Origin of the sequence: Streptomyces sporangiiformans, from assembly GCF_005768555.2 — a bacterium.
Lineage (GTDB): Bacteria > Actinomycetota > Actinomycetes > Streptomycetales > Streptomycetaceae > Streptomyces > Streptomyces sporangiiformans.
In genome coordinates this window covers 1-57,671 of record NZ_VCHX02000124.1, presented here as the reverse complement: position 1 = coordinate 57,671, position 57,671 = coordinate 1, and the positions used below count along the sequence as shown (strand labels likewise).

Genomic DNA, 57,671 nt, shown 5'->3' with positions numbered 1-57,671 from the left:
CCGAGCACTGCTCGTACAAGTCCTCGAAGGTCCACCTCCGCCAGTTCGGCGAGAAGGCCCCGCAGAGCGATGCCCTCCTCGTCGGCATCGGCGAGAACGCCGGCGTCGTGGACGTCGGCCAGGGCTACGCGGTCACCTTCAAGGTCGAGTCGCACAACCACCCGTCGTACGTGGAGCCCTACCAGGGCGCGGCCACCGGCGTCGGCGGCATCGTGCGCGACATCATCGCGATGGGCGCGCGGCCGGTGGCGGTCGTCGACCCGCTGCGGTTCGGCGCGGCCGACCACCCCGACACCAAGCGCGTCCTGCCCGGTGTCGTCGCCGGTATCGGCGGCTACGGCAACTGCCTGGGCCTGCCCAACATCGGCGGCGAGGTCGTCTTCGACGCCTGCTACCAGGGAAACCCGCTGGTCAACGCCGGTGCCATCGGCGTCATGAAGCACGAGGACATCCACCTCGCCAAGGCGTCCGGCGCGGGCAACAAGGTCATCCTGTACGGGGCCCGGACCGGCGGTGACGGCATCGGCGGCGCGTCGATCCTCGCCTCCGAGACCTTCGACGACGCCAAGCCGTCGAAGCGCCCGGCCGTCCAGGTGGGCGACCCATTCCAGGAGAAGCTCCTCATCGAGTGCACCCTGGAGGCCTTCCAGGAGAAGCTGGTCGTCGGCATCCAGGACCTGGGCGCGGCGGGCCTGTCCTGCGCCACGTCCGAGCTGGCCTCCAACGGCTCCGGCGGCATGCGCGTGACCCTGGACGACGTCCCCCTGCGGGACTCGACCCTCTCGCCCGAGGAAATCCTCATGAGCGAGTCGCAGGAGCGCATGTGCGCGGTCGTGGAGCCGGAGAAGGTCGACCGGTTCCTCGAGATCTGCGACAAGTGGGACGTCATCGCCACCGTCATCGGTGAGGTGACCGACGGCGACCGCCTGGAGATCTTCTGGCACGGCGGCAAGATCGTCGACGTCGACCCGCGCACGGTCGCGCACGACGGCCCCGTCTACGAGCGCCCGTACGCCCGTCCGTCCTGGCAGGACGAACTGCAGGCGGACGACGCGAACAAGCTCCCGCGCCCGGGCACCGGGGACGAGCTGAAGGACCAGGTCCTCAAGCTCGTCTCGTCCCCCAACCAGGCCTCCAAGTCCTGGATCACCTCCCAGTACGACCACTTCGTGCAGGGCAACACGGTGCTGGCGCAGCCCGAGGACTCGGGCATGATCCGCATCGACGAGTCGAGCGGCCTCGGCGTCGCCATCGCGACGGACGGCAACGGCCGGTACGCGAAGCTCGACCCGTACGCGGGCGCCCAGCTCGCCCTCGCCGAGGCGTACCGGAACGTGGCGACGACCGGCGCCAAGCCGCTCGCCGTCTCCGACTGCCTGAACTTCGGCTCGCCCGAGGACCCGGCGGTGATGTGGCAGTTCGCGGAGGCCATCCGCGGCCTGGCCGATGCCTGCCAGCAGCTGGGCACCCCGGTGACCGGCGGCAACGTGTCGCTCTACAACCAGACGGGCGAGGCGGCGATCCACCCGACCCCGGTCGTGGCCGTGCTCGGCGTGATCGACGACGTGGCCCGCCGTACGCCGGTGGCCTTCCAGGAGGAGGGCCAGCTGCTCTACCTCCTCGGCGACACGCGTGAGGAGTTCGGTGGTTCGGCCTGGTCGCAGGTGATCCACGACCACCTCGGCGGTCTGCCGCCCCAGGTGGACCTGGAGCGCGAGCGCCTGCTGGCCGAGATCCTCATCTCCGCCTCCCGCGACGGCATGATCGACTCCGCGCACGACCTGTCCGACGGCGGCCTCGTCCAGGCCGTGGTCGAGTCGGCCCTGCTCGGCGGAAAGGGCGCCCGCCTGGTCGTCCCGGAGGGCCTGGACGCCTTCACGTTCCTCTTCTCGGAGTCGGCGGGCCGCGCGCTCGTGGCCGTCCCCCGCTCCGAGGAGCTCCGCTTCAACGACATGTGCGGCGCGCGGGGCCTGCCCGTCACCCGCGTCGGTGTGGTGGACGGCGACACCGTGGAGGTCCAGGGCGAGTTCACGCTCTCCCTGGACACGCTGCGCGAGGCGCACGAGAGGACGATCCCGGCGCTGCTGGCCTGAGATCCCTTACCTCGCTGAAGGCCTCGCCCGACTCCGGGCGAGGCCTTCAGCATGCGTGCGGTGGGCGGCGCCGAGGTCCGGCGCCGCGGCCGTCGATTCAAGGCGCATACGTCACCGATGTCACCGAACGCCGGGGCTGCACGCAACCGGCCGAGCCCCGACCGCGGCAAGCCACCGGCCCTCTCGGACCCCGACCCCTCACCAGCCGCCAAAACCGCGTCGACGTTCGATTTCCCGAGGACTCCGTCCTTCGCCCCGGCTAGGCTCCGCAGCATGCCCCCGGCCAAAAAACGCATGCGTACCTATGACCCGGCGAAGATCCGCGCGGCGGTGCTCGCCCAGTTCGGGAACGTACGGGAAGGCGTGCGCACGCTGGCCCCCGAGCAGCTCGCACGCCCCACGCGGCTGGGGGACTGGACCGTACGGGAGCTGGCCGCGCATGTGACCATGGCCGTCGAGACGGTCAGCCGGAACCTCGAACGCGAAGCTCCGCCGAAGGCGGAGCTCGCGCTGCTCGACTGGCCGGGCGCGACAGCCGAGCGGGCCGGTGACATCGACAAGGGCACGCGGGAACTCGCCGAGCGCAACCCCGACCTCGACGCGCTGTACGCCCGCACCGAGCGGCGCATCACCGAGCACCTGGCCACGGCACCCGGCGAGCGGCTGCTCGCCACCCGCACGGGAACCATGACCCTCGCCGACTACCTCGTCACGCGCACGGTCGAACTCGTCGTCCACACCGACGACCTGAACAGCGCGACGCCCGGCCTCGACATCCCGTACGACCGCCAGGCCCTCGCCGCCTGCACCCGCCTGCTCGCCGACGCGCTCGCCGCGAAGGCGCCCGGCGCCTCCACGGAGGTCCGCATCCCGCCGTTCGCGGTCGTGCAGTGCATCGAGGGCCCCCGCCACACCCGGGGCACCCCGCCGAACGTCGTCGAGACCGACCCGCTGACCTGGATCCGGCTCGCGACCGGGCGTACACAGTGGGCTGCCGCCGTGGCCGACGCCAAGGTCAGCGCCGGCGGCGAGCGGGCCGACCTGGGCGGGCTGCTTCCCCTGATGGGCTGAGAAGTCCGGGCAGGAGGATGACCGGGGAACCAACCACCCCACCCGCCCCGTCCAAGCGGCATGCACACGCAGCGTCTAACTCTCAGCATCCTGGCGGTCACCGGACTGCTTGCCACCGCGGCCTGCGGAACGGAGCGCGCCGGCGACGGGTCCGGGTCAGGGGCCGACTCCGTCGGTGCCCGCCCGCAGTCCGAGATCACCGGCAAGCACTGGAATGTGCAAAGCGTGACGGTCGACGGCACCCGACATGACGCCCCGGCCGGCGCCCACATCGAGTTCGGCAAGGACGGCAAGGTCGGCGGCAACTACGGCTGCAACCACTTCGGGGCGAGTACCGAGGTCGAGGGCGACACGATCACGGTCGGCTCCGACCTCCACAAGACCGAGATGGCCTGCGGCGACAAGCCGATGGAGTTCGAGTCCAAGCTGTCCGGTGTGCTCTCCGACAGCACCATCAAGGCCGAGGTCAACGACGGCAAGCTGACGCTCACCACCCAGGACGGAAGCACCGTGCGGCTCGTCGAGGAGGAACCGGCCGATCTCCAAGGCACGAAGTGGAACGTCACGAGCCGCCTGAAGGGCGATTCGGCGAGCCCGCTGGCCTCCGAGGCCAAGGGCAAGGTCCACCTCACCTTCGACGGCAAGGGCACCGTCCGCGGACAGCTCGGCTGCAACAGGGTGTCGGCGGAGGCGACGGTCAGCGACGGACGCATCACTCTCGGGTCCCCGTCCACCACCCGCATGATGTGCTCCGCCTCACTCATGGACATCGAAAGGGAGCTGCTCAAGCTCTTCGACGGGACGGTCAGCTATGAGTTGAAGCACCGCTCCCTCACGCTGACCAGCGAAAACGGCACAGGCGTCGAAGCCGTCGCCACCAAGTGATCCACGGGGGCGACGCATCCGCAGCCGTTCCCCACTTCGGACCAGCGGCCGATCTCGCCTACACTCGGTGGCGTGCCACGTGGTGACGGACGACTCAACCACGACCTGTTCCCCGGTGAGAAGGGCCCCCAAGACGCCTGCGGCGTCTTCGGTGTCTGGGCCCCGGGGGAAGAGGTCGCGAAGCTCACTTACTTCGGGCTCTACGCCCTCCAGCATCGGGGTCAGGAATCCGCGGGAATCGCGGTCAGCAACGGCTCCCAGATCCTCGTCTTCAAGGACATGGGCCTCGTGTCCCAGGTCTTCGACGAGACCTCCCTCGGTTCCCTCCAGGGTCATATCGCGGTCGGTCACGCCCGCTACTCGACCACGGGTGCCTCCGTCTGGGAGAACGCCCAGCCCACCTTCCGTGCGACGGCGCACGGAACCATCGCCCTCGGCCACAACGGCAACCTGGTCAACACGGCACAGCTCGCCGAGATGGTCGCCGATCTGCCGCAGCAGAACGGCCGGTCCACGCAGGTCGCCGCGACCAACGACACCGACCTGATCACGGCGCTGCTGGCCGGCCAGGTCGACGAGTTCGACAAGCCGCTGACCATCGAGGAGGCCGCCGGCCTGATCCTCCCGCAGGTCAAGGGCGCCTTCAGCCTCACCTTCATGGACGAGCACACGCTGTACGCGGCCCGTGATCCGCAGGGCATCCGCCCGCTGGTCCTCGGCCGCCTGGAGCGCGGCTGGGTGGTCGCCTCCGAGTCCGCGGCGCTCGACATCTGCGGTGCCAGCTTCGTCCGCGAGATCGAGCCGGGCGAGTTCGTCGCCATCGACGAGAACGGTCTGCGCTCGTCGCGATTCGCGGAAGCGAAGCCCAAGGGCTGTGTCTTCGAGTACGTGTATCTGGCCCGCCCGGACACCGACATCGCCGGTCGGAACGTCTACCTCTCGCGCGTCGAGATGGGCCGCCGCCTCGCCAAGGAAGCACCCGTCGACGCCGATCTCGTCATAGCGACACCGGAGTCCGGTACGCCTGCCGCGATCGGTTACGCGGAGGCCTCCGGCATTCCGTTCGGCGCCGGCCTGGTGAAGAACGCGTACGTCGGCCGGACCTTCATCCAGCCTTCACAGACCATCCGCCAGCTCGGCATCCGTCTGAAACTGAATCCCCTCAAGGAAGTCATCAAGGGCAAGCGCCTGATCGTCGTGGACGACTCGATCGTGCGCGGCAACACCCAGCGGGCACTCGTGCGGATGCTGCGCGAGGCGGGCGCGGCCGAGGTCCACATCCGGATCTCCTCGCCCCCCGTGAAGTGGCCCTGCTTCTTCGGCATCGACTTCGCCACCCGCGCCGAGCTGATCGCCAACGGCATGACGGTCGAGGAGATCGGCAAGTCCCTGGGTGCCGACTCCCTCTCGTACATCTCCATCGACGGCATGATCGAGGCGACCACCATCGCCAAGCCGAACCTCTGCCGTGCCTGCTTCGACGGCGAGTACCCGATGGATCTCCCCGACCCCGAGCTCCTCGGCAAGCAGCTCCTGGAGACCGAGCTGGCCGCGGGCCCTGCGGCGACCGCCGCGGCGGACGCGATCCGCCGCCCGTGAGCAACGCGACCGCAGCACATCCAGCTGGCACCCCCAGCTGTTCGACACGAAAGCTCTCACAGTCATGACTGAGACCTCAGGTGCCAGCTACGCGGCTGCCGGCGTCGACATCGAAGCGGGCGACCGCGCCGTGGAGCTCATGAAGGAGTGGGTGAAGAAGGCGCAGCGCCCCGAGGTCCTCGGCGGCCTCGGCGGCTTCGCGGGCCTCTTCGACGCCTCCGCCCTCAAGCGCTACGAGCGCCCGCTGCTGGCCTCCGCGACGGACGGCGTCGGCACGAAGGTCGACCTCGCCCGGCAGCTCGGCGTGTACGACACCATCGGCCACGACCTGGTCGCGATGGTGATGGACGACATCGTGGTGTGCGGCGCCGAGCCGCTCTTCATGACCGACTACATCTGTGTCGGCAAGGTCCACCCCGAGCGGGTGGCCGCCATCGTGAAGGGCATCGCCGAGGGCTGTGTGCTGGCGGGCTGCGCCCTCGTGGGCGGCGAGACGGCCGAGCATCCCGGGCTCCTCGGCCCGGACGACTTCGACGTCGCCGGCGCGGGCACGGGCGTGGTCGAGGCGGACCGGCTCCTTGGCGCGGATCGTATCCGTAAGGGTGACGCGGTGATCGCCATGGCGGCCTCCGGCCTTCACTCGAACGGGTACTCGCTCGTCCGGCACGTCCTCTTCGACCGTGCGCGGCTGAGCCTCGACCAGCACGTCGAGGAGTTCGGCCGCACCCTCGGCGAGGAGCTCCTGGAGCCCACCAAGATCTACTCGCTGGACTGCCTGGCGCTGACCCGCACGACCGAGGTGCACGCCTTCTCGCACGTCACGGGAGGCGGCCTCGCGGCCAACCTCGCCCGGGTGATCCCCGACGGCCTGCACGCGACCGTCGACCGGGCCACATGGACGCCGGCCCCGGTCTTCGACCTCGTCGGCACGACCGGCCGGGTCGAGCGACTGGAGCTGGAGAAGACCCTCAACATGGGCGTCGGGATGATCGCGATCGCCCCTCAGGACTCCGTGGATGTGGCACTCGCCACACTCGCCGACCGTGGCGTGGACGCCTGGGTCGCGGGCGAGGTCACGGACCGCGGGGAGCACGAGACGGGCGCCGCGCTCACCGGGGACTACGCCGGCTAGAGCCGGACGGCTGGACAGCGTATCCCGGGCTCCCGCCCGGGATACCCGGAAAGAGCCCGGCGAGAACAGCGCAAAACCCGGTCCGGCGCGGTTAACCGCTCCGGACCGGGTGAAGCGCAGCTAAGACAGTCAAGCGCCGCGACGCTGCTGTTGCGACGACGGACTGGACTCGTCGTCCTCGTCCTCATCGTCGTCGTTGTACAGATCCGCGTACTGGGCGTACGGGTCGTCGTCTTCGTCGTCCTCGAACGGCTCGCCATTCGGCGGCTGGTTCGAAGTCGAAGCGCCCAGCTCGTTGGCCAGACGCGACAGGTCAGTCCCGCCGCTGTTGTACTTCAGCTGGCGGGCGACCTTCGTCTGCTTGGCCTTGGCCCGGCCGCGCCCCATGGCTCGACCCCCTCGGTGACGGGGCTCGACGGCCCCAGAGTCTTGACACGCGTTCATGATCTAGAACGGGCTCTCCTCGGAGAGACCGGTCCGTAGGGCTTCCACGGTACCTGAGCCCGCGCCCATACGGTACGTCGCCCGCAGGACGCGCCTTCGCCCAGGACCTGCGAGGAGCCCCGTCCCCGCTGGTCAACCGCGATTTTAACCTCTTCTCGGCGTACGACCCGCCGACGAACGTGAGAGTTGTCTCCAACACCCGCCGACGGGTACCTCGCGGACGGTGGACCCTAGCGCCGACGGGCCTCCGCCATGCGCTGCTCGGCGATCCGGTCGGCCGCGGCGGCCGGCGGAATCCCGTCCTCCTTCGCACGTGCGAATATGGCCAACGTGGTGTCGTAGATCTTCGCCGCCTTCGCCTTGCACCGCTCGAAGTCGAACCCGTGGAGCTCGTCGGCGACCTGGATGACGCCGCCGGCGTTCACGACGTAGTCCGGCGCGTAGAGGATCCCGCGATCGGCGAGGTCCTTCTCGACCCCCGGGTGCGCGAGCTGGTTGTTGGCGGCGCCGCACACGATCTTCGCGGTGAGCGCCGGTACGGAGTCGTCGTTCAGCGCCCCGCCCAGCGCGCAGGGGGCGTAGATGTCCAGACCCTCGACACGGATCAGGGCCTCGGTGTCCGCGACGGCCGTGACGCCCGAAGCGTGCTTGGCCTGAATACGCCGTACCGAGTCCTCCCGCACATCCGTGATCACGACCTCGGCACCGTCGTCCCTCAGATGGTCCACGAGGTGGCGCCCGACCTTGCCCACTCCCGCGACACCGACCCGGCGGCCGCGCAGCGACGGGTCGCCCCACAGATGATGGGCGGAGGCCCGCATCCCCTGGAAGACGCCGAACGCGGTCAGCACGGAGGAGTCGCCGGCGCCCCCCTTCTCGGGCGAGCGGCCGGTGGTCCAGCGGCATTCGCGGGCGACCACGTCCATGTCGGCCACGTAGGTACCCACGTCGCAGGCCGTGACGTACCGCCCGCCGAGCGAGGCCACGAACCGGCCGTACGCCAGCAGCAGCTCCTCGGTCTTGATCCGCTCGGGATCGCCGATGATCACGGCCTTGCCGCCGCCGTGGTCGAGCCCGGCCATGGCGTTCTTGTACGACATCCCGCGCGAGAGGTTCAGCGCGTCGGCGACAGCCTCTGCCTCGGTCGCGTACGGATAGAAGCGCGTGCCGCCGAGGGCGGGGCCCAGGGCGGTCGAGTGGATGGCGATGACGGCCTTGAGGCCACTGGCTCGGTCCTGACACAGGACGACTTGCTCATGGCCCCCCTGTTCCGAGTGGAACAGGGTGTGCAGGACGCCGTCGGTTACGTCGGTCACGGTGGTGACTCCCGGGTAAGTAGCGGCGGTTGGGGAGCGGACCCCGTAAGGGTGGCGGGTTCCGTGGCATGAGATTAGAGCCTCCGACTGCCCGCCATCCGCGCAGTGGTCAGGATCATCCTCTCTCGGAGTACGGTCACGGTGTGCCATCGGACGATTTGCAGCGGTTTCCCGCGCGCTGGCGCGCGGTTTTCGTGGGTTTTCCATCAGAACGGAGGGGGAGGGAGCAAGCGTGCCCAAGGTGTCCTCGGTGATCGTCCCGTACGCGTCCTATCTGCGTGTCTACGAACCGCTGGCCGCCTTCCCGGAGCCGGAGCGGAGCCACTGGGCCCGTTACGCGCGCCGCCCCCGCCACCCCTCGTACCAGGACGAGCTGCGCCGCTCCCTGGCCGACCTGCTGCCCACGCCGCCGATCCCCGTGCCCGTGCACGAAAGCAGCGAGGCGTTCGTCACGGAGGTGGACGGCGTGCTGTGCGTCTGCCCCTGGCGCACCCGGCTGCGCGGCTGGCAGGCGCTGGGCGAGCTGCCCGAGGACCTGCCGGCACCGGTCCTGGACGCGGTGCTGCCCCCGGTCGTCCGCCGCCAGGCAGCCCAGGACTACGAGCGGTGGCTGAGCCGTAACCCCGACGCCCGGCCCTGGATCCGCACATCGACCTGGCAGGTGCCGCTGAACTGGTTCGTGCTCGTCTCCGACGAGGAGCGCGAATACGCCAAGGGGTCGGGCGAGGAGGCGCCCGTACTGCGCTACCGGACGCCCATGGTGCAGGCGCGACGCCGGGTGGCGCGGGCCCTGAAGGCGCTCAAGGACTCCATCGAGGAGGGGCCCCTCATCGACGGCCTGGTGGACGTCGGACGGTGGCTGGAAGAGTTCCATCCGCGCTCCCTGGTGGAGCTGGACTACGGCGGCCTGGTGCACGTCCTGCCGGAGGAGCAGCTCGACGGTGATCACTCGGCGGCCGACGTGGCCGAGGGGATCGAGGCGCTGCGCACCGGCGACGGGGCCGGGGCCGGGGAGGCGTACGGCCGGCTCGTGGAGCGGTGGCGGTCGGTACGGGACCGCCGGTCGGCGAACTGACGCGTGGGACCCAGGCGTTCTGGCGGGACGTAAGTCCCGATCCTGGACTTTGTGGGTAAGCGTGACGGACGGCACTAACGAGGACCTTGCACCTAACGCCCCCCCTCATGTCAAAATAGGACAAGGAGTCCGGGGGATACTCCTTCTGCCTACTTATGGGTGGAATCTCAGCATTGCACGCTATGGGGGGTCTGGTGACTCCTGATCGCCCTGTGACTGATCGTCACAGTGGCGTAACTGTCCGCTATGGCATGGTCCATCGGCTTCCGTCGCTGATGAACACCTGGGAGGGCAATTCCATCGGTTTGGCCGACGCGGCTGGACAGATGGTGTAGTTGTAGTGCCGAGGACAAGCCGTTCGTCCTATAACCGACTCGACTCGCGTCCGCCATTTCGGGCAACGCGGGTCAAGGTGCAGAATTTAGAGGAAAGAACCGAGAAGGTTCGGTTCTCCCGAGGAGGCCGCTCATGACCGCTCGCACCCCTGATGCCGAAGCGCTGCTGACCCCGGCTGAGGTCGCCACGATGTTCCGCGTTGACCCGAAGACGGTCACGCGGTGGGCGAAGGCCGGCAAGCTGACATCGATTCGCACGCTCGGCGGGCACCGCCGTTACCGCGAGGCTGAGGTCCGCGCTCTGCTCGCGGGCATCCCGCAGCAGCGCAGCGAGGCCTGAACAACTGCATAAACAGGGCATTTCGGCAGGTTCCCCCAACGTGCCGGACTGCCCGAACCAAAGCTCCAAGCGACGCGGGTTCTGCCCCAACAGAGCCCACGCCCGAGCCAGTACCGCAAGCAACAAGGGTGCGTCGTCGATCGCGCTGGACTCCGCCGGGTCCAGCGCGATCTTTTTTGTGTGCCGGTCATGGGTGGATCGTGAACGGTCGTGGGCCTCGGCGGGCCGTCTGGCCGTCGTGGGTGAACCCTGGTCGATCTTGAGTTCAGGGGCGTGTCTGTGCGCGGCCTTGTCGGAGTCTGGGCGGGCCTGTCGCGTCTCCTGTGGGTCGCCTCGGAGACATGGTGCAATTGCACATATTAAATTGACCTGTTGTAGGTGAGGTGTAAGTACCGCGAGTTTGAAAACTTATGCGGTGACACCCGTCACATGCTGGAGTGCTTGTTGCCCGCGACGCACCTGCGCTAGTGGAGATCGTGTGCATCTCGGGCCAAGCGAGCGGCACTTGACGCTCCGCGCGTCCGGCGCGCCCCGCGTCGCCCTCGCCGCCCCTCACGCCGCCTGTACGCCGCTCTTCACGCCGTGGACGGGCTTTCGTCCTCGGCGGCGCACTCCTGGCCCTCCAGGCCGTCCGCAGCGTGCTCCATGGCCAGCCTCAGCAGCCGATGGCAGATCGGGCAGTGCCGCGTCAGATGGCGATACCCGGAGGCGGCCGACAGGTGGGTCCTGAGTAAGGCCCGTGTCTCATGCCTGGCGGACACCGTCATACGACACCTCCAGCGGCTACGAGTCCCCTGCGGGCCCCTGCTGTCTAGGTACCGGGGGAAAGTGACGCCGTCAAGACACCAGGGGCGCATGCGAAGCTGGCGCGGCCTGACGGGTGGGGTGGAGCTGGGCGTCGTCCTCCCGGCGTATGCGAGGGGCCCGCGCTTTCGTCGGGTGCGGGTCTGGCGTCACGGGGTGCGGTCCTGACGGGATTTGCTGGATCCGATTGCGGCTTCGCCGCGGGCGCGGCCCCGGAGGGGTGGAGCTGGTCGTCGCCCTCCCGGGGCATGTGAAAGGCCCGCACCCTCGTCGGGTGCGGGCCTTTCACAAAGTGATGCGGTCCTGACGGGATTTGAACCCGCGGCCTCCACCTTGACAGGGTGGCGAGCACTCCAAACTGCTCCACAGGACCTGGTTTCGCAGTGCGATTGGTGCGTTGCGCTGCGAGAAGAGACTCTACAGGAGGGTGAGCCCCGGGGTCGAACTCACCCAACGTGCAGGAGTCGTTACGGGACAGCCGCGTCGATCGCCTTCACGATCCGCTTGTCGGAGACCGGGTACGCCGTGCCCAGCGCATGGGCGAAATAGCTGACCCGCAGTTCCTCGATCATCCAGCGGATGTCCAGCACCTGCTGCGGGACGGGCCGCCCCGGCGGCATCTGCTCCAGCAGCCAGGCGTACTCGTCCCGCATCTCCTGGACCTTCTCCATCCGGGTCGTGTCCCGTTGGACGTTCGTCGGCATCTGCTGGAGCCGGCGGTCCGCGGCCACCAGATAGCGCATCAGGTCCGGCAGGCGGCGCAGACCCGCCTCCGTGACGAAGCCGGGCTTCACGAGGGCGTCCAGCTGCGCTCGTACGTCCGCGAGGTTCGCCAGCAGCGCCGGGCTCCGCACGCCCTTCAGGCGACGCTCGCACGCCTGCCAGGCCGCCAGCACCTGCTGCACCTGGCCGACCGTACGGACCGTCGTGTCCACGATCTCCGCGCGCACCTTGTCGTACAGCTTCCGGTACGACTCCTCGTCCCAGGCCGGCCCGCCGAAGTCCGCGATCAGCTTGTCGGCGGCAGCCATCGCGCAGTCGCCGAACAACGCCTGGATGGAGCCGTGCGGGTTCGCCGACAGCGCCAGCTTCTGCGGGTTCGTCAGGCGATCGCTCGCGAATTTGGCCGGGTTCACCGGGATGTTGCGCAGAATCAGCCGGCGCGTGCCCTTCCACATCGCCTGCTGCTGCTCGGCCTCGGTGTCGAAGAGGCGTACGGACACAGTGTCGCCGTCGTCCACGAGCGCCGGATAGGCCTTCACCGGCTGACCCGCCCGCCGCGTCTCGAAGACACGCGTCAGCGAGCCGATCGACCAGTCCGCGAGGCCCGCACGCTCCAGGGACTCACCGCCCTGCCGCTCCGCCGTCGCCGCGGCGGCCTGCGAGATGGCCTGGCGCGCCTTCGGCTTCAGCCGGAGCCTCAGCTCCTCCAGGTCCTTGTCCTCCGCCAGCTTCCGCCGCCGCTCGTCGACGATCCGGAAAGTGATCTTCAAATGGTCGGGGACCTTCGACCAGTCGAAGTCGTCGGCCGTCAGCGGCACACCGACCATGCGCTTGAGCTCGCGCGCCATGGCCACCGTCAACGGCTCCTGCTGTTCCATGGGCAGCCCGGAGCCCGACGGCGCCGCCCGCTCCATGAACGCCTGCGCATAGTTCGGCGCGGGCACGTAATGGCGCCGGATCGGCTTCGGGAGCGACCGGATCAGCTCCGTGACGACATCCTCCCGGAGCCCCGGGATCTGCCAGTCGAAGCCCTCGTCCGAGACCTGGTTGAGCACCTGAAGCGGCACATGAACGGTCACACCGTCCGCGTCCGCACCTGGCTCGAACTGATAGGTCACACGGAACTTGAGCCGCCCCTGACGCCACGAGTCCGGATAGTCGTCCTTGGTGACGGCACCCGCCTTCTCATTGATGAGCATCGACCGCTCGAAGTCGAGCAGCTCGGGCTCCTCGCGCCGCTTGTGCTTCCACCAGGAGTCGAAATGGGCGCCAGACACGACATGTTCCGGCACCCGCTGGTCGTAGAAGTCGAACAGCGTCTCGTCGTCCACGAGGATGTCGCGGCGCCGCGCCCGGTGCTCCAACTCCTCTACCTCGGTGAGGAGTCTGCGGTTGTCGGCGAAGAACTTGTGGTGCGTACGCCAGTCGCCCTCGACGAGGGCGTTGCGAATGAAAAGCTCGCGGGACGTCTCCGGGTCGATCCGCCCATAGTTGACCTTGCGCTGGGCGATGATCGGTACCCCGTACAGCGTGACCTTCTCGTACGCCATCACCGCGGCCTGGTCCTTCTCCCAGTGCGGTTCGCTGTACGTGCGCTTGAGCAGATGCCCGGCCAGAGGCTCGACCCACTCGGGCTCGATCTTCGCGTTGACGCGCGCCCAGAGGCGGGACGTCTCGACGAGCTCGGCGGACATCACGAAGCGCGGGGGCTTCTTGAAGAGGGCGGAGCCCGGGAAGATCGCGAACTTCGCGTTCCGGGCGCCCAGATACTCGTTCCTCGCACCCTCCTTCACGTCCTTCATGCCGACATGGGACAGAAGGCCGGCCAGGAGGGAGACATGGACCTGCTGGTCGGCGGCGTCGTCCTCGTTCAGATGGATACCCATCTGCTTGGCCACGGTGCGCAACTGCGAGTAGATGTCCTGCCACTCGCGGATCCGCAGATAGTTCAGATACTCCTGCTTGCACATACGGCGGAAGGAGGACGAACCCCGCTCCTTCTGCTGCTCGCGGATGTACCGCCACAGGTTGAGAAACGCGAGGAAATCGCTCGTCTCGTCCTTGAAGCGGGCGTGCTGCTGGTCCGCCTGTGTCTGCTTGTCGGCCGGACGTTCACGCGGGTCCTGGATGGAGAGCGCGGCCGCGATCACCATGACCTCGCGTACGCAGCCGTTCTTGTCGGCCTCCAGGACCATACGGGCCAGCCGCGGGTCGACCGGCAACTGGGCCAGCCGGCGACCCGTCTGCGTCAGCCGCTTCCGCGCGTCCTTCTGCGCCGGGTCCAGCGCGCCCAGTTCCTGCAGAAGCTGGACGCCGTCACGGATGTTGCGATGGTCCGGCGGATCGATGAACGGGAACTTCTCGATGTCCCCGAGCCCGGCGGCGGTCATCTGAAGGATGACGGAGGCCAGGTTCGTACGGAGAATCTCGGCGTCGGTGAACTCGGGCCGGGCGTCGAAGTCGTCTTCGCTGTAGAGACGGATGCAGATGCCGTCGCTGGTCCGCCCGCAGCGGCCCTTGCGCTGGTTGGCGCTGGCCTGGGAGATCGCCTCGATGGGGAGGCGCTGAACCTTCGTACGGTGGCTGTATCTGGAGATGCGGGCCGTGCCCGGATCGATGACGTACTTGATGCCCGGGACGGTCAGGGACGTCTCGGCGACATTCGTGGCCAGCACGATCCTGCGACCCGTATGGGGCTGGAAGACGCGATGCTGCTCGGCGTGCGACAGGCGGGCGTACAGGGGGAGGACTTCGGTGAAGCGGTAGTTCTTCTTCGTCAGCGCGTCCGCGGTGTCCCGGATCTCCCGCTCCCCGGAAAGGAAGACCAGGATGTCGCCCTTGCCTTCCCTCTGGAGCTCCTCCACGGCGTCCGTGATCGCGGTGATCTGGTCGCGGTCGGCGTCGTCACCGTCCTCTTCGAGCAGCGGTCGATAACGGACCTCGACGGGATACGTACGGCCGCTCACCTCCACGATCGGAGCGTCGCCGAAGTGGCGGGAGAACCGCTCCGGATCGATGGTCGCCGAGGTGATGACGACCTTCAGATCCGGCCGCCTGGGAAGCAGCTGAGCGAGATAGCCGAGCAGGAAGTCGATGTTCAGGGACCGCTCGTGGGCCTCGTCGATGATGATCGTGTCGTACGCGCGCAGTTCGCGGTCCGTCTGGATCTCGGCGAGCAGAATGCCGTCGGTCATGAGCTTCACATACGTGTCCGCGCCCACCTGGTCGGTGAACCGGACCTTCCAGCCGACGGCCTCGCCGAGCGGCGTGCTCATCTCCTCGGCGACACGCTCGGCGACCGTACGAGCGGCGATGCGCCGGGGCTGGGTGTGCCCGATCATGCCCCGGACCCCACGCCCCAGCTCAAGACAGATCTTGGGAATCTGCGTCGTCTTCCCGGACCCGGTCTCACCCGCGACGATCACGACCTGGTGATCACGGATGGCGTCCGCGATCACGTCCTTCTTCTGGCTGACGGGCAGTTGCTCGGGATACGTGACAGCCGGCACGCGTGCGCGCCGCTCGGCCATCCGCACCTCGGCCTTCTCCACCTCGGCCGTGATCTCGGCCAGCACGGCGTCCCGGGCCTCGGGCTTACGGATCCGGCGCGCACCCTCAAGCCTGCGACCAAGCCGCTGCGCATCGCGCAAGGACAACTCGGACAGGCGGGAGGCAAGAGGGCCGAAGGCGGGGGCAGGATGCGTAGACATACGGAGTCCAGGATCGCACCTCGGCAAAAGTGCTGGCGAATGGATTTGCCCCACCACACCCCACCCGCGCACCTTCATGACGCACCACGCCCGCCCGAACGACAGAACAAAACTGGCCACCAGTACGAATCGTCACTCGAAACAGTGGTCGACCACCGATTTCCGGATCGAATCCACGACGGGATCTAGATTCTCCCTTCGTGAAGCTCGTGATCCGCGTGAAGCTGCTGCCGACACCGCAACAGGCGTCGGCACTGAAGGCGACCCTGCACGCCTGCAACGAAGCCGCAAACCACGCCTCCCACCACGCCTTCACGACCGGCATCAAACGGAACCGCGAACTGCGCGCACAGATCTACACCCAGCTCAAAGACCGCTGGGGACTCGGCGCCCAAGCCGCCCAGCACGTCATCAAGAAAACCTGCGACGCCTACACGGCGCTCGCGGCCAACGTCAGAGCCGGAGCCCTCGGCCGCCCCAACTCCAGGCGCCGCACCAAGGCCACCGGCAAACCCATCACCTTCCGCCCCGACGCAGCCCAGCCCTACGACGACCGGATGCTCTCCTGGCAGACAGAACACCGGACCGTGTCCATCTGGACCGTCGAAGGCCGCATGAAACGCCTCGCCTACACCGGCCACGAGGACCAGCTGCTCCTTCTGGCCCGCCGACGGCAGGGCGAATCCGACCTGCTCCAGCAGAACGGCCAGTGGTACCTGCTGGCCACCATTGATGTACCGGAACCCCCCGAGAACCCCGCGCCACACGGCTTCATCGGCGTCGACCTCGGCATCGAGAACATCGCCACCACATCCTCCGGCAGGCGCCACAGCGGCCGACCGGTCAACCGGGCACGCGAAAACGACCGCCGACTGCAGCGCGACCTCGCCAAGAAGAACACCCGCTCAGCCAAGCGACGGGCCAAATGCAACGCCGGTAAACAGGCGCGCCGCACCCGCGACATCAACCACAAGATCAGCAAGCACATCGTGGCGGAGGCTCAACGCACCGGCCGCGGAATCGCTCTGGAAGACCTGGGCGGCATCCGCGAACGGGCACGGCTGAAAAAGCCCCAACGCGTCACGCTGAACTCCTGGGCCTTCGGGCAGCTCGGCTCCTTCATCGCCTACAAGGCACGCAAGGCCGGGGTGCCGGTGGTGTACGTCAGTCCGGCGTACACCAGCCAGGAATGCTCGCAGTGCCATCACATCGACAAGCGCAACCGGCCTCGCCAGGCCGTGTTCGCGTGCAGATCCTGCGGCTTCGTTGAGCACGCGGATCTGAATGCGTCCCACGTCATCGGCCAACGCGGCTGGTGGGTGTGGGTCTGCGGGGCCGGGTCACAGGTCCCTGTCCTCACGCTGGTGGCGTGAGGACTGGATGCGCCGGTCTACGCCGAAGCCATCGGCGGGCCGAGCTGTAAGTCGGGGAGTAATGGCCCGGCAGCGGACGCGATCGCTCGTACGAACCAGAGCGAGAGGCGGAAGGGATACGAAAAAGGCCTCGATCCGAAGATCGAGGCCTTAACTGTGGCTGGGGCCGGGATCGAACCGGCGACCTGCCGCTTTTCAGGCGGCCGCTCGTACCAACTGAGCTACCCAGCCGTGAGGTTTCACGTGAAACCTCAGCGGTCCTGACGGGATTTGAACCCGCGGCCTCCACCTTGACAGGGTGGCGAGCACTCCAAACTGCTCCACAGGACCAAGCTGTCGCGTGCGAATAGTGTCGCACACGGGATTGCGTGCCCCCAACGGGATTCTTGCGGCTCTGGTGTGAACTCCAAGATCGTCCCGCTGTGAACTGACGCTCACCGCGACGGTTGAATCGCTTCGCTGTCCTCGCCGGTCTGGTGATTCTCAGTGACCGGATGGACACGCTGTGGCGGCCCGTCGTCGCTGGATCAGCGTATCAGAACTCGGGCCTCGCCCCGCACGCGTGACCTGCGGACCCCGGTGGTGCTTTTCTGGGAGTGGGGCGGTTTCGCAGGCGCTTTCCCGCGGTACCGCAGAGCGGTCACGAGAGGAGCGATCCCGATGAGCAGTGAGCGACCGCACCCGGAATCCGTCTCGGTGGAACTCAGCGAATGCAGCAAGGAAGACGCTCGGATCGTGTTCGACGCCCTGTGCGCGTGCTTCGCGTCCGACCGGTGCGCCGACGATGTGCCGCAGGAGGTCTCCGAGACGCGCCCGACGGTGTGGCTCGGCACCTTCGACGTCGCCGACGCCCATGAGGGCGCCCGCTCGGCCCGGCTCGCGGCGTCCGTCACGGCCGACGTACAGGGCGGCTACTGGGCAGTCGACCGGTTCCGTACCACTCTGGATTCCCTCTTCTCCGTGCACGAGGTCTGTGCGGCCTCCGGGGACCAAGAGGCCGATCTGCATGTACGCCTGGAGACCCGGCGAAGGGGGTGAGACCACCCAGCCCCGCCCCGTCTCCGGGTTGACCTGCCCGCTCAGCCTCGCTTCTTCCGGTCGAACCAGATCGTGGCCGCGATGGGCAACAGGCCGGCCCAGAAGAGCACTTGGGGAACCGTGCGTTCCGTCCACGGCACCTGGGTGATGAGCAGCGCGCAGAGCATGGCCCAGGCGGCCTGGGCCAGCACGACGCGGGGCCACGTGCCGTTGCGGATGACGGAGCGGATGTTGATCCGTACGCCCGCGCGCAGGCGGCGGTATCGCAGTAGGGCGCCCGCGGCCCAGATCACGGTCATGGGCACGAGGGTCCACAGGCGGTTGCCGAGCGGTACGGGCAACTCCCGCTGGACCTCGCCCTCGACGGCGAAGAGGTCGATCCCGGTGCCGGCCAGGGCCAGACAGAGCAGGGCGAGCCATCGGACACCGCGCAGCAGGCGGTACGAGGCGTCGTCGAGACCGCGTCGCATGGACGCCGATTCCGGGGCGGAGGCGAGTGCGTCCGCGTACAGGGTGGCCGCCTCTGTCGCCTTGACTCCCGGGGTGTTCGCCGCTTTCTCGGTCCGTCGGGCCAGGGCCTGCTGGTGGTGGGGGTCGAGCTGGAGAATGGCGTGGTCCAGCTGGTCCGCGACCGTCTTGTTGCCGGCCATGTCGGCGATCAGCCAGGCGACCTCGTGCGCGTAGATCTCCTCGGGGCCCAGGCGCAGTGCTTCCTTGGCCAGGTCGCCGGCTTCCTCGAGGAAGCGCTCCAGTGTGCGTCGGTCGAGGGTGCCGCCGTTCGCCTGGCCCTGGCGTACCGTGTTGGCACGCCATACGAGATCGGCGAGCAGCGCGTACCCGTACCAGTACTCCGGAGCGAGGCGCACTACTTCCCGCAGTGTGCTTTCGGCCTCGTCGAGCCGGCCGCCGACTCGGCGCAGTGCCTGCGAGCGCATGATGAGTGCGCCCAGGTCCTCCGGGTCGAGTTTGACCGCTTCGTCGGTCGCCTCGAGCGCCTTCTCCGGTTGCTGTGCGTCGAGCCGGCAGCGAGCGAGTTTGACCCAGGCGCGTAGGTCGCCGGGGTCTTCCGCGAGCCGTTCGCCCAGCAGGGCTTCGGCGTCGTCGTATCGCTTGAGCTCGATGAGTGCGTCGGCCCGTTCCACGGCCGGATGCAGGGTGCTCACAGTTTCCGCTTCTTCTTGAGGTAGGCCACCAGGTCGTCGTACATGCCGCCTTCGTTCGCGAACATGGCCACGTTGCGGGCCGAGGCGAACCACGGCTCGGTGGACGGGGCGATGTCCTTCGCGGCGGCCAGCAGGTCTTTTGTGCCGATCATGCGTACGGTGCCGGTGCGTGCGGAGTCGAGCAGTGCCCGCTCGGCCGCGGCCTCGCACAGGTGGGCCAGGTCGGCGCCGGAGAGTCCGTCGGTGGTCTTGGCCAGCTTGCTCAAGTCGATGTTCTCGATGGGGCGTTCGCGCAGGTGGTAGCGGAGGATCGCCTCGCGGGCGGGGGTGTCGGGCGGCAGGACGAGGAGGGTGCGGTCCAGGCGGCCGGGCCGGCGCAGGGCGATGTCCACATCCCAGGGGACGTTGGTGGCGGCGAGTACGAAGACGCCTTCGTTGGCTTGGGCGTCGATGCCGTCGAGTTCGGTGAGCAGTTGGTTGACGGTGTTGCGCATGCCGCTGTGTGCGGTGCGGCTGCGTTTGGCGCCGAGCGCGTCGAGTTCGTCGAGGAAGACCACGCAGGGTGCCTGGCGGCGGGCGGTCTGGAAGAGCTCGTGCATGTTCCGCTCGGAGTTGCCCATCCACATGTCGAGGACGTCGTTGACCGATACGGACAGGAAGCTCGCCCCGAGTTCGCCGGCGATGGCGCGGGCGATGAAGGTCTTGCCGCAGCCGGGTGGGCCGTACAGCAGGAGACCGCCGCGCAGGCTCTTGCCGTAGAGCCGGCGCAGTTCGGGGTTGCGCATGGGGGCGAGGAAGGCGGCCTCCAGGCGGTCCTTGACGTCCTGCATGCCGCCGACGTCGGCGAGGCGCACGGTGCCGGGTGCGTCCACGTCCCAGGCGGAGGTGTCGCCGGGGTCGTCCTGGCCGTCGGCGGTGAGCGGCGTCTCGACGAACCGCGGCGGTACGACGTCGCCGACCTGCTCCTCGGCGGCTCGCCAGTCGAATCCCTCGCGGCCTGCGGGTGCCTCCTGCTCCGTGGGCGCGTCCTGGGGCGCGGGTGCCCCGTGCCTCGTGGGTGCGTCCTGCCCTGCGGTTGCCTCCCGCCCTGTGGGCGCCCCAGGCGCCGCGGCCACCTGGGCCTGCTCGGGCTGCGGGTCCGCCGGCGGCATGCCCATGGCGCGCGCCATGAGTCCCCGGGCCTGTGCGTCGCTGGGCGCGTGCTGCAGAGCCACGGCCACTTCGGCGACCGCCGCTTCGGGCTGTCCGCCGTTCAGGAGGAGTTCCGCCAAGTGCAGCCGCAGGGGTACGTCCGTGGGGGCCGCCGCAACTGCCGTTCGCAGGCTCTGAATCAACGGGGAGTCTTCCGGCATGGCCCACACCCTACGTACATGACAAGCAGAGTCGTCGGCCATTCCCGAAACGCGAAAAGGACCTCACGAAGAGGTCCTTACCTGCGACAACGCAAGACGATCGAGTGCCCCCAACGGGATTCGAACCCGTGCTACCGCCTTGAAAGGGCGGCGTCCTAGGCCGCTAGACGATGAGGGCTATCGGCCCGCCTGGGCGCTTCTCAGCGCGTCGGGGACGTGAGAAGCATATGGGATGGCGGGAGGTAACGCCAAAACGGTTTAGGGCGAGGGTGAGGGGCTCCTGGGTGTGGCGGGCGAGGGAGTGCCAGGAGTGGGGGACGAAGGGGAGCCGGGAGTGGCGGGAGAAGGGGTGCCAGGGGTTAGGGACGCGCCGGGCTGGTTCTCCCTCGGGAGGTGGCGGCTGACCTCGGCCGTTGACAGGCCCAGGCCGCCCAGTTTGATCTCGTCCCAGGCCTGGAGGCGACGGGTGTCACGGTCCAGGTAGAGGATCGATGTCTCGATGGGGTCGGGGTGCTTGCCCTCGACCGCGCGCAGGCCGCTGCCGCCGGTCGAGCCCTCGATGCGCAGGCGTGTGCCGTACTTCATGACCTCCATCTCCGAGTGGTGGACATGGCCCGCCAGGGCNCGTACTTCATGACCTCCATCTCCGAGTGGTGGACATGGCCCGCCAGGGCGAGCGGGACCTCGCCGTCCGTCTGGCGTGCGGCCACGGGGTTGTGGGCGACGGCGATGTCGACGGGGGTGCCCGCCGCCTTCTGGTCGTTGAGGAACGAGGACAGGCGGGCGCCCGCCAGTTCCTCCGCGGGGTCGCCGGCCTGCTTGACCGAGCGGTCGGGGGTGTACTGCGGGTCGCCGATGCCCGCGAACCGCAGGCCCGCGACCGAGACGGCCCGCCCCTCGTCCAGTACGTGCACGTTGTCCATGCGTTCGAGATAGCTCTGCGTGACCCGCGAGTCGTGGTTGCCGCGCACCCACACATACGGAGCGCCCAGGTCGGCGGCCGGGTCCAGGAAGCCGTTCTCCGCCGCTGTGCCGTGGTCCATCGTGTCGCCGGAGTCGACGATCGCATCGATCTTGTACTGCTTGACGAGCGAGGCGATGATCTTCCAGCTCGCCGGGTTGAGGTGGATGTCGGAGACGTGCAGGACGCGGATGGTGGAGGGGTCGGGTGCGTACGCGGGGAGTGTGGACGTGACGTCGTACAGCTTCGTCACGTTCGTCACCAGGCGTGCCAACTCCTTCTGGTAGACGTCGAATTCGCTGACGATGCTGCGGGCGTTGCCGACCACGGAGGGGGCGGAGGACAGCAGGCCGGAGAACTTCGGTTCCAGGACCGACTTCGGGTTCCAGGTCGCGAAGGCCGTTGCTCCCGATGCGGCCAGGAGCGCCAGGGCCAGGCCGCCTGCCGCGAGGGCGCGGCGCGGGCGGCGGTAGACCGCGAGGCCGAGGGCGGTCGCCCCGGAGACGACGGCGACGCCGGAGCGTACGGCCAGGTCGAGTGTGCCGTGGCCGACGTCGCGGGTGACCTCGTCCTGGAGGCCGGAGAGCCGTTCGGGGTGGTCGACGAGGGCCTGGGAACGGACGGGGTCGAGCTGGTCCACGTCGACGTCGAGGCGGATCGGCGCGATGTGGCTGCGCAGTTCGAGGGCGCCCAGCGGGGACACGTTGATCTTCGTGCCGCCGGTGAGGGAGGGGCGCAGGGTCATGGTGGTGTCCATGGGGCCGACCGGGGCGCGTACGTTCCCGACGATCAGCAGGCCGAGCCACGCGCCGAACAGGACGACGGTGACGAGGCTCAGTGCGCGGGCGTAGGGGTGCGGCTGGTGGACGAGTTCGACGACCGGTTGTGCGCGGCGGGCTCGATAGTGACGGGTCAGGGCTTGTGGCGCTTTGCGTACGCGGTGCAGGGCGGCGGCGACGGGGACGCGGACCATTGGTCCCGTATGCCCAAGTCCAGGGTCGGGTATGCCACGCCATCCGGCTCACGTACGGCTGTCTTGGGGCTCTCGTACGTGACGTCCGTGCCGGACAATGGATTTGTGCTGGAGATGACGCGCGAGGTGTTCGAGGAACTGGTCTCCGAGGCCCTGGACCGGATCCCGCCGGAGCTGACGCGGCTGATGGACAACGTGGCGGTGTTCGTCGAGGACGAACCGCCGAGCGACGATCCTGAGCTGCTCGGGCTGTATGAAGGGACTCCGCTGACGGATCGTGGGGAGTGGTACGCCGGTGTCCTGCCGGACCGGATCACGATCTATCGCGGGCCGACGCTGCGGATGTGCGAGTCGCGGGAGGACGTCGTCGCCGAGACCGAGGTGACGGTGGTACACGAGATCGCCCACCACTTCGGGATCGACGACGAGCGGCTGCACGCGCTCGGATATGGCTGAAGTCTCTTCTATGAGGCGGGCGTGTTCCGGTCTGTGAGGCGTGCGTGCTCCGGGGCGCGTGTCCTCTTGTGGGCGGCGGGAGTTGGGCAGGGGGACTCCTCGTCCCCGCCTCGGAGGTGGCTGCCGTGCGCGCCATGTACGTACCCGTCCGTCTGGTCGCCGTGGCCCTGGCCGTAGCGGTGAGTGCCGGCTGCGTGAGCGTCGGTGACGACGATGCGGACAGCAGAGGCAGGCCGTCGCAGTCGGCGGGGCAGCGGGGCGGTGAGGCGCCCGACGGCGGTTCGGCGGTGTCCGGCGGCGGCTCGGGGCGCGGCGGGGCGCACGGTGCCGAGCGGCGTGCGGCGAAGCCGGGCGAGTCCGCGTCCGGGGCGAAGTCGGAGTCGCGCTCGGCCGCGAGGCGCACGTCCGAGTCGCCGTCCAAGTCGGGGAAGAAGAAGCCGAAGCCGGGTGAGCCCTCGTCGACGGCGGGTGAGCCGACTCCGACGCGTACGACTCCGGGGCCGGCGCCGACGCAGACGAAGGAGCAGCCCGCCCCGTCGTCGGCCCCGACCACCGCCGAGCCGTCGTCCTCGGCGCACCCGGAGCCGACGCCGCAGCTCGCCGAGCGGGAGCCGGCGCCGCATGCCGGAATCGGCGCCTGATGCTCCGGGCGACGCCGAGAAGGCACCCCCGGGCGAGGCCGAGTGCTCGCCGTGCCCGCTCAGCGGCCTGCCGGGGCCGCCCGTCCTCCGCACGCCGGCGTGTGCGCTCCGGCGATCGCAGCGGCCTGGGCACCGGGCGCTCGCCGACCCGGATCCGGTCGGGACGCCGTCGGGAGCGATGGGCCGGCCCGTGACGTGCCTACGCGCCGGCCGATGGCTGGGCTCCTCAGCCTGGGCTGGGAGTGCTTGCCGGGCAGCCGGAGGGCACTCGCGGCGCGCGGATGCTGCCCCACCACGCTGAAGAGCGCATGTTGGACGGCGCGTCCCCGTACGCTGATCTGGAGCGCGGCGCGCTCGGCCGTAGCAGGCACCGTCGTGCCCTGGCCGTCCGCGACCGGCTGAGTGGCCTGAACTCGCCCCGACCAGCCCTGACCTGGGCCGATCGACTCAGTTTGCCTTGAGGGGTGGAGGGTGCGTATGGTGGTAGATCGTTTGATCCCATTTGCCCGGCGCCAATACAGAGCGCGCCGCGTGGCGCGTTCTCTCCCTTGCCGTGGCTGACCGCATTGAGGCGGTTCGAATTGCGAACACGGAGTTGACGGGCGCGTGCCGACGAGACTCCGGAAGGTTTCGCATTCGCATGTCCATTTCCAGTACTGACCACGTCGTTGTGCCCGAGGACGGGGCCGTGGACAACGGCGGGCAGGCCGTCGAGCCCCAGGCTCCCGAGGCCGTCGAGGCTTCGGAGGCCACCGAGGCACCCGAGGCACCCGAGGCGCCCGAGGTCACCTTCGGCTCCCTGGGGCTGCCCGAGGGTGTCGTGCGCAAGCTCGCGCAGAACGGCGTGACGGTCCCCTTCCCGATCCAGGCCGCGACCATCCCGGACGCCCTGGCCGGCAAGGACATCCTCGGCCGTGGCCGTACGGGCTCCGGCAAGACCCTCTCCTTCGGTCTGCCGCTGCTCGCTCAGCTCGCCGGTGGCCACACCGAGAAGAAGAAGCCCCGCGGCGTCATCCTCACCCCGACCCGTGAGCTCGCGATGCAGGTCGCGGACGCCCTCCAGCCGTACGGCGATGTGCTCGGCCTGAAGATGAAGGTCGTCTGCGGCGGTACGTCGATGGGCAACCAGATCTACGCCCTCGAGCGCGGCGTCGACATCCTGGTCGCCACGCCCGGCCGGCTGCGCGACGTCATCAACCGTGGCGCCTGCTCCCTGGAGAACGTCCAGGTCGCCGTGATCGACGAGGCCGACCAGATGTCCGACCTGGGCTTCCTGCCCGAGGTCACCGAACTGCTCGACCAGGTCCCGGCCGGCGGCCAGCGCATGCTCTTCTCCGCCACGATGGAGAACGAGATCTCCACGCTGGTCAAGCGCTACCTGAGCAACCCGGTCACGCACGAGGTCGACGCCGCCCAGGGCGCGGTGACGACCATGTCGCACCACATCCTCATCGTGAAGCCCAAGGACAAGGCGCCGGTCACCGCCGCGATCGCCTCCCGCAAGGGCCGCACGATCATCTTCGTACGTACGCAGCTGGGCGCCGACCGGATCGCCGAGCAGCTCCGTGACGCGGGCGTGAAGGCCGACGCGCTGCACGGCGGTATGACGCAGGGCGCGCGGACGCGGACGCTGGCCGACTTCAAGGACGGTTACGTCAACGCGCTCGTCGCCACGGACGTCGCCGCCCGCGGTATCCACGTCGACGGCATCGACCTGGTCCTGAACGTGGACCCGGCCGGTGATCACAAGGACTACCTGCACCGCTCCGGCCGTACGGCCCGCGCCGGCCGCTCAGGCACGGTCGTGTCGCTGTCGCTGCCGCACCAGCGGCGCCAGATCTTCCGCCTCATGGAGGACGCGGGCGTCGACGCCTCGCGCCACATCATCCAGGGCGGTGCCGCCTTCGACCCGGAGGTCGCGGAGATCACCGGCGCCCGGTCGATGACCGAGGTGCAGGCCGAGTCTGCGGGCAACGCCGCGCAGCAGGCCGAGCGCGAGGTCTCGCATCTCACCAAGCAGCTGGAGCGCGCGCAGCGGCGTGCGACCGAGCTGCGCGGGGAGGCGGACCGTCTGATCGCCCGTGCCGCGCGCGAGCGGGGCGACGACCCGGAGGCCGCGCTGGCCGAGGCCGCCGCTGTCGTGGAGGCCGCGGCGGAGGAGACCGGCGCCCTGGCGTTCGTGCCGGAGCAGGCGGGTGCGCAGGAAGCTGCCGCGCCGGCGCGCGAGGAGCGTCCGTCCTACGAGCAGTCGCGTCAGCGTCGTGACGATCGCGGCAGCTATGACCGCCGGGAGCGGCGTGACGGCGACCGCGGTGGCCGTTCCTTCGAGCGTCGCGACGGTGACCGTGGCGGGTTCCGCCGCGACGACCGCCGTGACGGTGACCGTGGGGGCTTCCGCCGTGACGACCGTTCCTCGGGCGGCTTCCAGCGTGACCGTCGTGACAACGACCGGGGCGGCTTCAACCGTGACGACCGCCGTGACGGTGACCGGGGCGGCTTCCGTCGCGACGACCGCCGCGATGACGACCGCGGTGGCTTCCGTCGGGACGGCGGCGACCGTGGGGGCCGTTCGTCCGACCGCCGTGACGGCGAGCGCGGTGGCTTCCGTCGTGACGACCGCCGCAACGACCGTCCGTCGGGTGGCGGGTTCCGCCGTGACGAGCGTCCGTCGGGCGGGTTCCGCCGTGACGACCGCCGGGACGGCGAGCGTGGCGGGTTCCGGCGCGACGACCGTCCGTCCGGCCACCGGGGCAGCGACCGCCCGTTCAACCGTGACCGGCAGGGCGACCGTCCCTCCGGCGGCTTCCGCTCCGGTGGCCACGACCGTCCGTACGGCCGTCGTGACGATCACCGTGGCGCCGGCTCCGGTACCGGTACCGGTTCCTTCGGCCGCCGTGACGACAAGCCGCGCTGGAAGCGCAACGGTTGATTTCTGACAGCACCATCAGGGCCCGGACGACTCGTCGTCCGGGCCCTTTTCGTGACTCACATGCGCCCGTTTTGGCTGGTCATAAGGGATTCGCGTACCCGTTCGAATACGGTCCGGGCCCTGTGTTACTTTGCGGCGCCTTCCGGAGGACGGTTCCGCGTCGACCCTCGTGTGTCCGTGTCGAACCGCCTCCTCTCCCATGCCTCTTGGAGGTGCTCCGTGGCCGGACGCCACAAGCCGAACCGAAGACGATCGCTCGTACGCGGCGGACTCGCCGCCGCCGTGGCCCTCGCGGCCGCCGGCGGAACCCTGCCCTTCCTCCTGTCGAACGCCCATGCCGAGACCCCCTCGCTGACGATCCCGGCCCCGGACCGCTTCGAGCCGGTCGCCAACCCCGTGTACGGAGCCGGGCCCGGCGGCGTCGTGGAGCGCACGGAGGTCAAGGACGCGAGCGCGCTCGGCTACTACCGCTGGACACCCGACGGCGGTACCCCGGTCGACCTGCCCGCCTCGTCCCCGTACGACGACATCAACTCGATCGACGGAGGGGGAGGGAGCCACGTCTCCGTCACCAGCGGGGACGTCGTGGCGATCTACGACCGCCCGACCGGGCTGCTGCTGAAGGACATGAAGTCCGGCACCACCACCAAGTACACGCTTCCCGACGGCCACTTCTACCGCGGCGTTTTCGGCTCGTACGTGCTCACCGCCACCCGGGACGCGGACGGCAACGAGGACGTCCTGCACGTGCTGCGCATGGCCGACGGACAACTCACCGACACCCTCGTCACCGGGCTGAACGGCTGGGTCGCCGAGGACGGCATGACGCTCGGCGGCGACGACCGTTCGGTGGCGATCTGGTACGCGCACCCCGACGGCACCCGCGGCGTCGGCCTGCTGGACCTGGCGACGGCCGAGGTCACCCCGGTGCTTCCGGGCGCCACCGGCGCGAACGCCCGGGTCGTGTTCTCCGACGGGTACCTCGCCTGGTACTCGCCCGAGGGCGGCAACACCACGGCCCGCGTACTGCCCCGCGCCACCCCGGAGGCGGCCGACACCAAGATCGAGCTCGGCTCCGGCGGCGAGGGCACCCCGCGGCTCGGGCTCGTCGGCGACTGGCTGCTGACCACGCGCCAGTACGAGCAGAGCGAGAGCGACTTCCTGGTCCGCCAGGGCGCCCCGCTCACGGCCCTGCCGATCGCCGGCGGCGAGCCCAGGACCCTGCTGGAGCACGCCGGCCGGCGTATGGCGCAGGTCCCGGGCGGCGGCGTGGCCGTCACCGGCGGCGCCTCGGCACAGGACTGGGCGGTGCGCCGGGTCTCCGTGGGCGACGACGGGGCTCCCGCGCTGCGTACGGTGCGCGAGGTGGCGCCCAAGGAGGGGAACCTCTCGCGGCTGTCTCTCACGGCCGGGCACCTGGTCACGGCCGAGTCCGACACCACGTACCTGCCGGCGCTCTTCCAACGGCAGATCACTCTCGGCGCGGCCCCGTCGCCGGGCGAGCGGTCGTTGCTCGCGCGGCCGGACGCGCAGACGACCGGTGAGACGGCGCAGCGCCTGTACGACCACCGGCGGCCGGTCGGCACGGGAGACGGCCGCACGGTAGTCGCCTCCACCGACGCGAGCGGCGACCAGATCCTGGTCGTGCTGGCGGCGGACGGCACGAAGACCGTCGTACCGGCCGTGGACCCGCAGACCGGCGAGAAGATGCCGACGGGCAGCGACCACTACTCGGAGGTGCGTTCGGCCTCCGGACGCTATGTGGTGTTCGGGGACAGCGGGCGCGGTCTGGACGACCGGCAGTACGTCGTCGACCTGGACGCGTCCGGCGGGGCGAAGGTGCTCCGGGTCCGGCAGGGCCAGGGCGGGCTCGCGGTATGGGGCACCAAGCTGTGGATGCCGGGCGACACGGAGGGCACGCTCCAGGCCGTCGACCTCAAGACCGGTGAGACGACGGCCACGGACCCGATCACCTACAACGGCTGCCTGCCGCAGCACCTGCAGGCCGTCGGGCCCTGGCTGTACTGGGACTGCTATCCCTCGGGGTCGATCAGCGACGGCCACGGCATCTACAACACACAGACCCAGCAGTCGTCGTACGCCCCGCGCGGCACCCTCGGCGACGGCTATGTGGTGGCGTACGACGGGGACCGCGGCCGGCTCGACCTGACCCCGGTCGGGGACGCGCCGCGCACGATCGAGGCCTTCACGTTCCAGTACGCGTACCCGATCGTGGAGGCCGACCGCTTCGGCGGCGCGGTCGCGTACGCGAAGGAGAAGAGCGCGCAGATCACGGTGGTCGACTCCGGCGTGCCCACGTCGCCGGTGGCCGAGATCGAGTCGCGGGTCGACAAGTCCGTGGACCTCAAGTCCGCGGCCGACAGCGTGTGGGACGCCGACTGGCAGCTGTCCAAACCCGTCACCGATGCCCGGGTGACGGTCCGGAACAAGGCAGGGCGCACGGTGTTCACGGGGGCGGCCGAGGAGTACGCCGCCGCCGTCTCGTTCTCGTGGAACGGCCGGACCGGCGACGGCCGGTACGTCATCGACGGCAGCTACACCTGGGAGCTCACCGGCACGCCCGTGGACGGCAGCGGCGGCGCCCTGAAGGCGACGGGCACGGTCGCTTTCACCGGCGGCCAGGGCACGCGCTAAGGGCGTTTTTTAGCCAAACAGGACGCCACTTGGCGCATGTCATGCCCCCGGTGAGGGAATCGCTGGGGGCATGACAACTCCCTCCGCGCGCGACTCCGAGGCCACCGCCTCCGCGCAGGCCGTCTCCGACGAGGAACGGCTGGCCCAGCTGGGCTACACGCAGGTTCTCGCCCGCCGCATGTCGGCGTTCGCCAATTACGCGGTCTCCTTCACGATCATCTCGGTCCTGTCGGGCTGTCTGACGCTGTACCTGTTCGGCATGAACACCGGCGGCCCCGCCGTGATCACCTGGGGCTGGGTCGCGGTCGGCCTGATGACGCTGATCGTCGGGCTCGCGATGGCCGAGATCTGTTCGGCCTATCCGACGTCCGCCGGGTTGTACTTCTGGGCCCATCGGCTGGCACCGGCCAGGAGCGCGGCCGCCTGGGCATGGTTCACGGGGTGGTTCAACGTCCTCGGCCAGGTGGCGGTGACGGCGGGCATCGACTTCGGGGCGGCGTCGTTCCTGGGGGCGTATCTGAACCTCGAGTTCGGCTTCGAGGTCACTCCCGGCCGGACAGTCCTGCTCTTCGCCGGGATCCTCCTGCTCCACGGACTCCTCAACACCTTCGGCGTACGCATCGTCGGCCTCCTCAACAGCATCAGCGTGTGGTGGCACGTGCTGGGTGTCGCGGTGATCGTGGGCGCGCTGGCCCTCGTACCGGACCGGCACCAGTCGGCGTCGTTCGTGTTCACGGAGTTCGTGAACAACACGGGGTGGGGCAGCGGCCTGTACGTCGTCCTCCTCGGCCTGTTGATGGCGCAGTACACCTTCACCGGGTACGACGCGTCCGCGCACATGACCGAGGAGACGCACGACGCGTCCACGGCCGGCCCTCAGGGCATCGTCCGCTCCATCTGGACGTCGTGGATCGCGGGTTTCGTCCTGCTGCTGGGCTTCACCTTCGCGATCCAGTCGTACGACGGCGCCCTCGGGTCCGCCACGGGGGTGCCGCCCGCCCAGATCCTCCTCGACGCGCTCGGCGCGACGGCGGGCAAACTGCTTCTGCTGGTGGCGATCGGCGCCCAGCTGTTCTGCGGCATGGCGTCCGTGACCGCCAACTCCCGCATGATCTATGCCTTTTCGCGCGACGGGGCGTTGCCTTTCTCACACGTGTGGCACACGGTGAGCCCGCGCACGCGCACACCGGTCGCGGCGGTGTGGCTGGCGGCGCTGGGGGCGTTGGTGCTCGGCCTCCCGTACCTGATCAATGTGACCGCGTACGCGGCGGTGACGTCGATCGCCGTGATCGGCCTCTACATCGCGTACGTCATCCCGACGTTGCTCCGCCTCCGCAAGGGCGATTCCTTCGAACGAGGGCCTTGGCATCTGGGGCGCTGGTCGCGCGTCGTAGGGGTGATCTCCGTGGCCTGGGTGGCCGTCATCACGATCCTCTTCATGCTGCCCCAGGTGTCCCCGGTCACCTGGGAGACCTTCAACTACGCCCCCATCGCGGTCCTGGTCGTCCTCGGCTTCGCCGCGACCTGGTGGCTGGGCTCCGCCCGCCACTGGTTCCTCAACCCGGACCACCAACGCACCCTCGCCCGTCAGGCGGCCCGCGCGGGCGCTCCGGATCCGGTCGATCCCTGACGTTCCGCCCGGTTCCGACCGTTCGTCGTGGCCGGCTCACCGATACCCGATCGGCGACCCGGCCACGTCCGGCTATGCTCGGGGGAGCAACATCGCCAGGGCCCTTAGCTCAATTGGCAGAGCAGTGGACTTTTAATCCATTGGTTGTGGGTTCGAGTCCCACAGGGCCTACCGATGCAGGGGAGGGGAGATCCCTTCTGACCTGCGGTGCAGCGCTCGGGTTGGCTTCGGCTGACTCGGGCGCCGCTTCGTTGCGGGGCTCGTGCTCACGCCCGGGGCTCCGGCGCGATCTCCTTGATCAGGCCCTCGACCAGCACCTTGATCTCGTCACGGATCGGGCGGACGGCCTCCACGCCCTGGCCCGCCGGGTCCTCCAGCTGCCAGTCCAGGTACCGCTTGCCGGGGAAGACCGGGCAGGTGTCGCCGCAGCCCATGGTGATGCAGACGTCGGACTCCTTGACCGCGTCCACGGTGAGCATCTTCGGGACCTCGGCGGAGATGTCGATGCCGACCTCGGCCATGGCCTCGACGGCGGCCGGGTTCACGTCGGCGCCCGGGTTGGAGCCGGCGGAACGGACCTCGACACGGTCCCCGGCCAAGTGGGCCAGCCACGCGGCGGCCATCTGGGAACGGCCGGCGTTGTGGACGCAGACGAACAGCACGGAGGGCTTGTCGGACATCAGAGGTCTCTCTTGTCTCACGACGGCATCAAGTGCGATGACATCAGCACCCGGTGGTGTCAGCCACCACTGATGTGACAGTATCAGCACATGATGACGTCAGTCGACACTGACCTGATCCGGGTGCTGGCCGACCCGCTCAGGCTCCGAATCGTGACCCTGCTCGCCAAAGAGACGCTGTGCACCACCCACCTCGTGGAGGAGACCGGTGCCCGGCAGACCAACCTCTCCAACCACCTGAGAGTGCTGCGCGAGGCCGGAGTCGTCGAGACGGAGCCGTGCGGCCGGTTCACCTACTACCGGCTCAAGCCCGACGTCATCGCCTCACTCGCCGCCCAGTTCGCCGACCTGGCCGAGTCCGCTCGCGGCTCCGCCGAGAACAAGAGGGCCTGCCCATGACCGCCGCCGAAGCCGCCCCGCCCGCGGAGTCCGCGACAGCCCCTCCCGCACCCGAGTCCGTCGATCCCGCCCCCGGCGCCACTGCGCCGCGTACCCCCCTGGTCGCCCGGGCCTCCGCCGAGCTCATAGGCACCGCCCTGCTGGTGGCGGTCGTGGTCGGCTCCGGCATCCAGGCCACCGAACTGACCAAGGACGTCGGCCTCCAGCTGCTGGCCAACTCCACGGCCACCGTCTTCGGTCTCGGCATCCTGATCCTCCTGCTCGGCCCGGTCTCCGGCGCGCACTTCAACCCGGTCGTCACGCTGGCCGAGTGGTGGACGGCCCGACGCGGCGGCGCCGGGGTCACCCCGCGTGAGGTCGCTGTTTATCTGCCCGCGCAGATCGTGGGCGCGATCGCGGGCGCGATCCTGGCGGACGCGATGTTCGGCGAGCCGCTGGTGAAGTGGTCCACGCACGACCGGTCCGCCGGGAACCTGCTGCTCGGTGAGGTCGTCGCCACCGCGGGCCTGATCCTGCTGATCTTCGGCCTGGCGCGCGCCCATCGCCTGCAGTTCGCGCCCGTGGCCGTCGCCTCGTACATCGGCGCCGCGTACTGGTTCACGTCCTCCACGTCCTTCGCCAACCCGGCGGTGACCATCGGCCGTGCCTTCACCGACACCTTCGCGGGCATCGCGCCCGGCTCGGTCCCGGGCTTCATCGGCATGCAACTCGTCGGCGGCATCGTCGGGCTGGCCCTGGTCGCGCTCGTCTTCATGCCCGGACGATCGGCCGAGTGACCGACAAGACGCAGGTGGTGGTGATCGGCGGCGGCCAGGCTGGGCTCGCCGCCGGATACCACCTGCGCCGCCTCGGCCTGGAGTTCGCCATCCTCGACGCCCAGGCCGCGCCGGGCGGCGCCTGGCAGTACGCCTGGGACTCGCTTCGGCTGTTCTCCCCGGCCGCGTACTCCTCGCTGCCCGGGCGCTTCATGCCGGCGCAGACCGGCCAGACCTACCCCGACGCGCAGCACGTGGTGGAGTACCTCGCCGACTACGAGAAGCGCTACGAGCTTCCGGTGGAGCGGCCCGTCCGCGTCCTCGGCGTCCACCGGGACGGCCAACTCCTGCGCGTCGAGACGGACTCCGGCACCTGGCACGCCCGCGCGGTCATCAGCGCGACCGGCACCTGGTGGCGCCCCTTCCTTCCCGCCGTCCCCGGCTACGCGGCGTTCGGGGGCCGCCGGCTGCACACGGTGGAGTACCGCAGCCCCGCTGACTTCGCGGGCCAGCGAGTGATCGTGGTGGGCGGGGGCAACTCCGGCGCTCAGATCGCCGCCGACCTGGCGTATGGCGCCCAGCTGACCTGGGCCACCCAGCGCCCGCCCCGCTTCCTGGCCGACGACATCGACGGGCGCGTCCTCTTCGACGTGGCAACCGCCCGCCGGCGAGCCCTCGACGAGGGTCGTACGGACACCGGCGGCGTCGCCTCGCTCGGCGACATCGTCGCCGTACCGCCCGTACGCGAGGCTCGCGACCGGGGTCTGCTCAGGGCGAGCGCGATGTTCAGCCGTCTCGTACCTGGCGGCGTCGAGTGGGCCGACGGCACCCGCTCCGAGGCCGACGCGATCATCTGGTGCACCGGCTTCCGGCCCTCCCTCTCCCACCTCGCCCCGCTCCAACTTCGCGGCAGACGCGGCCACATCGCCACGACAGGCACCCGCGCAGTGGACGAGCCGCGCCTGCATCTGCTCGGCTACGGCGACTGGACCGGCCCCGCCTCCGCCACGCTGATCGGCGTTGGCCGCACGGCACGGCAAGCGGCTCGCGAGACAGCCCAACTGCTGACAACCGGCAGCTGACGCGACAGGCAGCGCGCTTCGCCTCCGCAGTCCGGTCAGTCATGGCTCGCCGACCGGCTGCTGGGCGGCGTCCTTGTCGCGGCCGCCGCGGTGGTGCTGGTGCAAGCCTTCGTGCGATTCGTGGTGGAAAGCCTCGGCACTCCGGCGCCGGTCGCCCCGACTGAGCATTTGGTGGTGGGCGGGCTGTACCGCCATGTGCGCAACCCGATGTACGTCGCGGTCATGGCGGCGATCGGCGGTCAGGCACTGCTGCTGGGCCGACCGGTCTTGCCGGCGTACGGGCTGTTCGCCGGAACGATGATGGGGGCGTTTGCCAAGTGGTACGAGGAGCCGGCGCTGAGACGCAGGTTCGGCCAGGCGTACGAAGCGTACCGCCGGGCGGTACCGGGCTGGTGGCCCAGACTGCGTCCGTGGCACGGTGACGGCCCCCACGGACGCCTGGTCCCCGTCGGTGAAACTCCAGGGGAGGCGGCGGACCGGGACTGAGGGCCGCGGCGGGACTCAAGGCTCCGGTGGGACTCAAGTCTCCGATGGGACTCAAGGCTGGGGCGGGACTCAAGGAAGCGGCCGGTCCGGGTTCGCGCCGTGCGGGGGCGGACCGGTGACCTCCACGTGGGCCGGACGCAGCAGGTGGTCCCCGAGCCGGTAGCCGGGGCGCAGGATCTCCGTGCAGGTCAGGCGGTCGGCGTCCGGGGACAGGTGGTGTGTCACGGCGTCGTGGCGGGTGGGGTCGAAGGGTTCGCCCTCCTCACCGAACGCCTGCAGGCCCAGCGAGCCGAGCTGGGTCTCCAGGGTGTCGGCGATGTCCTTCAGGCCCCGTGTCATGGGCTCGTGTTCGCACGCACGGTCGACGGCGTCCAGCACCGGCAGCAGAGCGCGCAGCACGTTGGCCACCGCGATCTCGCGGACCGCCATACGGTCGCGGTGCACCCGCTTGCGGTAGTTGTCGTACTCGGCCTTCACCCTCTGGAGATCGGCGGTGCGTTCCTCCAGCAAGCGCTGCGACCGGGTGTTCCGCGGGCGGGTCCCGTTCATTGTCAGCCGACCCTCCGGGCTGCGGGTGTGGGTCCAACCTCCCCACTCACCTGGATAAGACTTGAGCGGTGTCCGGTCAAGATGAGATGAGCGGAACGGGGTACAGGAACAGTCGAAGGCAATCCGGGCCCCGGAGCCCGGACGGGCATTGCACTCAGGCGAATCAAGGAACCAGAAGCGCAGGAGGCCGCCATGGCCATGACCCTGTTCCTGGCGTCGCACTGGGAGAAGAACGGCTGGGCCGTGATGGAGGTCAGGGGGATCCTCGACACCGGCACGGCCCCGGAGCTGCGCGACAGCGTGGCCTCCGTGGTCAAGGAGGGCCGGCACCCGCTGCGCCTGATCGTGGACCTGTCCGAGCTGTCCTACACCGACGTGGACGGGCTGAGCACCCTCATGGCCGTCCGCACCCTGCTGCGCGAGAGGAAGGGCGAGCTGCGCCTCGTCTGCCCCGAGGGGCGGGTCCTGCGCATCCTGCAGATCAGCCGGCTCGCCCACGCCGTGCCCGTCTACCCCACTCTTGGCGCCGCCCTCGCCGTGACACGCACGGCCGGTGCCGACCGGGCATGAGGCGCCGTGCGGTGATCACCGGACCACCGCCGTTCGGCCACTGGCACAGGCAGGCGCCGGGCGTCAGCTCGCCGTCAGCTCCGCCAGCGGCAGCGTGTGCTGGGTCTGCAGGACCTTCGCCCGCAGGTACCGGACGTTGTGGTCCGTCGTGAAGACGCCCGTCGGGACGCGCCGCTGCACGTCGATGTCCAGGGCGCGGAGCTGCTCCGCCTTGTCGGGGTTGTTGGAGAGCAGATCCAGTTCCGTGACGCCGAGCGCCGCCAGCATCTGCGCCGCCGCCGTGTAGTCGCGGGCGTCCTCCGGCAGGCCGAGGGCCGTGTTCGCCGCGTAGGTGTCGAGGCCCTGGTCCTGGAGCGCGTACGCGTCGAGCTTGTTGTAGAGGCCGATGCCCCGTCCCTCCTGGCGGAGGTAGAGGAGTACGCCGCCCCGCGTGGCGATCTGCTCGACGGCCTCGCGGAGCTGAGGGCCGCAGTCGCAGCGGGCCGAGCCGAAGACGTCGCCCGTCAGGCACTCGGAGTGGAGGCGGACCAGAGGGGTCGCGGAAGGGGGGCCGAGGACGATCGCCACGTGTTCCTGGCCGTCGGTCAGGCCGTGGAACGTGACCAGTTCGGCGTCGACGCTGTAGCCGTCGTCAAAGCGCAGCGGTACCCGGACGCGTGCGCGCGGGGTGGCGGCGGGGAAGTCGGGCATGCGGGTTCTCCGGTCCAATCGTGGCCTGCTTCAGATTTGAAGCAGTTCCTCGGACCGAGACCCTAGCCCATGCTTTAAAGTTTAAGCAACGGTGCGGAGGAAGGTGGTGGCTCAGCTCACGTGCAGGAGGTGGAGGAGCGGCGCCGCCAGGGAAGGTCGTCGGGCGCCGACTGCTCCCCGTCTCCCTGGAGCGCCCGCGCGACCTCCGTGCAGATCTCCTCCAGCTGCCCCACCTGCTGCTCGGTGAGGTGCTCGAAGAGGGAGGCGCGGACCGTCTCTACATGGCCGGGCGCCGTACGTTCCAGGAGGGCCGTCCCCTCGTCGGTCAGGATCGCGAGGCTGCCCCGCTTGTCCATGCGGCATCCTTCGCGGCGTACCGTGCCGTCCTTCTCCAGGCGCGTCACGGCGTAGGTCAGCCGGCTGCGGGTGATCTTCAGCCTCTCGGCGAGGTCGGTCATGCGCAGACAGTGGTGGGGCGCCTCGGAAAGGGTGGCCAGGATGGAGTAGTAGAGGTGTGGCATGCCGGCCTCCTGCTGGAGCTGCCGGTCGATCGCGTCCTCCAGAAGCTGGGAGGCCGCGATGTACGCGCGCCAGGCGCGCTGCTCCTCGGGGGTGAGCCAGCGGGTCGTCATGCCGCCAGTGTAGGTACTGTTTAAAAGTTGAATCAACCCGCGAGAACCTGATGCCCCGATGCCCTGACGAGTGCCAGGTCTCCGAGAGGGAGTGCGCCGATGCCCCGCCCCTACGTCCTGCTGTCCGCCGCCGTCTCCCTCGACGGCTGCCTGGACGACACCGGCCCCGAACGGCTGGTCCTCTCCGGGCCGGCCGACTTCGACCGGGTCGACGAGGTGCGGGCGGCGTCCGACGCGATCCTGGTCGGCGCGGGAACGCTGCGCGCGGACAACCCCCGGCTCCTGGTCAACTCCGCCGAGCGCCGGGCGGCCAGAGCCGCCACGGGCCGCCCGGAGTATCCGCTGAAGGTCACCGTCAGCGGCAGCGGGGACCTCGACCCGGCTCTGAACTTCTGGTCCACGGGCGGGGAGAAGGTCGTCTACACGACGGACCTGGGTGTGGCGAAGGCCACAGCGGCCCTGCGCGGGCTGGGCGTCGACGTCGTTCCCGTCGGGCCGGCGCTCGACTGGCAGGCCGTACTCGAGGACCTTCATGACGTACGGGGCGTGCGGCAGCTCATGGTCGAAGGGGGCGGGCTGGTGCACACCCAGTTGCTCCAGCAGGGGCTCGCGGACGAGTTGCAGCTCGCCCTCGCGCCGCTCGTCGTCGGGGAGCCGGACGCGCCCAGGCTGTTCGGGCCGGGCGGCTACCCGGGCGGGGTGCGCAACCGGATGCGCCTGGTGGAGACGCGGCCGGTGGGCGATGTGGTGCTCATGCGGTACGTGCCCACGGCGCCCGGCGCCGGAGAGCTCGCCTCCGCCGCCGACCGGCACTGGCTGGAGACCGCGTGTGACCTCGCCGCCCAGTGCCCGCCCTCACGGACCGCCTTCAGCGTCGGCGCGGTCGTCGTCGCGGCCGACGGCACGGAGCTGGCCCGCGGGTACTCCCGCGAGTCCGACGCGGTGTCGCACGCCGAGGAGGCCGCGCTCGCCAAACTCGACCCGGCCGACCCGCGCCTCGCCACCGCCACCGTCTACAGCAGCCTGGAACCCTGCGCCCGCCGCGCCTCCCGGCCCGCCCCCTGTGCCCGGCTGATCCTCGACGCGGGAGTGCGCCGCGTGGTCACCGCCTGGCGCGAGCCCGACACGTTCGTGGCGTCCGCGGACGGGAGCGGGCTGCTGGCCGCGGAGGGCGCCGACGTCGTCGTGCTCCCGGAATACGAGGAGCGGGCCGCCGGGCCCAACCGCCACCTGCTCCGGGCGGCCGGCGAGCAGGGAGGGCCGGGAGAGCAGGGGGAGTAAAGCCGTGTGCTGAGGGCCCCGCCGATGGCGTACACTGATCTTAACGACGCGGGGTGGAGCAGCTCGGTAGCTCGCTGGGCTCATAACCCAGAGGTCGCAGGTTCAAATCCTGTCCCCGCTACTGAAGACTCAGGGCCGGAATCCATTGGATTCCGGCCCTGAGTGTTTTCCGGCCCTGAGTGATTCCGGGCGTCTTCGGTCTTGTCCGGTGCTTTTTGGGCGCCTTCAGCGCTTTTTGGACTTCTTCGGTGCGTTCTTGGAGTTCTTGGGTGCCTGGTGGAGTTCTCCAAACCCTCGCGGAGTTCTTCGTCGTCTCCCATGTGGCATCGGTGAAGCCCGGCCCCTCATGTGACCCTCGGTAGTCGAACGACCCCATTCCGCGTAACATCTGACACTTCGTCACCAACGATCACGCGGTCGGGCGTCAATCAACTCGCCCGATTTACTCCCCTCTTGACCCGTAAGTCCAGGCCGAAAACGTTAACGATCATCCAGAACAGCTTGGAATCCAGTGCCTGCCTCTATTAACGTTCGATAACGCAGCGCGGTCGTCCCAGCCGTCACAAGAGGCGGCTCCGTGCGCACGCGCCGAATCTCGAAAGGGAACCGGGGAACCACCAACTTGGGGTGAATCGGGCGTTGTTCATGGTGTGCGACACCATGATTGACGCGCGTAGGAGACCTTCCTGCTCCGAACCCGTCAGCTAACCCGGTAGGCGAGAAGGAAGGAAAGGAGTGCGCCCACGTGGCGTCCAACCGGCCTGCCCCGCAAACCTCGTCCGCGCCGAGCGAGTTCAAGCCCGACACCTTCGGCTACGGCATCAATAAGGACGAGGAGACCTGGGAGGAGTGGAACCCCACCGAGGATTCCCTCCGACCCGTTCGGGGCCGGCACCGCGTCAGCAAGCAGCGCGGCGGAGGTCTCGCCCGCAGCTCCACGGTTCTGGGCGTCGGCGTCATCGCGGCCGTCAGCGCGGGCGGCATGGCCAGCGCGCAGACCGGCAAGCCGCCCGTCTCCATCTCGATGCCCGATCTGCCGTCCGTGGGCTCGATGTTCGCGGACGACTCCGCGGAAGCCGAGGACACGACGTCGCTCAGCAGCGTGGGTCTGACCACCGCCGACGCGGAACAGGGCAACTCGGACGCGGGCGAGGCCCTGCGCGCCCGCATCATGCTGCAGGCCGAGCGGCAGCAGGACCAGGTGGACCGCGAGGCCCAGGAGGCCGCCGAGGCGGCCGCCGCGAAGAAGGCCGCCGAGGCGGCCGCCAAGGAGAGGGAAGAGGCCGAGGCCAAGGCCGCCGCCGCCAAGAAGAAGGCGGAGGAGGAGGCCGAGCGCAAGGCCGAGGCGGAGCGCCTGGCGGAGCTCGCGAAGAGCTACGCGCTGCCCACCTCCTCGTACACCGTCTCCTCGACCTTCGGGCAGGCCGGCTCGCTGTGGTCCTCCGGGTACCACACCGGTCTGGACTTCGCCGCTCCCACGGGTACGCCGCTCAAGGCGATCCACACCGGCACCGTCACCGAGGCCGGGTGGAACGGTTCGTACGGCTACCGCACGGTGATCACCCTCGACGACGGCACGGAGCTCTGGTACGCCCACCAGTCGTCCATCAGTGTCAGCGTCGGGCAGAAGGTCAACACGGGCGACGTCATCGGCCGCGTGGGCGCGACCGGCAACGTCACCGGGGCGCACCTCCACCTGGAGGTCCACACGGCCGGCGGGGAAGGGATCGACCCGATGGCGTGGCTGCGGAGCAAGGGCCTCAACCCGTAAGCGGACCCGTAAGCGGCAACCCGCGAGCGGTCAGGGGGCTTTGAGCACGTACGCCTGAAAGGGCGGGCGTACGTGCGGCGTGTAGGTGCTGCGTACATGGAATACGGTCGTCCGGTACGGCCGTTGACGTACTCATGCCTTCTCTCACTCTTCGCACGCTGGGCTCATCCGACTTCGAGGTCTTTCCGCTCGCTCTCGGTGGCAACGTCTTCGGCTGGACCGCGGACCGCGCACAGTCCTTCGCCGTACTCGACGCGTACGCCGCCGCGGGCGGCAACTTCGTGGACACGGCCGACACTTACTCGTCATGGGCTCCGGGCAACGAGGGCGGTGAGTCGGAGACGGTCATCGGCGACTGGCTGGCCGCGCGCGGCAACCGTGCCGACATCGTCGTCGCGACCAAGGTCGGCTCCCATCCCCAGTACCCAGGGCTGTCAGCGGCCAACATCAAGGCCGCGGCCGAGGCTTCGCTGCGGCGGCTGAGGACCGACCACATCGACCTCTACTACACGCACCGCGACGACCCGTCGGTGCCGGTCGAGGAGATCATCACGGCGCTGGACGAACTGGTGCGGTCCGGCAAGGTGCGCGCGATCGCCGCGTCCAACATCTCCGCAGAGCGGCTCCAGGAGTCCCTCGACTTCTCCGACCGCGAGGGCCTCGCGCGGTACGTCGCGCTGCAGCCCCACTACAACCTCGTCTCCCGTGACACCTACGAGGGCCCGCTCCAGGACGTGGCGTCCCGCAGCGGGCTGGCCGCCGTGCCGTACTGGGCCCTCGCTTCCGGCTTCCTCACCGGCAAGTACCGGCCGGGCGTCGAGGTCGACAGCGCGCGGGCCGGGGCGGCCGGCGCGCATCTGGAGTCGGAGCGGGGGCCTCGTGTGCTGGCCGCGCTGGACGAGGTCGCGCGGGCACGGGGCGCGGAGGTCGCCACGGTGGCGCTGGCCTGGCTCGCCTCCCGCCCGACCGTCGCGGCACCGATCGCCTCGGCCCGGACGGTGGAGCAGCTTCCGGCGCTGCTGAGGGTGGCGGACCTGGAGCTGACGGACGAGGAACTGGCGCGGCTGACGCGGGCTTCGGCCTGATCGCGTTTCACGTGCGATAGGGGTTGTACGCCGGATAGGGCGCCGACTGCCCGTACGGATACCCGTACGCCGTATGGGGCGCCGGCTGCCCCTGCGGGTACCCGTAGCCCGGCCCGGCACCCGACCACGGACCTGGACCCGAACCCGGACCCGAACCAGGACCAGGACCAGGACCGGGCCACAGTGGCGGGACCGGAGCAGGTACGGAAACCGGAACAGGAGCCGGAGCCGCCGCCCTGGCCGCGTACGCCAGTGCGGGCCGGGCGACGTCGCGCCGGGCCCACAGCTCCCACAGCAGTTCCCGTTCGCGTACGACGAAGTCGGCGCTCGCGCGGCCGCGTCGCCCCCGGTGGCGGAGGAACGCGAGAGACGTCGCGTACGCCTCGTACTCCGCGACGGCCCGCCCCGCCGTGCGCCCGCCGTGGTGGGCGGCGTACTCCCGCGCCATGCGCCGCGCGCGCATGGAACCGAGCGCGAACGGCTCGGGCACGGTGAGCCAGCCCGCCATCGCGTACGCGGGGAGTTCGGTGCGCACCGTGCCGAGTTCGCGCTGGCGGGTCCAGATGACCAGCCAGGTGAGCAGCCCGAACGCGGGCACCATGAACGCCGCGTACACCGCGAAGAAGCCGTATTCGCCGAACGTCGACGATCCGTTCCACACGGCGTGCATGCCCATGGCGAGCAGCAGGCCGAGGAGCGGGAGCAGCACGCGTCGCACCTGGTGGCGGTCCGCCGACAGCGCGGCGACGCCGAAGCCGATGCCGGTGAGCACGGTGAACAGGGGGTGCGCGAAGGGCGACATGATCACGCGCACGAAGAAGGTGGCGGCGGTGACGGAGGCGAGGCCGCCGTGGCCGTTGAGCTGGTCGGTGCCGAAGGCGGTGCCGAGGTAGAGGATGTTCTCGGTGAACGCGAAGCCGGTCGCGGTGACTCCGGCTATGACCACGCCGTCGACGATCCCGGTGAAGTCCCGTCTACGGAACAGGAAGACCAATAACACCGCCGCCGCCTTCGCCGACTCCTCGACGATCGGCGCTATGACCGTCGCGCCGAGCGTGTCGGCGCTCGACGGGTCCGCGGTGGCCGTCGCTATCCATTGGGTCGCGAAGCTGTTGGCGACGATCGCTATCAGCGCCGCCGCGCAGGCGCCCCAGGCGAAGGCGAACGTCAGGTTCCGCCAGGGCCCGGGCTCGACCCGGTCCAGCCAGCGGAAGGCGGCTATGAGCAGCGGGACGGGCAGCACGGCCAGGCCCAGGCCCACCAAGAAGCCCTCCGTGCCGGTCTGTTCGCGGACCATGGCCAGGATGACGAGGCCGGAGAGGGCGAGCAGGGTGCTCAGCGCGCCGTAGCGCACCCACCTGCGCTGCCACCAGTGCGCATGCCTCCGTGGGCCGCCGGCGGGGGTACCGGGAGGCGGCGGATACGTCGGGTACGGGGGACAGGTGGCCACGACATCGACCCTAACCAGGGAGGGGCTTCACCCGCGACGGTGCGTCGAATGTCGGGTGTCTACGGGTGCGGTACGAGTGGCCTGCGGATGCGGTATCTGTGACTCATGGATGCGGTACGCGGCGGAACAGCAGGTCGTGCACCACATGTCCCTTGTCCAGGCCCTGGCTCTCGAAACGGGTGAGTGGCCGGAAGTCCGGACGGGGCGCGTAGCCGCCGTCCGGCTGGGTGTTCTCGAAGTCCGGGTGCGCGGTGAGCACTTCGAGCATCACCTCGGCGTACGGCTCCCAGTCCGTCGCGCAGTGCACCAGCCCGCCCGGCTTGAGGCGGGATGCGGCGAGGGTGAGGAACTCCGGCTGGATCAGGCGGCGTTTGTGGTGGCGCTTCTTCGGCCAGGGGTCGGGGAAGTAGACCCGCAGGCCGTCCAGCGAGTCCGGGGGCAGCATCTCGCGGAGCAGGATGATCGCGTCGCCGTTGCCGACCCGGATGTTGGACAGGCCGCTTCGGTCCGCGAGATTGAGGAGATTGCCCTGGCCGGGGGTGTGCACGTCGACGGCGAGGACGTTGGTGTCGGGGTCGGCGGCGGCCATCTGTGCGGTGGCCTCGCCCATACCGAACCCGATCTCCAGCACGACGGGCCGGTCGTTCCCGAACAGCTCCGAAAGGTCGAGCTTCCGCCGGCCGTTGATGTCCAGCCCCCACTTGGGCCACAACCGCTGCAACGCGTCCGCCTGCCCGTGCGTGACCCGGCTCCGGCGCGGTTGGAAGCTACGGATCCGCCGCTCGAAGTGGGACCCGGCAGGGTCGGCCCGGGGCCCGTCGGGAAAGCGGGGTTCGCCCTTGACGCGGCGGCGGGGCTCTTGGGAAGTGTTTCGGGACTCAGACACAGTGCTTTGATTCTACGAAGGCGGGAGGCGGGCACAGCTGCCCTCTCCAAGCCTCCCACCCACGCACCCGCGCCCATGCACCCAGGGCCCCGCCCCGAGGCCCTCGCACCCGCTCACGCCCGGCCCAGGGCCCCCAGGACCCGTCGGCCCACCTCGCGCCCGATCGGCAGCGAAGCCGTGGCCGCGGGGGAGGGGGCGTTGAGCACATGCACCGTGCGGGCCCCCTCGCGGATCAGGAAGTCGTCCACCAGGGTGCCGTCGCGCAGTACGGCCTGGGCGCGGACGCCCGCGGCCGAAGGGACCAGGTCGTCCGGAGTCACCGCGGGCAGCAGGCGCCGCACCGCCTCCGTGAACGCCGCCTTGGACGCCGAGCGCCGCAGCTCACCGCCGCCGTACCGCCAGTGCCGCCGCGCTATCCGCCAGGAGCCGGGCCAGGCGAGCGTGGCGCCCAGCTCACGCATCCGGACCGTCGTCCAGTTGTAGCCCTCGCGGGCCAGGGCCGGCACGGCGTTCGGGCCGATGTGGACGCCTCCGTCGATGCCCCGGGTGAGGTGCACTCCGAGGAAGGGGAACGCGGGGTCCGGGACCGGATACACGAGGCCGTTGACCAGCGAGGGCCGCACCAGTGAGTAGTACTCGCCCCGGAAGGGCACGATCCGCATCCCGGGCTCGTCGCCGGCGAGGCGGGCGATCTCGTCGCAGTGGAGACCCGCGCAGTTGACCATCACGCGCGCGCGTACGACCGTGCCGTCTCCCGTACGGACCGCGACCCCGAGGTCGGGCCGGCGGTCGATGTACGTGACCTTCGTCCCGTACCGGATCTCCGCCCCGGAGGCCTCCGCGAGCTGCCGTGCGACACCCACGAAGTCGCACACGCCCGTCGTGGCGACGTGGATCGCGGCGAGGCCCCGGACCTCCGGTTCGTACTCGGCGATCTGGGTCGGGCCGAGCTCGCGGACCGGAATGCCGTTCTCCCTGCCGCGCTGTACCAGTGCGTGCAGCCGGGGCAGCTCGTCGCGGTCCGTGGCGACGATCAGCTTGCCGGTCACGGCGTGCGCGATGCCGTACTCGGCGCAGAACTTGACCATCTCGGCGGCGCCCCGCACCGCGTACCGCGCCTTGAGGGAGCCGGGGCGGTAGTAGATGCCGCTGTGGATGACACCGCTGTTGCGCCCCGTCTGGTGGCGGGCCGGGCCGAGCTCCTTCTCCAGCACGATCACCCGCGTGCCCGGCGCGGCACGCGTGATCGCGTACGCCGTCGACAGCCCGACGATCCCGCCGCCGATCACGAGCACGTCACAGTCGTAGGGGATGTCCCGCCGCACCCTTCCCACCTCCCACCTAGATAGTGCCCTGCGCCACTGACAACACCCTCAAACCCAAGAGAACGACCAAGGGGGCCTGCGGCCCTCTTGAGGGACCGCAGGCCCCGAAGGGGCGCGGGGAACCGCGCGACCAGCCACGCTCAAACCCGCAGTCCCAAGACCACACCTACCAGGCGGACGCTCAGGAACCCGGTCAGGCCGGTGCGACCAACAGCGGCCGCGCCCGCTCCCGCAGCTCCACCACGCGCGGTTCGTCGCCGTACGGCTCCAGCCGGTGGAGCAGGTCCTTCACATACTCGGTGGTACGGGCCGAGGAGATGCGCCCCGCGACCTCCACCGCTCGTACGCCCTGCTCGCATGCCGCGTCCAGGTTGCCCGACTCCAGCTCGGCGACCGCGGACACCACGAGACGCAGGCCGTGGGAGCGTACGAACTCCTCCGTCGGTTTCGACAGCGCCTGCTCCGTGAAGCGGCGGACCTGGCGGGGTGCCTTGAGGTCGCGGTAGCACTCGGCGGCGTCGGCGGCGAAACGGTCGTAGGAGTAGAAGCCCAGCCAGGACGGGTCCTGGTCGCCGTCGCGGGCCCGCTCCAGCCAGCCCTCGGCGGCCCGCAGGGCCCCGCCGGCCGCCTGGGCGTCACCGGCGCGCGCGTGCGCACGTGCCTCGACCAGGCGGAAGAAGCTCATCGTGCGGGCCGTGGCCAGGCCCCGGTTCCGCTCCAGCGCCGCCTGCGCGAGATCGACGCCCTCGTCGCCGAAGCCACGGTAGGTGGCCTGCAGCGACATCGATGCCAGGACATAGCCGCCGAGCGGAACGTCCGCGGCCGCGCGCGCGAGGCGCAGCGCCTGGATGTAGTAGCGCTGGGCGGCCTCCTGCTGGCCGGTGTCGAAGGCCATCCAGCCGGCGAGGCGGGTGAGTTCGGCGCTGGCTCCGAACAGGGAGCGGCCCACCTCGTCCGAGTACGCGCCGAGCAGCAGCGGCGCCGCCTCCACCCTCAGGCACTCCGGCACCATCGACGAACGCCAGTCGCCGCCTCCGTACTTGGAGTCCCAGCGCCTGGCGTCCTCGGCGGCCTCCCGCAGCTTCAGTACGTCGCTGTGGCCGACTTTCATCGGTGCCCCGGAGCCTTCTACCGGGCTCGCGTCGCGCGCCACCGAGCTGTCGGCCGGGGTTATCAGCCACCGCGACGCGGGAGTCGCGTACGCGCTCACCGCGAACGATCCGGCGAGCGACTGCCAGATGCCGCCGGAGCCGGCGCGGCGTCCGGCGAGGTCGAGCCGGTACAGCTCGGTCGCCGACTTCACCGCTTGTCCTACGTCACGGGGGAAGGCGAGGCCCACCTCCGGTGCGGGATCCGCGTCCGCCAGACCGATCTCGTGGAGGGGGACGGGGCGGCCGAGCTTCTGGCCGATGGCCGCGGCGATGAGGTGCGGCGCCGCACCCTGCGGCACCATCCCCTTCGACACCCAGCGCGCCACCGACGTCTTGTCGTAGCGAAGAGTCAACCCGCGTTGGGCGCCAAGGTCGTTGACGCGTCGTGCGAGTCCTGCGTTGCTGATTCCCGCGAGGGCGAGAACGGTGCCGAGTTTTTCGTTCGGCCCGCGTTGCTCCCTGGACATGCGCCACCCCTCGACACAGACGGCTGCCGCGCTGGCATAACCACGCGGCATTCGTAAACACAGCGTAGTTCGCCGCATCCCAAGCGTTAAGGGGCATAATTCCGGATGGCGAGATTGTGGCCCGTACGCAAGTACGCAGCGTCGCGGTGTGCTCCCGGTGTGTGGCTGTGCGCCCGGCCGTGCGCTCTTCTCCGGCCATCGCGGAAGCGTTTCCATGGAACCTGCGTGGGTCGGCCCGCTGTACTGGATCCAGTGGGCTGGGGGACACCGCCGCCTTCATCCCCGCGGGCGGCGGACCGGTCCGGGAGGCGAACCCCGCCTCCCGGACTGTGCGTTGCGCAGAGCATGTACGGAGCGTGTGCGAGCCTGGCTGTCCATCGCCGATTTGGCTGAAAATCGACCACGCTTGCGGGTGCGGAATACCCCTTCCCACCATGGGACTTGAGGGCGCGTTAGGCGTTTTTAGGGAGCGCGCCGGGGGCGCATTCACGTCGTCACCTCCTTGTCCCGTGCGTGCGTTCGTCTCATTGCGGGCATCTCCTCAGGGGCGCACTCCGGGGAGTGCAAGCGGGGGCGGGGAGCCTCCGTCGCGCTTTCTTCGTGGCAGCATGGTGCCCAGTTCGTGCGGTGCACTGGTTGTCCACAGCCTGTGGAGGCGGCGATGCGGTGGTTGGTGGGGTGGAGCAGTACCACCGCGGGTTTCTCCGAGATCGGCTCCGCGGGCGCGACCGGCAACAACGGCGAGACGGTGCACCCCGTGGGGTCCCAACTCCTGTGGGGTGACCCCGATCCGCTCTGGGCCGTCGGCGACTGGCGCCCCGACGAGGTGCGCGTCGTGAAGGCCGACGCACAGACCCGGATCGCGGTGCTCGGCACCTGCGGCGCCTCCGACGAAGAGCTGCGCGTCGGCCTGTTCGCCGCGCGCGGCGGGGCACTTCGCCATCTGACGGCCTGGTCCGGCAGCTACACGGCCATCGTCCAGGTCGGGCGCCGGGTGACCGTGAGCGGCGATCTGGCAGGCGCACGGCCGGTGTTCTACACCCCCTGGGCGGGCGGCACGGCATACGCCACGGCCGCACTGCCCCTGGCCGACCTCATCGAGGCCAACCTCGACTTCGGGCACCTCGCGGCGCTGCTCGCCGCGCCCGACGTCCCCGCGGCCCTGCACGACTCCACGCCCTACCTCGGCGTGCAGCGCATTCCGCCGGGGCACGCACTGATCCTGCGTGCGGGCGCACGCGAGATCGCCGGTTACGAACCGGTGGCCTCCCTCGCCGTCGCGGCACCCTCCGCCGACCCGGACAGCGCGGTGGACGCCGTACGCGACGCCCTGGTGGAGGCCGTACGCGCACGTCTGGCGGCCCCCCGGCACGTCCCCGGCGCCGATGTGGACCCCGGCCCCGTCCCCGGAATGGGGCCCGCCGAGCGGCGCGCGGCGCGCGGCACGCCCGTGCCCGGCATCGGAGCCGACCTCTCCGGAGGACCCGCCTCGGGAACGCTGGCCCTCCTGGCCGCCGGCCTCCCCGGCATGCCGGGCACCGTCCTGGGGCACGGCACCGGCGCCGGTGAGCGTCTCCTCGCGGTCACGTTCAACGACCTGGCCGTGCGGGGCCGCGAGGCCGAACTGGAGCGCGCCGGGACGCTGGCCGCCAACCCCCGGCTGCACCACGTGGTGGTCGCCGGCGGCGAAGAGGTCCTTCCGTACGCCGAGTTGGACGGCCCGCTGACCGACGAACCGAGCCCTTCGCTCGTCACGGCGGCCCGCCACCGCGCGAGGCTCGCCTCGGGCAGCGCCGACCACTTCACCGGATACGGCGCCCGGCAGGTCCTGGACGCACACCCGGCGCGCCTCGCCGACCTGCTGATGGACCGCAAACGACGTCACCTGGTGCGCCCCGTGGCGGCGTTGGCCAGGGCCGACGGCTCCGTCATGGTCCCCGCGCGTGTGTACAGCGCGGCGCGCAAGCTCGCCCGAACGCCCTACCTTGTCGGCGTCCAGGGCCTCGCCGACCGGCTGCTGCACAAGCAGTTCGAGGAGCCGGGAGGTGCTGTGGGGGCGTCGCTGGCCGCGCTCACATGGGCCAGACCCGGGCCCGCGGCGCGCTGGCTGACGGGTGAGGCACTCGCTGAAGTATCGGTTCGCCTGGCGGGTGCGACGAGCCGCGCCGGTATCGGCCCCGGACAGCGGCCCGGCGACTACCGCGCGCGTGCCGCGCTCGCCCGGCACGCCGCCGACCTGCGCATCCTGGAGCAGGCCGCCGAGGTCCGCTCCCAGCGCCTGCACGCACCGTTCCTCGACAACCAGGTCGTCCGCGCCTGCCGCGCCCTGCCCGAGGCACTGCGCGTCAAGCCGGGCGCGCGGGCCGCGATCCTCCGTACCGTCCTGGAGGGCGCCGGCGTCGCCGACCTCCCGCCCGGCTGGGGCGCGCCCTCCCACGCCTCCTCCGCGGCCGCCGCCCGCATGGGCCTGCGCGCCGCCGTCGACGACCTGGTCGACCTCTTCGACACGCCGCTCCTCGCCCAGGCGGGCCTGGTCGAGGCCCGCGTCGTCCGCAAGGCCCTCCGGTCGGCGGCCGACGGCGAACCCCTCCCCCTGGAGGGCCTCGCCGACCTTGTCTCCCTCGAACTGTGGCTCGGCCGCTTGCTGGACCGCCGGGGAACGTGCTGGACGGGCACGCCCGCGCGGCAGCGGGCGGTACCCGGTGGGATCGTGCCGCAGCAGGGCGCCTTGGGGGCCGGGGCGGCTCGGCAGGGGTAGAGGGCCAGGACCCCAGACCTCAGACCTCAGCGCGCCTCGACGACCAGGCCGAGCGTCTCCTTCCCGGTCAGGGGCAGGGTCAGGTGCGGGGGAATCGCCGACTCGCCCCTCCGGGCCCCGACCAGCCCCTCGTACGCGGCGCACGCGCGGCGGAGATCGACGGTGAGCGAGGCCTCGCCGTACACGGTGACGCCGCACTCCCACGCGCTCGACTGCTGGTCCGCCGGGGCCGGGGGCGGCGTGGGAGTCGCCGCTGTCGGGGCTGGTGCGCGTGCGGGCTCCGGCGTGGGAGCCGGTGTCGCTGTCGGGGCCGATGCGGGGGTGGTTTTCGGGGCGGGGGTGGTGGGGCTGATGGGGCTCGGCGTCGGATTCGGCTCCGGTGTCGGTGTCCGCATCGGTGTCGGCGTCGGCTTCTGCCTCTGCGTCGGTGAAAGGGCGGCCGCCGGAACCGGCGGCTTCGGCTCCGAGGCCTGCTTCGGTTGTTGCGACTTGTGCTTCGGTTCCGACGCCTGCTTCGGCGAGTTCTTCGATTTCGGGGACGGCGACGGCGCGCCCGGCCCGTTGTCCGGCTCCAGGTCCGGTCCGATGTCCTGGTCGATGTCCGGTTCGATGTCCGGTTCGACGACGGGCGCCGACACGGGCGTCCGGGCGTCGGGCTTCTCGAGCGGGTCGCCGTGGCCCGCCATCGCGTACGCCACCGCCGCGGCGGCCACCGCGATGACACTCGCCGCGATACCGGTCTTCGCGGGCGCCCCGAGCCCCTCGGCGGCCGCCCCGGCTCCGGCGCCGCCCACGGTTCCGGTCGCGGCTCCGGCCGCACCCGCACCCGCACCGCCTCCGGCGATGAGCGTGGCCACCTTCGCGTACCCGGCGGCGCCGAACCAACCGATGACCGCGACCGGCACGAGCGCGGGGATACCGCCGGCGACTTCCTCGATCTGACCGGCGGCGAGCCGGCACCTCGCGCACTGCTCCAGGTGCTTGCGCAGCCCCCGCTCGGCCCGCGTGCGCAGCCCGCCGCGGGCGTACGCGCCGAGCCGGTCGGCGTGGCGCGCGCACTCCTCGCTCTCGCTCAGCGCCGCGCTCACATGCGCCTGCAGATAGGCCTGCTTGAGGCCCTCGCGAGCCCGGCTGGCCAGGACACGCGTGCCGTTGGCGTCCAGCCCGAAGAGCGTGGCCACCTCACTCGGCGACTCGTCCTCGACCTCGGTGTGCCACAGCACGGCCTGCCACCGCTCGGGCAGCGACCGGAAGGCCCGCACGGCCATCGACTGCTCGGCCTCGTGCATCGCCCGCACATCCGCGCCCAGGTCGAGGCCCGTTCCGAAGGAGCCCAGGGCGGCCGTGTCGTGAGCCGTCTCGGCGACGCGCGCGGCCTGCGCCACGAACACGGCGAAGTCGTCGACCAGTTGCTCGCGCTTCGCCGACTTCATCCAGGTCGCGGCGACGCGGCGTACGGTCGTCAGCAGATACGCGCGTACGGCGTGCTCGGGACCCGAGCCGCCGCGTACGGCCTGGAGCATGCGGGCGAAGACCTCGGCGGTGAGGTCGTCGGCGGTGTGCGCGTCCCGGCAGCACGTGCGCGCGTACCGGCGCACGGACTCGGCGTGGCGCCGGTACAGCTCCTCGTACGCCGTGTCGTCGCCCGAACGCATCCGCGCGATCAGCTCGGCGTCGGACGGCGGCTGCCCCGGCGACGGCGACAACTCAGACGCGCCCGCCGAGGAAGCACCCGCCGAAGAAGCACTCTTCGACGGACCGCCCCTCGACGGACCGCCCTGACTCGGTACCTGCCGCGAGGGCAGCCCGCCGAACACCGAACCACCGTCGCAAAGCGACCCGTCCCACCCGTCACCGCTCATCGCGGAAAGCCCCCGCCTGCTCACTCGGACCCGAACACCGGGAAGAGTGCCACACGGTCTCGGCGCCGTGACCAGGAACAACGGACCAACCACTCGTCCGTGGGGACTTGCCACACAGCAGCGTCAGCGTTCACTCGTCCGGGGAAGACCCAGCCGGTCCTCCCCGGACGGAAGGTGTCTCGGGCAGCTCGCCGCCGACCCGACTCACACGGGACGGGACCGCAGCCCCTCCAGCAGGATGTCCAGCAACCGCGCCGAGGCCGCCGCCTGCTGGGCCGCGTCCGGCAGCGAGGGCGCCGCCGTGGCGATGACCAGCAGGACGTCCGACACGGTCACGTCCGTGCGCAGCTCACCCGACGCACGCGCCCGATCCACGAGCCGGCCCACGACCTCGAGCAGCTGCGCCGCCCCGGCGTCGTCCTCGGCCGCCACGACCGGCTCGGCGGACGCGGGCCGCTGCTCCACGAGTCGCAGCTCGCCGTTGACCGGCTGGGACCGCTGCTGCGGCACCCGCGCCCCGTCGAGGGGCAGGCCGTCGTCCGCGACACCCACCCGTAGCACCTGCGGCGGCAGCAGCCGCCCCGCGCCCGAGGCCACGGACGTCCGCAGGAAGCGCGAGAGCGCCGACCACGGCTCGTCCTCCTGCCCGAGTGCCGCCCGCGCCTGGTCGGTCAGCCGGGAGGTCTCCTCCTCGGCTATCCGCCGGACCAGGACGTCCTTGCTCGGGAAGCGCCGGTACACCGTGCCGACGCCGACCCGCGCGCGCCGCGCCACGTCCTCCATCGGCGCGCCGTACCCCAGCTCGCCGAAGACCTCGCGTGCCGCGCGCAGTACGTGCTCCAGATTGCGCTGTGCGTCCACGCGCAGCGGTGTCGTGCGCGCCGCGTCCCCCGCGCCGCGTCCGTTCCCCACCGCCGCGCCGACCGCGCCACCCGTTGTGATGGCAGACGCGGTAGACCAATGAGTGTCCTGAACATGCATAAGTGTTCCCCCGGTAATGACGTCTCCCCCCGGAGACTCTCCCCGCCATTGACAAGCCGGAGTGAGCGGAACGGCCGGGCCCACGACCTGTCGTGCGGACCCCCCGAGCGTTTCCCCCTGCACCCCGATGACACACGAACATAGTTGAGTGGGAGTCAATTCAGAAGGGGCAGGTTCCGCACGGAGCGCCCCCCGATCGGAGTACGGACGGCTTACGTCCCGATTCCGCCCCCTAACGCCACCCTGCGCGCCCCCGCTGACCTGGGCATACTCTGCTGAGCCTGGCAAATCGGCCAACCCTGCGCGTCTCCGGCAGTCGGTCACACAAATTGTCGGGGCTGTGGACAAACTCCTGAGCTCGTTGCGTCATGGGTGGGTGAAGGAACCAGCGCGCATTCTCATCGTCGGCGGCGGCTACGTCGGGATGTACACCGCCCTGCGGCTCCAGCGGAAGCTGAAGCAGGAGCTCAAGCGGGGCGACGTGGAAATCGTCGTGGTCACGCCTGATCCCTATATGACCTATCAACCGTTCCTTCCTGAGGCGGCGGCCGGAAACATCTCGCCACGCCACGTCGTCGTGCCGCTGCGGCGTGTGCTCGACCAGTGCAAGATCGTCATCGGCGAGGCCCAGTCGATCGACCACGCCAAGCGCGTCGCGACCCTCACCACGCTCGCGACCCAGGAAGAGGGCGCGGCCGCGGAACAGATCTCCTACGACGAACTCGTCCTCGCGCCCGGCTCCGTCTCGCGCGTCCTGCCGATTCCGGGCCTCGCCGACCACGGCATCGGCTTCAAGACCGTCGAGGAAGCCATCGGCCTGCGCAACCACGTCATCGAGCAGATGGACATCGCGTCGTCCACCCGCGACCCCGCGATCCGCGACGCCGCCCTGACCTTCGTCTTCGTAGGGGGCGGTTACGCCGGTGTGGAGGCGCTCGGCGAACTCGAGGACATGGCCCGCTACACCGCGCGGTACTACCACAACGTCAAGCCCGAGGACATGAAGTGGATCCTCGTCGAGGCCTCGGACCGCATCCTGCCCGAGGTCGGCGAGGAGATGGGCAAGTACACCATCACCGAGCTGCGGCGCCGCAACATCGACGTACGCCTGGAGACCCGCCTCGACTCCTGCGCCGACCGGGTCGCCGTACTGAGCGACGGCTCACGCTTCCCGACCCGTACGGTCGTCTGGACCGCCGGCGTGAAACCGCACCCCGTCCTGGCCGCCACCGACCTGCCGCTGAACGGGCGCGGCCGTCTCAAGTGCAACGCCCACCTGGCCATCGACGGCGTCGCGCACGCGTGGGCCGCGGGAGACGCCGCCGCCGTTCCCGACATCACGGCCGACGAGCCCGGCAAGGAGTGCGCGCCCAACGCCCAGCACGCGGTGCGCCAGGCCAGGACCCTCGGCGACAACATCGCCGCCTCCCTGAAGGGACAGCCCCTAGAGGAGTACGGCCACAAGTACGCCGGGTCCGTCGCCTCCCTGGGACTGCACAAGGGCGTCGCACACGTCTACGGGCGCAAGTTGAAGGGCTACTCTGCCTGGTTCATGCACCGCACCTATCACCTGAGCAGGGTGCCGACCTTCAACCGCAAGGCCCGTGTGATGGCCGAGTGGACACTCGCGGGTCTCTTCAAGAGGGAGATCGTCTCCCTCGGTTCGCTCGAACATCCTCGTGCGGAGTTCGAACTGGCGGCCGGTGGAAAGCCTCCACAGGACCCGAAGGGGTCGTCCTGACCCGACTTGGGAACTCCCTCGGCAGGGCCGGCGTCTGACGGATGTCGGTCCGGTCGGACACACTGGTCCACGACCATGGGCGGGCCGACCGCTCGCCCTTCAAAACCACGAGGCCTGTCCCACAGTGAACTTCACGCGCTGGAGCGCCCGGCTCCCCGGAACGCAGCGCCGCGCCGCAGCGCGGACCGGCAACTCGTCGAATGCGCTCCCCCCGGAGAGCTCCGTGCCCGCGGCCCGCGCCGAGCGGCTGACCGACGACGAGGCGGCCCCGCGGGTCCCCGCCGTCGACGACCTGCCGGTCCGCGAGGTCCTCGACCGCATCCCCGCCCTCGTCGCACTGGTGCACGGCCCTGAACACCGCCTCGCGTACGTCAACGACGCGTACGTCGCGGCCTTCGGCGTACGCCCGGTCGGCGAGCCCGCGAGCGAGGCGCTGCCCGAACTGGACGAGGTGGGCCTGCTGCCCCTCCTCGACCAGGTCCTGCGCAGCTCCAAGCCGCGTACCGTCAAGTCCCGCAAGGCCCCCGGCGGCCGCTCGTACACGTTCACCTGCACCCCCGTCGACGTCGAGGCCACCCCCGAAGGCGGTGGCGTAATGATCTTCGCCGCCGACGTCACCGACCACGCCGAAGCCGCCGACCGCCTGCGCGCAAGCGAACGCCGCCAGCGCGAGACCGCGGTCACCCTCCAGCGCTCCCTGCTGCCGCAGGAGCTGGAGGAACCAGACGACCTGCGCATCGCCGCCGTCTATCACCCCGGCGGCACGGAAGCCGCGGTCGGCGGCGACTGGTACGACGTCATCACCCTCGGCGGCGGCCGCACCGCCCTCGTCATCGGCGACGTCATGGGCCGCGGAGTGCGCGCCGCGGCGGTCATGGGCCAGCTCCGCACGGCCGTCCGCGCGTACGCCCGCCTCGACCTCCCCCCGCACGAGGTCCTCCAACTCCTCGACGGCCTCGCCACGGAGATCGACGCCAACCAGATCGCCACCTGCGTGTACGCGGTCCACGACCCCAACGAGGGCCGCCTCGTGTACGCCTCCGCCGGCCACCTCCCGATCCTCGTACGCGACGAGAACGGCACCGTCCTGCGCGCCGACGAGCCCACCGGACCCCCGCTCGGCACGGGCGGCTGGATGCACGCCTCGGGGACGGTCCCGCTCGGCCCCGGCTCCACGGCCGTGCTCTACACGGACGGCCTGGTCGAGCGCCGCGACGAGGACCTCGACGAGGGCATCACGGCCCTGGAACACGCCCTCGCGGGCGCCAGAGGCACACCCCAAGTGGTCTGCGACCGCCTGGTGCGCTCGGCGGGCGTGGCGGCCGACCACGACGACGACGTGGCCGTCCTCGTCCTCCAGCACCCGGCCCGTACGGGCCCCGACAGCGAGCTCTTCCGGAACGCCGCCCTGGAACTACTGGGCGGCGTGGAGGCGGCGCCACGCGCGCGTGCGTTCGCCTCCGGCGTGCTGACGAGCTGGCGGTTCCCCACGGATCTGCACGATCTGGGTGTCCTGGCCGCCAGCGAGCTGGTCGCCAACTCCCTTCAGCACGGCACCCCGCCCATGCGCCTGCGCCTGCGCCGCACCGACCGCCGTCTGATCGTCGAGGTGACGGACGGCGACGACCACCTTCCACGCCGCCGCCGCGCCGAACCGGCCGACGAGGCCGGCCGGGGCATCGCGATCGTCGCCACGATCGCCTCGAACTGGGGCTCGCGGCGTACGCCGGGTGGGGGAAAGGCGGTGTGGTGCGAGTTCGCGCTGCGGGGCGGGGTGACCTGAAAGAGGGTTCCGCCCCAGACCCCGCTCCTCAAACGCCGGAGGGGCTGGTTTTCAGCCCGTCCTGCGTTTGAGGACGAGGCCGTTCAGGCCGATACGGGGGTCTGGGGGCGCAGCCCCCAGGATGAGGATGGGACGGGTAGGGGCGGCGGGGGCGAGGAAACCCGTCAGGCATCAGCGCGGTGCGGTTCCGCCGCCGCCCCGCCACCCCGCGCGACCACCCGGCTCCTCGCCAACGTCGGCTGATCCAGCACCGGGCTGAGCTCCCGCCCAAGCCGCACCGCCAGATACGTGATGCCCAACGAACACAGCAGGAACGTCACGATGTACGGCCCGTGCAGCGACGCCCCCATCGGCCCGCCCACCGCCGGCCCCACCGCCAACGCAAGCTGCTTCACCAGCGCGAACGCCGAGTTGTACTGCCCCGCCATGCCACTCGGCGCCAGATCGGCGACGAGCGGCGCCACGGTCGGCGACAGCATCGCCTCACCGAGCCCGAACAGCGCGTACGTGGAGATGAACGCGGCGGAGGCCATGGCCTGGCTCCCGTGCCCGAGCCCCGCGTACCCGGCCACGCCCCACGCGACCGCCCAGATCAACCCGACGGCGCCGATCACCCGGGACCGCCTGCGCCGCTCGACGAACCTCAGCACCGCGAACTGCGCGACCACGATCACCGCCGTGTTGGCGGCCAGCGCCGTACCGAGCGCGGAGGTCGAAATCCCCGCCGCCTCGACGCCGTACGCACTCAGCCCCGACTCGAACTGCCCATAGCAGGCGAAGAACAGCACAAACCCGAGCACACACAGCCGCACCATGGCCCGGTTGCCGAGCAGCCGCCGCCAACTCGCCCTCCCGCCCTGCGAAGCATCGGCCTCGAACCCGGGCGCGTGCGGCACCCGCACGGTCGACATCACCACGACCAGCAGCAGGAACACCGCCGCCTCGATCGCGAACAGCAACGTGAAGGAACTCGCGCGCGAGGCATCGACGAGATGGCCGCCGACGAGCCCGCCGACCCCGAGCCCGAGGTTCTGCAGGAAGAACTGCAGAGCGAACGCGCGCGACCGAGTCTCGGCCGTCGAGCAGTCGACGATCATCGTCGCCAGCGCCGGCTGCATCACCGCCTGCCCGGCCCCGAGCCCGGCCGCGGACAAGAGCACCGTCGTCGCATGGCCCGCGAGCCCGAGGCTCAGCGCACCGAGGGCAGCGGTGACCAAGGCGGCGAGCAGCACCGGCAGCGGGCCCCGCCGGACGATGGCCCGTCCGGCGAACGGCAGCACGACGAGCGCGGCCACAGCGAAGACGGCGAGTACGAGCCCCGCCGTCACCGCACCGAGATCCCGCACCTGCGCCACATAGACGTACAGATACGGGACCGTGAAGCCGAGCCCGAACGCGCTGAGCGCGTTGCCCACATGGATCCGGCGCATCGCTGCGCCCATCGCCCTGGTCACTTTCACCTGCCTTGACGGAGAAGCCCTGGCACGCCCGTACGCCCCTCTCAGGCGTTAGATGTGAAGACTTCAAAGCTAAAACTTAGACATTGAAGAGTACACAGCTAAGGACTTCGACGCCAAGCGAGGCGTGCCATACTGCGCCCATGGGCGACACCCCCGGCGTCGGCGAACCGACACTCGAAGAGCAGATCGCCGCGTACCAGCGCGAGTTCCAGGACCTCGACCCCCAGGTCGAGAAGATCGTCTCGGCCCTCGGCCGCCTCAACCGCCGTATGAACGTCGCCTATGGCCGCCAGACGGCCACCCTCGGCATCAGCAACGCCGAGTGGGAGGTCCTCAAGGCCCTCGTCCTCTCCGGCGCCCCCTACCGCATGGGCCCGAGCGACCTCGCCAAGCGTCTCGGCCTCACGCCGGCCGCGATGACGCATCGCATCGACCGCATGGTGGCGGAAGGTCTGGTCACTCGAGAGCGCGACGAGTCCAACCGCGTACGCGTCATCGTCGAGCTCACCTCCGAGGGGCGCGAGAAATGGCTGTCGGCCATGCGTCTCGCCTCCGTCTTCGAGGAGGACCTCCTCCAGGACCTGTCCCCGGAGGAACGCGGCGTCCTCGGCGACGTCCTCACCCGGCTGCTGCGCCGCGTGGAGGATGCCCAGCCGGACGCCAACGGTCGCCTCAGCGACCTGGACTGACGGCGCCTCCGATGGTTTGACGCAGCCTCGCGCGGGGGACACTTGACAGTCCCCCCGTTGATCCGTAAGGTTCTTCGAGTTGCCACGGGGCCGTAACGGTTCTGCGACAACACCTCCGCCGCAGAAGCGGCACACCAAACCATCAGCGCGACCTCCCAATGGGACCAATTTCGGCATGCCCGAATTCAATTCCTCTGGGACTCGGCAGCCCGATTAGGAACTGCCGAGAGCATCCGCTAAAGTTTGGAACGTCGGAACGGCCCAACAGCCGTGATGACAAAGCCAGTTGACTGGGAGTCAGGCCCGAAAGGATCTGATACAGTCAACATCGCCGGAAGGCCGAAAGGCCGGAAAGCAAACCCCCTCCGACGGGGAAATCGGACGCGAAAGAGTCTGATAGAGTCGGAAACGCAAGACCGAAGGGAAGCGCCCGGAGGAAA

Annotated in this window: 44 protein-coding genes, 6 tRNA genes, 1 pseudogene and 1 riboswitch (1 of these 52 running past the window's edge); of the genes and pseudogenes, 28 read left to right on the top strand and 23 right to left on the bottom strand. The window is 70.2% G+C overall.

Going from position 1 to position 57,671, the window contains the following annotated elements; genetic code table 11:
- The 5 genes from purL to purM all read left to right on the top strand — a co-directional run.
- A protein-coding gene (gene purL, locus FGD71_RS16855) for a phosphoribosylformylglycinamidine synthase subunit PurL (RefSeq protein WP_119101269.1) crosses the window boundary here: on the top strand, window positions 1-2,093 show its 3' portion. 166 nt of this gene lie to the left of the window's left edge; only the last 2,093 of its 2,259 coding nucleotides appear in the window; its start codon lies off the left edge, out of view; the stop codon is at window positions 2,091-2,093.
- Between the two features lie 273 nt (window positions 2,094-2,366).
- Window positions 2,367-3,164, top strand: a complete 798-nt coding sequence (locus tag FGD71_RS16850; protein WP_119101268.1) for a maleylpyruvate isomerase family mycothiol-dependent enzyme — start codon at window positions 2,367-2,369, stop codon at window positions 3,162-3,164.
- A 60-nt stretch (window positions 3,165-3,224) separates the two neighbouring features.
- Window positions 3,225-4,049: an META domain-containing protein gene (locus tag FGD71_RS16845; protein ID WP_119101267.1), complete on the top strand. Its 825-nt coding sequence runs from the start codon at window positions 3,225-3,227 to the stop codon at window positions 4,047-4,049.
- A gap of 72 nt (window positions 4,050-4,121) precedes the next feature.
- On the top strand, window positions 4,122-5,648 hold the full coding sequence (purF, locus tag FGD71_RS16840) for an amidophosphoribosyltransferase (RefSeq protein ID WP_119101266.1): 1,527 nt from the start codon (window positions 4,122-4,124) through the stop codon (window positions 5,646-5,648).
- Window positions 5,649-5,712: 64 nt separating this feature from the next.
- Entirely contained in the window at window positions 5,713-6,780 is a 1,068-nt protein-coding gene (gene purM / locus FGD71_RS16835) for a phosphoribosylformylglycinamidine cyclo-ligase (protein WP_119101265.1), read from the top strand.
- A gap of 129 nt (window positions 6,781-6,909) precedes the next feature.
- On the opposite strand, the gene FGD71_RS16830 is transcribed toward purM, so the two are convergent.
- Complete coding sequence (locus FGD71_RS16830; protein ID WP_119101264.1) at window positions 6,910-7,167, bottom strand: DUF3073 domain-containing protein; 258 nt, start codon at window positions 7,165-7,167, stop codon at window positions 6,910-6,912.
- A 287-nt stretch (window positions 7,168-7,454) separates the two neighbouring features.
- Window positions 7,455-8,540: a Leu/Phe/Val dehydrogenase gene (locus tag FGD71_RS16825; protein ID WP_119101263.1), complete on the bottom strand. Its 1,086-nt coding sequence runs from the start codon at window positions 8,538-8,540 to the stop codon at window positions 7,455-7,457.
- Window positions 8,541-8,772: 232 nt separating this feature from the next.
- Between FGD71_RS16825 and FGD71_RS16820 the strand changes: the two genes are divergently transcribed.
- Both FGD71_RS16820 and bldC read left to right on the top strand, forming a co-directional pair.
- Window positions 8,773-9,615: a DUF8083 family protein gene (locus FGD71_RS16820; protein ID WP_119101262.1), complete on the top strand. Its 843-nt coding sequence runs from the start codon at window positions 8,773-8,775 to the stop codon at window positions 9,613-9,615.
- A 468-nt stretch (window positions 9,616-10,083) separates the two neighbouring features.
- Window positions 10,084-10,290 carry a developmental transcriptional regulator BldC gene (gene bldC / locus FGD71_RS16815; RefSeq protein WP_119101261.1) on the top strand — a complete coding sequence of 69 codons (207 nt, stop codon included), beginning with the start codon at window positions 10,084-10,086 and terminating at the stop codon, window positions 10,288-10,290.
- Between the two features lie 575 nt (window positions 10,291-10,865).
- On the opposite strand, the gene FGD71_RS16810 is transcribed toward bldC, so the two are convergent.
- The 3 genes from FGD71_RS16810 to hrpA all read right to left on the bottom strand — a co-directional run bounded on the left by FGD71_RS16810 (window position 10,866) and on the right by hrpA (window position 15,527).
- Window positions 10,866-11,057 (bottom strand): DUF6274 family protein, encoded by a 192-nt coding sequence (locus FGD71_RS16810; protein ID WP_119101260.1) that lies wholly within the window; start codon window positions 11,055-11,057, stop codon window positions 10,866-10,868.
- Between the two features lie 335 nt (window positions 11,058-11,392).
- Window positions 11,393-11,467, bottom strand: a tRNA-Asp gene (locus tag FGD71_RS16805).
- A 94-nt stretch (window positions 11,468-11,561) separates the two neighbouring features.
- Entirely contained in the window at window positions 11,562-15,527 is a 3,966-nt protein-coding gene (gene hrpA, locus FGD71_RS16800) for an ATP-dependent RNA helicase HrpA (protein WP_119101259.1), read from the bottom strand.
- Window positions 15,528-15,727: 200 nt separating this feature from the next.
- On the opposite strand from hrpA, the gene FGD71_RS16795 reads away from it, so the two are divergent.
- On the top strand, window positions 15,728-16,900 hold the full coding sequence (locus FGD71_RS16795) for an RNA-guided endonuclease InsQ/TnpB family protein (RefSeq protein WP_119101258.1): 1,173 nt from the start codon (window positions 15,728-15,730) through the stop codon (window positions 16,898-16,900).
- A 157-nt stretch (window positions 16,901-17,057) separates the two neighbouring features.
- Here the strand turns inward: FGD71_RS16795 and FGD71_RS16790 are convergent.
- Both FGD71_RS16790 and FGD71_RS16785 read right to left on the bottom strand, forming a co-directional pair.
- Window positions 17,058-17,131: transfer RNA gene (locus tag FGD71_RS16790), tRNA-Phe, on the bottom strand.
- A gap of 24 nt (window positions 17,132-17,155) precedes the next feature.
- Window positions 17,156-17,230: transfer RNA gene (locus tag FGD71_RS16785), tRNA-Asp, on the bottom strand.
- A 330-nt stretch (window positions 17,231-17,560) separates the two neighbouring features.
- Between FGD71_RS16785 and FGD71_RS16780 the strand changes: the two genes are divergently transcribed.
- Window positions 17,561-17,938: a hypothetical protein gene (locus FGD71_RS16780; protein WP_119101257.1), complete on the top strand. Its 378-nt coding sequence runs from the start codon at window positions 17,561-17,563 to the stop codon at window positions 17,936-17,938.
- A gap of 41 nt (window positions 17,939-17,979) precedes the next feature.
- Here the strand turns inward: FGD71_RS16780 and FGD71_RS16775 are convergent, their stop codons facing one another.
- From FGD71_RS16775 to FGD71_RS16760, 5 genes and pseudogenes are all read right to left on the bottom strand, one after another.
- Window positions 17,980-19,101 (bottom strand): tetratricopeptide repeat protein, encoded by a 1,122-nt coding sequence (locus FGD71_RS16775; protein WP_240436623.1) that lies wholly within the window; start codon window positions 19,099-19,101, stop codon window positions 17,980-17,982.
- On the bottom strand, window positions 19,098-20,453 hold the full coding sequence (locus FGD71_RS16770) for an ATP-binding protein (protein WP_119101255.1): 1,356 nt from the start codon (window positions 20,451-20,453) through the stop codon (window positions 19,098-19,100). Before FGD71_RS16770 ends, FGD71_RS16775 begins: the two co-directional genes overlap by 4 nt.
- A 105-nt stretch (window positions 20,454-20,558) precedes the next feature.
- A tRNA-Glu gene (locus FGD71_RS16765) sits at window positions 20,559-20,631 on the bottom strand.
- An 80-nt stretch (window positions 20,632-20,711) separates the two neighbouring features.
- Window positions 20,712-21,077, bottom strand: a pseudogene (locus FGD71_RS48890) (hypothetical protein); the annotation flags it as partial.
- A 1-nt stretch (window position 21,078) separates the two neighbouring features.
- Window positions 21,079-22,387, bottom strand: a 1,309-nt coding sequence (locus FGD71_RS16760; RefSeq protein ID WP_244951217.1) for a metallophosphoesterase family protein, incomplete at its 3' end; no start/stop codon positions are given.
- Between the two features lie 105 nt (window positions 22,388-22,492).
- Here FGD71_RS16760 and FGD71_RS16755 point away from each other — a divergent pair.
- The 6 genes from FGD71_RS16755 (at window position 22,493) to FGD71_RS16730 (ending at window position 30,869) form a co-directional block, all read left to right on the top strand.
- Window positions 22,493-22,843: a metallopeptidase family protein gene (locus tag FGD71_RS16755; RefSeq protein ID WP_181359219.1), complete on the top strand. Its 351-nt coding sequence runs from the start codon at window positions 22,493-22,495 to the stop codon at window positions 22,841-22,843.
- Window positions 22,844-22,977: 134 nt separating this feature from the next.
- Window positions 22,978-23,484: a hypothetical protein gene (locus FGD71_RS47425; protein WP_244951216.1), complete on the top strand. Its 507-nt coding sequence runs from the start codon at window positions 22,978-22,980 to the stop codon at window positions 23,482-23,484.
- A 640-nt stretch (window positions 23,485-24,124) separates the two neighbouring features.
- Entirely contained in the window at window positions 24,125-26,413 is a 2,289-nt protein-coding gene (locus tag FGD71_RS16745; protein ID WP_119101253.1) for a DEAD/DEAH box helicase, read from the top strand.
- Between the two features lie 219 nt (window positions 26,414-26,632).
- Window positions 26,633-29,068 carry a FlgD immunoglobulin-like domain containing protein gene (locus tag FGD71_RS16740; protein WP_119101252.1) on the top strand — a complete coding sequence of 812 codons (2,436 nt, stop codon included), beginning with the start codon at window positions 26,633-26,635 and terminating at the stop codon, window positions 29,066-29,068.
- Between the two features lie 70 nt (window positions 29,069-29,138).
- Entirely contained in the window at window positions 29,139-30,698 is a 1,560-nt protein-coding gene (locus FGD71_RS16735) for an amino acid permease (protein WP_119101251.1), read from the top strand.
- A gap of 98 nt (window positions 30,699-30,796) precedes the next feature.
- Window positions 30,797-30,869, top strand: a tRNA-Lys gene (locus FGD71_RS16730).
- 95 nt (window positions 30,870-30,964) lie between these two features.
- On the opposite strand, the gene FGD71_RS16725 is transcribed toward FGD71_RS16730, so the two are convergent.
- A complete protein-coding gene (locus FGD71_RS16725; protein ID WP_119101250.1) occupies window positions 30,965-31,378 on the bottom strand; it encodes an arsenate reductase ArsC in 414 nt (137 codons plus the stop codon).
- A 90-nt stretch (window positions 31,379-31,468) separates the two neighbouring features.
- Here FGD71_RS16725 and FGD71_RS16720 point away from each other — a divergent pair, with 90 nt between their 5' ends.
- The 4 genes from FGD71_RS16720 to FGD71_RS16705 are packed head-to-tail and all read left to right on the top strand — an operon-like array spanning window position 31,469 to window position 34,100.
- On the top strand, window positions 31,469-31,777 hold the full coding sequence (locus FGD71_RS16720; protein ID WP_119101249.1) for an ArsR/SmtB family transcription factor: 309 nt from the start codon (window positions 31,469-31,471) through the stop codon (window positions 31,775-31,777).
- Window positions 31,774-32,553: an aquaporin gene (locus tag FGD71_RS16715; protein ID WP_119101248.1), complete on the top strand. Its 780-nt coding sequence runs from the start codon at window positions 31,774-31,776 to the stop codon at window positions 32,551-32,553. Before FGD71_RS16720 ends, FGD71_RS16715 begins: the two co-directional genes overlap by 4 nt.
- Complete coding sequence (locus FGD71_RS16710) at window positions 32,550-33,614, top strand: ArsO family NAD(P)H-dependent flavin-containing monooxygenase (protein WP_119101247.1); 1,065 nt, start codon at window positions 32,550-32,552, stop codon at window positions 33,612-33,614. The genes FGD71_RS16715 and FGD71_RS16710 overlap by 4 nt, the downstream gene beginning before the upstream one ends.
- Window positions 33,615-33,671: 57 nt before the next feature.
- Entirely contained in the window at window positions 33,672-34,100 is a 429-nt protein-coding gene (locus FGD71_RS16705; RefSeq protein WP_119101246.1) for a methyltransferase family protein, read from the top strand.
- A gap of 69 nt (window positions 34,101-34,169) precedes the next feature.
- Here the strand turns inward: FGD71_RS16705 and grpE are convergent, their stop codons facing one another.
- Window positions 34,170-34,649, bottom strand: coding sequence for a nucleotide exchange factor GrpE (grpE, locus tag FGD71_RS16700; RefSeq protein WP_119101245.1), 480 nt, complete (start codon window positions 34,647-34,649; stop codon window positions 34,170-34,172).
- A 192-nt stretch (window positions 34,650-34,841) separates the two neighbouring features.
- On the opposite strand from grpE, the gene FGD71_RS16695 reads away from it, so the two are divergent.
- Entirely contained in the window at window positions 34,842-35,219 is a 378-nt protein-coding gene (locus tag FGD71_RS16695) for an STAS domain-containing protein (protein ID WP_119101244.1), read from the top strand.
- 63 nt (window positions 35,220-35,282) lie between these two features.
- Here FGD71_RS16695 and FGD71_RS16690 read toward each other — a convergent pair whose 3' ends face one another.
- The gene (locus FGD71_RS16690) at window positions 35,283-35,909 is read right to left on the bottom strand and encodes a GTP cyclohydrolase II (protein WP_119101243.1); all 627 of its coding nucleotides are present in this window, start codon (window positions 35,907-35,909) and stop codon (window positions 35,283-35,285) included.
- Window positions 35,910-36,025: 116 nt separating this feature from the next.
- Complete coding sequence (locus FGD71_RS16685) at window positions 36,026-36,541, bottom strand: MarR family winged helix-turn-helix transcriptional regulator (protein WP_119101242.1); 516 nt, start codon at window positions 36,539-36,541, stop codon at window positions 36,026-36,028.
- Window positions 36,542-36,640: 99 nt separating this feature from the next.
- Between FGD71_RS16685 and FGD71_RS16680 the strand changes: the two genes are divergently transcribed.
- The 4 genes from FGD71_RS16680 to FGD71_RS16665 all read left to right on the top strand — a co-directional run bounded on the left by FGD71_RS16680 (window position 36,641) and on the right by FGD71_RS16665 (window position 40,678).
- Entirely contained in the window at window positions 36,641-37,822 is a 1,182-nt protein-coding gene (locus tag FGD71_RS16680; RefSeq protein WP_119101241.1) for a dihydrofolate reductase family protein, read from the top strand.
- 47 nt (window positions 37,823-37,869) lie between these two features.
- Window positions 37,870-37,943 (top strand) — tRNA-Met (locus tag FGD71_RS16675).
- Window positions 37,944-38,398: 455 nt separating this feature from the next.
- Window positions 38,399-38,556, top strand: a riboswitch (cyclic di-AMP (ydaO/yuaA leader).
- A gap of 11 nt (window positions 38,557-38,567) precedes the next feature.
- The gene (locus FGD71_RS16670; protein ID WP_119101240.1) at window positions 38,568-39,593 is read left to right on the top strand and encodes a M23 family metallopeptidase; all 1,026 of its coding nucleotides are present in this window, start codon (window positions 38,568-38,570) and stop codon (window positions 39,591-39,593) included.
- Window positions 39,594-39,727: 134 nt separating this feature from the next.
- The gene (locus FGD71_RS16665) at window positions 39,728-40,678 is read left to right on the top strand and encodes an aldo/keto reductase (protein ID WP_119101239.1); all 951 of its coding nucleotides are present in this window, start codon (window positions 39,728-39,730) and stop codon (window positions 40,676-40,678) included.
- Window positions 40,679-40,685: 7 nt separating this feature from the next.
- On the opposite strand, the gene FGD71_RS16660 is transcribed toward FGD71_RS16665, so the two are convergent.
- The 4 genes from FGD71_RS16660 to FGD71_RS16645 form a co-directional block, all read right to left on the bottom strand.
- Window positions 40,686-42,128 (bottom strand): PrsW family intramembrane metalloprotease, encoded by a 1,443-nt coding sequence (locus FGD71_RS16660; RefSeq protein ID WP_119101238.1) that lies wholly within the window; start codon window positions 42,126-42,128, stop codon window positions 40,686-40,688.
- Window positions 42,129-42,231: 103 nt separating this feature from the next.
- Window positions 42,232-43,014: a tRNA (guanosine(46)-N7)-methyltransferase TrmB gene (gene trmB, locus FGD71_RS16655; RefSeq protein WP_119101237.1), complete on the bottom strand. Its 783-nt coding sequence runs from the start codon at window positions 43,012-43,014 to the stop codon at window positions 42,232-42,234.
- Between the two features lie 113 nt (window positions 43,015-43,127).
- Entirely contained in the window at window positions 43,128-44,339 is a 1,212-nt protein-coding gene (gene lhgO, locus FGD71_RS16650; protein ID WP_240436621.1) for an L-2-hydroxyglutarate oxidase, read from the bottom strand.
- Between the two features lie 193 nt (window positions 44,340-44,532).
- Window positions 44,533-45,957: an NsdA family TPR-like regulatory protein gene (locus FGD71_RS16645; protein WP_119101235.1), complete on the bottom strand. Its 1,425-nt coding sequence runs from the start codon at window positions 45,955-45,957 to the stop codon at window positions 44,533-44,535.
- A gap of 661 nt (window positions 45,958-46,618) precedes the next feature.
- Here FGD71_RS16645 and FGD71_RS16640 point away from each other — a divergent pair.
- On the top strand, window positions 46,619-48,715 hold the full coding sequence (locus FGD71_RS16640) for an asparagine synthase-related protein (RefSeq protein ID WP_119101234.1): 2,097 nt from the start codon (window positions 46,619-46,621) through the stop codon (window positions 48,713-48,715).
- A 26-nt stretch (window positions 48,716-48,741) separates the two neighbouring features.
- Here FGD71_RS16640 and FGD71_RS16635 read toward each other — a convergent pair whose 3' ends face one another.
- Together FGD71_RS16635 and FGD71_RS16630 are read right to left on the bottom strand one after the other, a co-directional pair.
- The gene (locus FGD71_RS16635; RefSeq protein WP_119101233.1) at window positions 48,742-50,577 is read right to left on the bottom strand and encodes a sigma-70 family RNA polymerase sigma factor; all 1,836 of its coding nucleotides are present in this window, start codon (window positions 50,575-50,577) and stop codon (window positions 48,742-48,744) included.
- A 204-nt stretch (window positions 50,578-50,781) separates the two neighbouring features.
- Complete coding sequence (locus FGD71_RS16630; RefSeq protein ID WP_119101232.1) at window positions 50,782-51,558, bottom strand: TetR/AcrR family transcriptional regulator; 777 nt, start codon at window positions 51,556-51,558, stop codon at window positions 50,782-50,784.
- 376 nt (window positions 51,559-51,934) lie between these two features.
- Here FGD71_RS16630 and FGD71_RS16625 point away from each other — a divergent pair, with 376 nt between their 5' ends.
- Both FGD71_RS16625 and FGD71_RS16620 read left to right on the top strand, forming a co-directional pair.
- Complete coding sequence (locus FGD71_RS16625; protein ID WP_119101231.1) at window positions 51,935-53,299, top strand: NAD(P)/FAD-dependent oxidoreductase; 1,365 nt, start codon at window positions 51,935-51,937, stop codon at window positions 53,297-53,299.
- Window positions 53,300-53,423: 124 nt separating this feature from the next.
- Window positions 53,424-55,082 (top strand): ATP-binding SpoIIE family protein phosphatase, encoded by a 1,659-nt coding sequence (locus tag FGD71_RS16620; protein WP_119101230.1) that lies wholly within the window; start codon window positions 53,424-53,426, stop codon window positions 55,080-55,082.
- A 164-nt stretch (window positions 55,083-55,246) separates the two neighbouring features.
- On the opposite strand, the gene FGD71_RS16615 is transcribed toward FGD71_RS16620, so the two are convergent.
- Window positions 55,247-56,524, bottom strand: coding sequence for an MFS transporter (locus tag FGD71_RS16615; RefSeq protein ID WP_119101229.1), 1,278 nt, complete (start codon window positions 56,522-56,524; stop codon window positions 55,247-55,249).
- A gap of 158 nt (window positions 56,525-56,682) precedes the next feature.
- Between FGD71_RS16615 and FGD71_RS16610 the strand changes: the two genes are divergently transcribed.
- Complete coding sequence (locus FGD71_RS16610) at window positions 56,683-57,231, top strand: MarR family winged helix-turn-helix transcriptional regulator (protein WP_119101228.1); 549 nt, start codon at window positions 56,683-56,685, stop codon at window positions 57,229-57,231.
- Window positions 57,232-57,671 lie beyond the last annotated feature (440 nt).

Bases quoted from the DNA above. Each gene is read 5' to 3' on its own strand.
- FGD71_RS16850 (WP_119101268.1), top strand. From the start codon at position 2,367: ATGCCCCCGGCCAAAAAACGCATGCGTACCTATGACCCGGCGAAGATC.
- FGD71_RS16845 (WP_119101267.1), top strand. From the start codon at position 3,225: ATGCACACGCAGCGTCTAACTCTCAGCATCCTGGCGGTCACCGGACTG.
- purM (WP_119101265.1), top strand. From the start codon at position 5,713: ATGACTGAGACCTCAGGTGCCAGCTACGCGGCTGCCGGCGTCGACATC.
- FGD71_RS16830 (WP_119101264.1), bottom strand. From the start codon at position 7,167: ATGGGGCGCGGCCGGGCCAAGGCCAAGCAGACGAAGGTCGCCCGCCAG.
- bldC (WP_119101261.1), top strand. From the start codon at position 10,084: ATGACCGCTCGCACCCCTGATGCCGAAGCGCTGCTGACCCCGGCTGAG.
- FGD71_RS16810 (WP_119101260.1), bottom strand. From the start codon at position 11,057: ATGACGGTGTCCGCCAGGCATGAGACACGGGCCTTACTCAGGACCCAC.
- hrpA (WP_119101259.1), bottom strand. From the start codon at position 15,527: ATGTCTACGCATCCTGCCCCCGCCTTCGGCCCTCTTGCCTCCCGCCTG.
- FGD71_RS16780 (WP_119101257.1), top strand. From the start codon at position 17,561: ATGAGCAGTGAGCGACCGCACCCGGAATCCGTCTCGGTGGAACTCAGC.
- FGD71_RS16770 (WP_119101255.1), bottom strand. From the start codon at position 20,453: ATGCCGGAAGACTCCCCGTTGATTCAGAGCCTGCGAACGGCAGTTGCG.
- FGD71_RS47425 (WP_244951216.1), top strand. From the start codon at position 22,978: ATGTACGTACCCGTCCGTCTGGTCGCCGTGGCCCTGGCCGTAGCGGTG.
- FGD71_RS16745 (WP_119101253.1), top strand. From the start codon at position 24,125: ATGTCCATTTCCAGTACTGACCACGTCGTTGTGCCCGAGGACGGGGCC.
- FGD71_RS16735 (WP_119101251.1), top strand. From the start codon at position 29,139: ATGACAACTCCCTCCGCGCGCGACTCCGAGGCCACCGCCTCCGCGCAG.
- FGD71_RS16725 (WP_119101250.1), bottom strand. From the start codon at position 31,378: ATGTCCGACAAGCCCTCCGTGCTGTTCGTCTGCGTCCACAACGCCGGC.
- FGD71_RS16720 (WP_119101249.1), top strand. From the start codon at position 31,469: ATGATGACGTCAGTCGACACTGACCTGATCCGGGTGCTGGCCGACCCG.
- FGD71_RS16715 (WP_119101248.1), top strand. From the start codon at position 31,774: ATGACCGCCGCCGAAGCCGCCCCGCCCGCGGAGTCCGCGACAGCCCCT.
- grpE (WP_119101245.1), bottom strand. From the start codon at position 34,649: ATGAACGGGACCCGCCCGCGGAACACCCGGTCGCAGCGCTTGCTGGAG.
- FGD71_RS16695 (WP_119101244.1), top strand. From the start codon at position 34,842: ATGGCCATGACCCTGTTCCTGGCGTCGCACTGGGAGAAGAACGGCTGG.
- FGD71_RS16690 (WP_119101243.1), bottom strand. From the start codon at position 35,909: ATGCCCGACTTCCCCGCCGCCACCCCGCGCGCACGCGTCCGGGTACCG.
- FGD71_RS16685 (WP_119101242.1), bottom strand. From the start codon at position 36,541: ATGACGACCCGCTGGCTCACCCCCGAGGAGCAGCGCGCCTGGCGCGCG.
- FGD71_RS16680 (WP_119101241.1), top strand. From the start codon at position 36,641: ATGCCCCGCCCCTACGTCCTGCTGTCCGCCGCCGTCTCCCTCGACGGC.
- FGD71_RS16665 (WP_119101239.1), top strand. From the start codon at position 39,728: ATGCCTTCTCTCACTCTTCGCACGCTGGGCTCATCCGACTTCGAGGTC.
- FGD71_RS16645 (WP_119101235.1), bottom strand. From the start codon at position 45,957: ATGTCCAGGGAGCAACGCGGGCCGAACGAAAAACTCGGCACCGTTCTC.
- FGD71_RS16640 (WP_119101234.1), top strand. From the start codon at position 46,619: ATGCGGTGGTTGGTGGGGTGGAGCAGTACCACCGCGGGTTTCTCCGAG.
- FGD71_RS16635 (WP_119101233.1), bottom strand. From the start codon at position 50,577: ATGAGCGGTGACGGGTGGGACGGGTCGCTTTGCGACGGTGGTTCGGTG.
- FGD71_RS16630 (WP_119101232.1), bottom strand. From the start codon at position 51,558: ATGCATGTTCAGGACACTCATTGGTCTACCGCGTCTGCCATCACAACG.
- FGD71_RS16615 (WP_119101229.1), bottom strand. From the start codon at position 56,524: ATGGGCGCAGCGATGCGCCGGATCCATGTGGGCAACGCGCTCAGCGCG.
- FGD71_RS16610 (WP_119101228.1), top strand. From the start codon at position 56,683: ATGGGCGACACCCCCGGCGTCGGCGAACCGACACTCGAAGAGCAGATC.